General features: G+C 68.5%; 56 protein-coding genes, 4 tRNA genes and 3 pseudogenes (1 of these 63 running past the window's edge). 23 read left to right on the top strand and 40 right to left on the bottom strand.

Features of this window, described 5'->3' with window-relative positions:
* Together mfd and ACESMY_RS17415 are read right to left on the bottom strand one after the other, a co-directional pair.
* Nucleotides 1–1,747, bottom strand: partial view of a transcription-repair coupling factor gene (gene mfd, locus ACESMY_RS17420; RefSeq protein WP_372785896.1) — the 5' portion only. Its footprint begins 1,706 nt before the window's first position; only the first 1,747 of its 3,453 coding nucleotides appear in the window; the start codon lies at nt 1,745–1,747; the stop codon falls past the left edge of the window.
* 28 nt (nt 1,748–1,775) lie between these two features.
* Nucleotides 1,776–2,099, bottom strand: coding sequence for a succinate dehydrogenase assembly factor 2 (locus tag ACESMY_RS17415; protein ID WP_372785878.1), 324 nt, complete (start codon nt 2,097–2,099; stop codon nt 1,776–1,778).
* A gap of 38 nt (nt 2,100–2,137) precedes the next feature.
* On the opposite strand from ACESMY_RS17415, the gene recG reads away from it, so the two are divergent.
* Nucleotides 2,138–4,216 (top strand): ATP-dependent DNA helicase RecG, encoded by a 2,079-nt coding sequence (recG, locus tag ACESMY_RS17410; RefSeq protein WP_372785877.1) that lies wholly within the window; start codon nt 2,138–2,140, stop codon nt 4,214–4,216.
* A 4-nt stretch (nt 4,217–4,220) separates the two neighbouring features.
* On the opposite strand, the gene ACESMY_RS17405 is transcribed toward recG, so the two are convergent.
* From ACESMY_RS17405 to kdsA, 6 genes are all read right to left on the bottom strand, one after another.
* The gene (locus ACESMY_RS17405) at nt 4,221–4,547 is read right to left on the bottom strand and encodes a hypothetical protein (protein ID WP_372785876.1); all 327 of its coding nucleotides are present in this window, start codon (nt 4,545–4,547) and stop codon (nt 4,221–4,223) included.
* A gap of 87 nt (nt 4,548–4,634) precedes the next feature.
* A complete protein-coding gene (locus tag ACESMY_RS17400; protein WP_372785875.1) occupies nt 4,635–5,639 on the bottom strand; it encodes an NADP-dependent oxidoreductase in 1,005 nt (334 codons plus the stop codon).
* A 41-nt stretch (nt 5,640–5,680) separates the two neighbouring features.
* Nucleotides 5,681–6,784: a DUF3089 domain-containing protein gene (locus ACESMY_RS17395; protein WP_372785874.1), complete on the bottom strand. Its 1,104-nt coding sequence runs from the start codon at nt 6,782–6,784 to the stop codon at nt 5,681–5,683.
* Between the two features lie 2 nt (nt 6,785–6,786).
* Nucleotides 6,787–7,791 carry an ADP-glyceromanno-heptose 6-epimerase gene (gene rfaD / locus ACESMY_RS17390; RefSeq protein WP_372785873.1) on the bottom strand — a complete coding sequence of 335 codons (1,005 nt, stop codon included), beginning with the start codon at nt 7,789–7,791 and terminating at the stop codon, nt 6,787–6,789.
* Nucleotides 7,788–9,260: a D-glycero-beta-D-manno-heptose 1-phosphate adenylyltransferase gene (rfaE2, locus tag ACESMY_RS17385; RefSeq protein WP_372785872.1), complete on the bottom strand. Its 1,473-nt coding sequence runs from the start codon at nt 9,258–9,260 to the stop codon at nt 7,788–7,790. The genes rfaD and rfaE2 overlap by 4 nt, the downstream gene beginning before the upstream one ends.
* 33 nt (nt 9,261–9,293) lie before the next feature.
* On the bottom strand, nt 9,294–10,154 hold the full coding sequence (gene kdsA / locus ACESMY_RS17380; protein ID WP_372785871.1) for a 3-deoxy-8-phosphooctulonate synthase: 861 nt from the start codon (nt 10,152–10,154) through the stop codon (nt 9,294–9,296).
* 189 nt (nt 10,155–10,343) lie between these two features.
* Here kdsA and ACESMY_RS17375 point away from each other — a divergent pair, with 189 nt between their 5' ends.
* Genes ACESMY_RS17375 through ACESMY_RS17360 form a run of 4 tightly spaced genes read left to right on the top strand, consistent with a single transcriptional unit; the run spans nt 10,344 to nt 13,991 of the window.
* Complete coding sequence (locus ACESMY_RS17375) at nt 10,344–11,600, top strand: class I SAM-dependent methyltransferase (protein ID WP_372785870.1); 1,257 nt, start codon at nt 10,344–10,346, stop codon at nt 11,598–11,600.
* A 43-nt stretch (nt 11,601–11,643) separates the two neighbouring features.
* Complete coding sequence (locus ACESMY_RS17370) at nt 11,644–12,645, top strand: cysteine synthase A (protein ID WP_372785869.1); 1,002 nt, start codon at nt 11,644–11,646, stop codon at nt 12,643–12,645.
* Nucleotides 12,642–13,484, top strand: a complete 843-nt coding sequence (gene sseA, locus ACESMY_RS17365) for a 3-mercaptopyruvate sulfurtransferase (RefSeq protein WP_372785868.1) — start codon at nt 12,642–12,644, stop codon at nt 13,482–13,484. Before ACESMY_RS17370 ends, sseA begins: the two co-directional genes overlap by 4 nt.
* A 3-nt stretch (nt 13,485–13,487) precedes the next feature.
* A complete protein-coding gene (locus ACESMY_RS17360) occupies nt 13,488–13,991 on the top strand; it encodes a GNAT family N-acetyltransferase (protein ID WP_372785895.1) in 504 nt (167 codons plus the stop codon).
* On the opposite strand, the gene ACESMY_RS17355 is transcribed toward ACESMY_RS17360, so the two are convergent.
* A complete protein-coding gene (locus ACESMY_RS17355) occupies nt 13,988–15,097 on the bottom strand; it encodes an amino acid ABC transporter substrate-binding protein (protein ID WP_372785867.1) in 1,110 nt (369 codons plus the stop codon). The two genes, ACESMY_RS17360 and ACESMY_RS17355, sit on opposite strands and share 4 nt — an antisense overlap.
* Nucleotides 15,098–15,180: 83 nt before the next feature.
* On the opposite strand from ACESMY_RS17355, the gene metC reads away from it, so the two are divergent.
* From metC to ACESMY_RS17335, 4 genes are all read left to right on the top strand, one after another.
* Nucleotides 15,181–16,374, top strand: coding sequence for a cystathionine beta-lyase (gene metC / locus ACESMY_RS17350; RefSeq protein WP_372785866.1), 1,194 nt, complete (start codon nt 15,181–15,183; stop codon nt 16,372–16,374).
* Nucleotides 16,375–16,439: 65 nt separating this feature from the next.
* The gene (locus ACESMY_RS17345) at nt 16,440–17,447 is read left to right on the top strand and encodes an SDR family oxidoreductase (RefSeq protein ID WP_372785865.1); all 1,008 of its coding nucleotides are present in this window, start codon (nt 16,440–16,442) and stop codon (nt 17,445–17,447) included.
* A gap of 19 nt (nt 17,448–17,466) precedes the next feature.
* Complete coding sequence (locus tag ACESMY_RS17340) at nt 17,467–18,318, top strand: kinase (protein ID WP_372785864.1); 852 nt, start codon at nt 17,467–17,469, stop codon at nt 18,316–18,318.
* 25 nt (nt 18,319–18,343) lie between these two features.
* A complete protein-coding gene (locus ACESMY_RS17335) occupies nt 18,344–18,709 on the top strand; it encodes a hypothetical protein (RefSeq protein WP_372785863.1) in 366 nt (121 codons plus the stop codon).
* A 14-nt stretch (nt 18,710–18,723) separates the two neighbouring features.
* On the opposite strand, the gene ACESMY_RS17330 is transcribed toward ACESMY_RS17335, so the two are convergent.
* The 5 genes and pseudogenes from ACESMY_RS17330 to ACESMY_RS17310 form a co-directional block, all read right to left on the bottom strand.
* A tRNA-Arg gene (locus ACESMY_RS17330) sits at nt 18,724–18,800 on the bottom strand.
* Nucleotides 18,801–18,817: 17 nt separating this feature from the next.
* Nucleotides 18,818–19,123, bottom strand: coding sequence for an ETC complex I subunit (locus ACESMY_RS17325; protein WP_372785862.1), 306 nt, complete (start codon nt 19,121–19,123; stop codon nt 18,818–18,820).
* A gap of 33 nt (nt 19,124–19,156) precedes the next feature.
* Nucleotides 19,157–19,233, bottom strand: a tRNA-Pro gene (locus tag ACESMY_RS17320).
* A gap of 537 nt (nt 19,234–19,770) precedes the next feature.
* Nucleotides 19,771–19,977: a hypothetical protein gene (locus ACESMY_RS17315; RefSeq protein WP_372785861.1), complete on the bottom strand. Its 207-nt coding sequence runs from the start codon at nt 19,975–19,977 to the stop codon at nt 19,771–19,773.
* A gap of 198 nt (nt 19,978–20,175) precedes the next feature.
* Nucleotides 20,176–20,718, bottom strand: a pseudogene (locus tag ACESMY_RS17310) (GIY-YIG nuclease family protein); the annotation flags it as partial.
* A gap of 16 nt (nt 20,719–20,734) precedes the next feature.
* Here ACESMY_RS17310 and ACESMY_RS17305 point away from each other — a divergent pair.
* The 3 genes from ACESMY_RS17305 (at nt 20,735) to ACESMY_RS17295 (ending at nt 23,555) form a co-directional block, all read left to right on the top strand.
* Nucleotides 20,735–21,010: a glutathione S-transferase family protein gene (locus ACESMY_RS17305; RefSeq protein WP_372785894.1), complete on the top strand. Its 276-nt coding sequence runs from the start codon at nt 20,735–20,737 to the stop codon at nt 21,008–21,010.
* Nucleotides 21,011–21,136: 126 nt separating this feature from the next.
* Nucleotides 21,137–21,616: a response regulator gene (locus tag ACESMY_RS17300; RefSeq protein ID WP_372785860.1), complete on the top strand. Its 480-nt coding sequence runs from the start codon at nt 21,137–21,139 to the stop codon at nt 21,614–21,616.
* A gap of 13 nt (nt 21,617–21,629) precedes the next feature.
* Nucleotides 21,630–23,555, top strand: a complete 1,926-nt coding sequence (locus ACESMY_RS17295) for a hypothetical protein (protein WP_372785859.1) — start codon at nt 21,630–21,632, stop codon at nt 23,553–23,555.
* On the opposite strand, the gene ACESMY_RS17290 is transcribed toward ACESMY_RS17295, so the two are convergent.
* The 5 genes from ACESMY_RS17290 to recJ form a co-directional block, all read right to left on the bottom strand.
* Nucleotides 23,530–23,973 carry a PaaI family thioesterase gene (locus tag ACESMY_RS17290; RefSeq protein WP_372785858.1) on the bottom strand — a complete coding sequence of 148 codons (444 nt, stop codon included), beginning with the start codon at nt 23,971–23,973 and terminating at the stop codon, nt 23,530–23,532. The two genes, ACESMY_RS17295 and ACESMY_RS17290, sit on opposite strands and share 26 nt — an antisense overlap.
* Nucleotides 23,970–24,764, bottom strand: a complete 795-nt coding sequence (locus ACESMY_RS17285; protein WP_372785857.1) for a glutaminyl-peptide cyclotransferase — start codon at nt 24,762–24,764, stop codon at nt 23,970–23,972. Before ACESMY_RS17285 ends, ACESMY_RS17290 begins: the two co-directional genes overlap by 4 nt.
* A gap of 80 nt (nt 24,765–24,844) precedes the next feature.
* The gene (locus ACESMY_RS17280; protein WP_372785856.1) at nt 24,845–25,453 is read right to left on the bottom strand and encodes a cold-shock protein; all 609 of its coding nucleotides are present in this window, start codon (nt 25,451–25,453) and stop codon (nt 24,845–24,847) included.
* A 146-nt stretch (nt 25,454–25,599) separates the two neighbouring features.
* Nucleotides 25,600–25,674 (bottom strand) — tRNA-Glu (locus tag ACESMY_RS17275).
* Between the two features lie 99 nt (nt 25,675–25,773).
* Entirely contained in the window at nt 25,774–27,576 is a 1,803-nt protein-coding gene (gene recJ / locus ACESMY_RS17270) for a single-stranded-DNA-specific exonuclease RecJ (protein ID WP_372785855.1), read from the bottom strand.
* 322 nt (nt 27,577–27,898) lie between these two features.
* Between recJ and ACESMY_RS17265 the strand changes: the two are divergent.
* Nucleotides 27,899–28,444, top strand: a pseudogene (locus ACESMY_RS17265) (FIST N-terminal domain-containing protein); the annotation flags it as partial.
* Between the two features lie 4 nt (nt 28,445–28,448).
* On the opposite strand, the gene ACESMY_RS17260 reads toward ACESMY_RS17265, so the two are convergent.
* Together ACESMY_RS17260 and ACESMY_RS17255 are read right to left on the bottom strand one after the other, a co-directional pair.
* Nucleotides 28,449–29,147, bottom strand: a complete 699-nt coding sequence (locus ACESMY_RS17260) for a VC0807 family protein (RefSeq protein WP_372785854.1) — start codon at nt 29,145–29,147, stop codon at nt 28,449–28,451.
* Entirely contained in the window at nt 29,144–29,983 is an 840-nt protein-coding gene (locus ACESMY_RS17255) for an SDR family oxidoreductase (RefSeq protein WP_372785853.1), read from the bottom strand. Before ACESMY_RS17255 ends, ACESMY_RS17260 begins: the two co-directional genes overlap by 4 nt.
* 59 nt (nt 29,984–30,042) lie before the next feature.
* Here ACESMY_RS17255 and ACESMY_RS17250 point away from each other — a divergent pair, with 59 nt between their 5' ends.
* Nucleotides 30,043–30,654, top strand: a complete 612-nt coding sequence (locus tag ACESMY_RS17250; RefSeq protein ID WP_372785852.1) for a TetR/AcrR family transcriptional regulator — start codon at nt 30,043–30,045, stop codon at nt 30,652–30,654.
* Between the two features lie 16 nt (nt 30,655–30,670).
* On the opposite strand, the gene glpX is transcribed toward ACESMY_RS17250, so the two are convergent.
* The 4 genes from glpX to ACESMY_RS17230 form a co-directional block, all read right to left on the bottom strand.
* Nucleotides 30,671–31,624, bottom strand: coding sequence for a class II fructose-bisphosphatase (gene glpX, locus ACESMY_RS17245; protein ID WP_372785851.1), 954 nt, complete (start codon nt 31,622–31,624; stop codon nt 30,671–30,673).
* Between the two features lie 39 nt (nt 31,625–31,663).
* Nucleotides 31,664–32,956: a homoserine dehydrogenase gene (locus ACESMY_RS17240; RefSeq protein ID WP_372785850.1), complete on the bottom strand. Its 1,293-nt coding sequence runs from the start codon at nt 32,954–32,956 to the stop codon at nt 31,664–31,666.
* Nucleotides 32,953–34,173 (bottom strand): LL-diaminopimelate aminotransferase, encoded by a 1,221-nt coding sequence (locus tag ACESMY_RS17235; RefSeq protein WP_372785849.1) that lies wholly within the window; start codon nt 34,171–34,173, stop codon nt 32,953–32,955. Before ACESMY_RS17235 ends, ACESMY_RS17240 begins: the two co-directional genes overlap by 4 nt.
* 125 nt (nt 34,174–34,298) lie before the next feature.
* Complete coding sequence (locus tag ACESMY_RS17230; RefSeq protein WP_372785848.1) at nt 34,299–34,733, bottom strand: hypothetical protein; 435 nt, start codon at nt 34,731–34,733, stop codon at nt 34,299–34,301.
* 101 nt (nt 34,734–34,834) lie between these two features.
* Between ACESMY_RS17230 and phaC the strand changes: the two genes are divergently transcribed.
* The 4 genes from phaC (at nt 34,835) to ACESMY_RS17210 (ending at nt 38,667) form a co-directional block, all read left to right on the top strand.
* Entirely contained in the window at nt 34,835–36,820 is a 1,986-nt protein-coding gene (phaC, locus tag ACESMY_RS17225; protein WP_372785847.1) for a class I poly(R)-hydroxyalkanoic acid synthase, read from the top strand.
* 112 nt (nt 36,821–36,932) lie between these two features.
* Nucleotides 36,933–37,259 carry a PadR family transcriptional regulator gene (locus ACESMY_RS17220; RefSeq protein ID WP_372785846.1) on the top strand — a complete coding sequence of 109 codons (327 nt, stop codon included), beginning with the start codon at nt 36,933–36,935 and terminating at the stop codon, nt 37,257–37,259.
* On the top strand, nt 37,256–37,837 hold the full coding sequence (locus ACESMY_RS17215; protein ID WP_372785845.1) for a DUF1700 domain-containing protein: 582 nt from the start codon (nt 37,256–37,258) through the stop codon (nt 37,835–37,837). Before ACESMY_RS17220 ends, ACESMY_RS17215 begins: the two co-directional genes overlap by 4 nt.
* Nucleotides 37,834–38,667 (top strand): GIN domain-containing protein, encoded by an 834-nt coding sequence (locus ACESMY_RS17210; protein ID WP_372785844.1) that lies wholly within the window; start codon nt 37,834–37,836, stop codon nt 38,665–38,667. Before ACESMY_RS17215 ends, ACESMY_RS17210 begins: the two co-directional genes overlap by 4 nt.
* Here the strand turns inward: ACESMY_RS17210 and msrB are convergent.
* The 6 genes from msrB to ACESMY_RS17180 all read right to left on the bottom strand — a co-directional run bounded on the left by msrB (nt 38,664) and on the right by ACESMY_RS17180 (nt 43,159).
* Nucleotides 38,664–39,155 carry a peptide-methionine (R)-S-oxide reductase MsrB gene (gene msrB / locus ACESMY_RS17205; RefSeq protein ID WP_372785843.1) on the bottom strand — a complete coding sequence of 164 codons (492 nt, stop codon included), beginning with the start codon at nt 39,153–39,155 and terminating at the stop codon, nt 38,664–38,666. The genes ACESMY_RS17210 and msrB overlap by 4 nt on opposite strands.
* 71 nt (nt 39,156–39,226) lie before the next feature.
* The gene (gene argC, locus ACESMY_RS17200) at nt 39,227–40,204 is read right to left on the bottom strand and encodes an N-acetyl-gamma-glutamyl-phosphate reductase (RefSeq protein ID WP_372785842.1); all 978 of its coding nucleotides are present in this window, start codon (nt 40,202–40,204) and stop codon (nt 39,227–39,229) included.
* 82 nt (nt 40,205–40,286) lie between these two features.
* On the bottom strand, nt 40,287–40,778 hold the full coding sequence (gene rpsI / locus ACESMY_RS17195) for a 30S ribosomal protein S9 (RefSeq protein WP_372785841.1): 492 nt from the start codon (nt 40,776–40,778) through the stop codon (nt 40,287–40,289).
* A gap of 2 nt (nt 40,779–40,780) precedes the next feature.
* Nucleotides 40,781–41,254: a 50S ribosomal protein L13 gene (gene rplM, locus ACESMY_RS17190; RefSeq protein WP_372785840.1), complete on the bottom strand. Its 474-nt coding sequence runs from the start codon at nt 41,252–41,254 to the stop codon at nt 40,781–40,783.
* A gap of 146 nt (nt 41,255–41,400) precedes the next feature.
* Nucleotides 41,401–41,973: a cytochrome P460 family protein gene (locus ACESMY_RS17185; protein WP_372785839.1), complete on the bottom strand. Its 573-nt coding sequence runs from the start codon at nt 41,971–41,973 to the stop codon at nt 41,401–41,403.
* A gap of 154 nt (nt 41,974–42,127) precedes the next feature.
* Entirely contained in the window at nt 42,128–43,159 is a 1,032-nt protein-coding gene (locus ACESMY_RS17180; RefSeq protein ID WP_372785838.1) for a COX15/CtaA family protein, read from the bottom strand.
* A 106-nt stretch (nt 43,160–43,265) separates the two neighbouring features.
* Between ACESMY_RS17180 and ACESMY_RS17175 the strand changes: the two genes are divergently transcribed.
* Both ACESMY_RS17175 and ACESMY_RS17170 read left to right on the top strand, forming a co-directional pair.
* Nucleotides 43,266–43,460 (top strand): DUF2842 domain-containing protein, encoded by a 195-nt coding sequence (locus ACESMY_RS17175; protein ID WP_372785837.1) that lies wholly within the window; start codon nt 43,266–43,268, stop codon nt 43,458–43,460.
* A gap of 125 nt (nt 43,461–43,585) precedes the next feature.
* Nucleotides 43,586–43,662: transfer RNA gene (locus ACESMY_RS17170), tRNA-Pro, on the top strand.
* A 28-nt stretch (nt 43,663–43,690) separates the two neighbouring features.
* Here the strand turns inward: ACESMY_RS17170 and ACESMY_RS17165 are convergent.
* From ACESMY_RS17165 to ACESMY_RS17140, 6 genes are all read right to left on the bottom strand, one after another.
* Complete coding sequence (locus tag ACESMY_RS17165) at nt 43,691–44,083, bottom strand: MerR family transcriptional regulator (RefSeq protein WP_372785836.1); 393 nt, start codon at nt 44,081–44,083, stop codon at nt 43,691–43,693.
* Between the two features lie 14 nt (nt 44,084–44,097).
* Nucleotides 44,098–44,400 carry an integration host factor subunit alpha gene (locus ACESMY_RS17160; RefSeq protein WP_293365954.1) on the bottom strand — a complete coding sequence of 101 codons (303 nt, stop codon included), beginning with the start codon at nt 44,398–44,400 and terminating at the stop codon, nt 44,098–44,100.
* A gap of 95 nt (nt 44,401–44,495) precedes the next feature.
* Nucleotides 44,496–45,464: a beta-ketoacyl-ACP synthase III gene (locus ACESMY_RS17155; RefSeq protein WP_372785893.1), complete on the bottom strand. Its 969-nt coding sequence runs from the start codon at nt 45,462–45,464 to the stop codon at nt 44,496–44,498.
* Between the two features lie 8 nt (nt 45,465–45,472).
* On the bottom strand, nt 45,473–46,552 hold the full coding sequence (plsX, locus tag ACESMY_RS17150; RefSeq protein ID WP_372785835.1) for a phosphate acyltransferase PlsX: 1,080 nt from the start codon (nt 46,550–46,552) through the stop codon (nt 45,473–45,475).
* A 90-nt stretch (nt 46,553–46,642) separates the two neighbouring features.
* Nucleotides 46,643–47,164 carry a DUF177 domain-containing protein gene (locus ACESMY_RS17145; RefSeq protein ID WP_372785834.1) on the bottom strand — a complete coding sequence of 174 codons (522 nt, stop codon included), beginning with the start codon at nt 47,162–47,164 and terminating at the stop codon, nt 46,643–46,645.
* Entirely contained in the window at nt 47,161–47,691 is a 531-nt protein-coding gene (locus tag ACESMY_RS17140; protein WP_372785833.1) for a ubiquinol-cytochrome C chaperone family protein, read from the bottom strand. Before ACESMY_RS17140 ends, ACESMY_RS17145 begins: the two co-directional genes overlap by 4 nt.
* A 119-nt stretch (nt 47,692–47,810) precedes the next feature.
* Here ACESMY_RS17140 and ACESMY_RS17135 point away from each other — a divergent pair, with 119 nt between their 5' ends.
* Nucleotides 47,811–48,317 carry an outer membrane protein assembly factor BamE gene (locus tag ACESMY_RS17135; protein ID WP_372785832.1) on the top strand — a complete coding sequence of 169 codons (507 nt, stop codon included), beginning with the start codon at nt 47,811–47,813 and terminating at the stop codon, nt 48,315–48,317.
* A 99-nt stretch (nt 48,318–48,416) separates the two neighbouring features.
* Here the strand turns inward: ACESMY_RS17135 and ACESMY_RS17130 are convergent, their stop codons facing one another.
* Nucleotides 48,417–50,549 carry a sodium-translocating pyrophosphatase gene (locus tag ACESMY_RS17130; protein ID WP_372785831.1) on the bottom strand — a complete coding sequence of 711 codons (2,133 nt, stop codon included), beginning with the start codon at nt 50,547–50,549 and terminating at the stop codon, nt 48,417–48,419.
* Nucleotides 50,550–50,734: 185 nt separating this feature from the next.
* The gene (locus ACESMY_RS17125) at nt 50,735–51,181 is read right to left on the bottom strand and encodes a hypothetical protein (RefSeq protein ID WP_372785830.1); all 447 of its coding nucleotides are present in this window, start codon (nt 51,179–51,181) and stop codon (nt 50,735–50,737) included.
* Between the two features lie 103 nt (nt 51,182–51,284).
* Here ACESMY_RS17125 and ACESMY_RS17120 point away from each other — a divergent pair, with 103 nt between their 5' ends.
* Nucleotides 51,285–52,259 carry a retroviral-like aspartic protease family protein gene (locus tag ACESMY_RS17120; protein ID WP_372785829.1) on the top strand — a complete coding sequence of 325 codons (975 nt, stop codon included), beginning with the start codon at nt 51,285–51,287 and terminating at the stop codon, nt 52,257–52,259.
* Between the two features lie 80 nt (nt 52,260–52,339).
* Entirely contained in the window at nt 52,340–53,695 is a 1,356-nt protein-coding gene (locus tag ACESMY_RS17115; protein WP_372785828.1) for a serine hydrolase, read from the top strand.
* Here the strand turns inward: ACESMY_RS17115 and ACESMY_RS17110 are convergent.
* A pseudogene (locus tag ACESMY_RS17110) lies at nt 53,692–54,011 on the bottom strand (DEAD/DEAH box helicase); the annotation flags it as partial. The gene ACESMY_RS17115 and the pseudogene ACESMY_RS17110 overlap by 4 nt on opposite strands.

Raw genomic sequence — 54,011 nt, 5'->3', positions numbered from 1 at the left:
CGGTGACCCGGGTGGCCCGCTCGGCGGCGATGCGGATCAGGCCCTCGGCCATCTCGCGCAGGCGGGTCTTGGCGCGGGCCTTGCGGGCTTGCCAGGCCGCCCCGCCCAGCCGGTCGAGGATCACGCCTTCGGACTCGGCGCCGTAGCGGGTCAAGAGGTCGATGTTCTCCACCGGCAGGTAGAGCTTGGCCTCGCCGCCGTAGTGGATCTCCAGGGTGTCGTGCGGCGCGCCCTGCACGTCGAGGGTCTTCAGCCCCTCGTAGCGGCCGATGCCGTGGTCGATGTGGACGACGAGGTCGCCCTGGGTGAGCGCCGAGGCCTCCGCCAGGAAGTTCGACGCCCGCCGGCGGCGGCGCGGACGCGACAGCCGGTCGCCCAGGATGTCGGTCTCGGAGATGACCGCCAGGCTCTCGGTCTCGAAGCCGGACTCCAGCGGCAGCACGACGCGCTGCGGCGTCTTGGGGTTCGCCGCCTTGGCCGCGTCCCAATAGGCGGCGAAGGGGATGTCCTTCAGCCCGTGGTCGGCGAGCATCGAGCCCAGGCGGTCGGACGAACCGTCCGACCAGGAGGCGAACAGCACCCGCTTGCCGGCCGCCGCGAGCGCCTTGGCATGATCGGCCGTGGCCTCGAACAGGTTGACGCTGTCCTTCTGGCGTTCGGGCGCGAAGCTGCGGCCGGCGCTGGCGCCCATGTCGATGACGGTGTCGCCCTCGGCCTCGTTGAAGGACGAGAACCGCCGCGTGGCCCGTTTGGCGAGCAGTGTCTTCCATTCGTCGGCGGTGAGGTAGAGCCGGTGGGGCTCCAGCGGGTGGTAGTGGATCCGCCGCTCGGTCTGGGCGCGGCTCTCGTAGGCGTCGGCGATCAGCGCCAGCCGCTCGTCGCGCGCCTCGCGGGCGAGATGGTCGAGCGCCACGACCGCTCCGTCCGGAAGGTAGTCGAAGAGCGTCGCCATCGCCGGATAGAACAGCGGCAGCCAGTGCTCCATGCCCGCACGCCGGCCGCCCTCCGAGACCGTAGCGTAGAGCGGATCGTCGCCGGCCGCTCCGAAGGTCTCCAGGTAGCCGGACCGGAAGCGGGAGATCGCCTCCTTGTCGAGCAGGGCCTCGCTGACCGGCAGGAGGCTGACCTCCGTGAGCTGGCGGGTGGACCGCTGGGTCTCGGGATCGAAGGCGCGGATGGATTCCAGGGTGTCGCCGAAGAGGTCCAGCCGCACCGGCTCGTCGGCGGACGGCGGAAAGACGTCGATCACCCCGCCGCGGATGGCGAACTCGCCCTTTTCCGAGACCGTCGAGGCGCGCTGATAGCCGTTGATCGCGAAATAGGTCTCGAGGTCGGCGATCTCGACGATGTTGCCGCTCCGGGCAGAATAGCCGGCGCGCCTGACCGCGCTCTGCGGCGGCACGCGCTGGACGACCGCCGGCACGGAGGTGACGAGCAGGCGCGGCGTCTTCTCGTCCAGACCGTCGCAGAGCCGCGACAGCGTGGTCATCCGCTGGGCGGCGACGCCCGCCGAGGGTCCGATCCGGTCGTAGGGCAGGCAGTCCCAGGCCGGGAAGGTCAGGATCTCGACCTCAGGGGCGAAGAAACGGAAGGCCTCCACGAAGGCCGAAAGCCGGGTGCCGTCTCGGGCCACGAACACCGACAGGCCTTTGCGCGCCCGCACGACGTCGGCCATGACCAGCGCGTCGAAGCCCTCCGGCGCGCCGATCAGGTCCAGCCCGCCGGGATCGTCGGCCACCCGGCGCATCTGCGCCGCCGTCGTCGGACGGGAGCCGTCAGCCGCCACGGGCGCCGTCTCCGTGAACCTCGAGCCGGAACGCCTTGATCCGGTTCATGATCTCGCAGTCGTATGCAGGTGGCGTCGGCATCGTGCCGATGATCCAGGCGTAGACGTCCTGGTCGGGCTGATCGAGCAGGCCTTCGAACCAGTCCAGCTCGGGCCCCGAGAAGTCCGGGACATGCCTGTCCGCGAACGGCCCCAGAATGAGGTCCGCTTCCCTGAAGCCCCGGCGCCATGCGCGGAACCTCAGCTTTTTCAGCCGGGCGTCGTCATCGGTCGTCATGAAGAGGTGGCGGATATAGAGCGCGCGGTCCCCCATTGCCAGCCAGGATCGCGCCAGTCGGCTATGCTCCGCACATGCGGCCCGAGATTCTGTTCCCGCTCTTTGCGCCCGTCACCTCGCTCAAGGGGGTGGGGCCGCGCGTGGCGCCCTTGCTGGAGAAGCTGGCCGGGCCGATCGTCCGCGATGTCCTGTTCCTGACCCCGCACTCGCTGATCCGCCGCACGCCGGCCAGCCTCTCGGCGGCGGCGGACGGCCAGGTGATGACCTTTGAGGTGGTGATCGAGAACCACCAGCCGCCGCGCAGCAAGGCCCAACCGCTGCGGATGCGGGTGGCCGACGCCACCGGTTTCATCACCCTGGTGTTCTTCGGCCGGTTCGCCGACCAGCTGGAGCAGCGCCATCCGGTGGGCGCGCGCCGGATCATCTCCGGCAAGGTCGAGGATGAGAAGTTCGGCCGCCAGATGGTGCATCCCGACTACATGGTCGCGCCGGAAAAACGCGACGAGATACCCGAGCTGGAGGCCATCTATCCGGCCACCGAGGGCCTGCCGGCGCGCCGGGTGCGCACCTTCGCCCTGGAGGCCCTGGAGCGTGCGCCGGAGTTGCCGGAATGGCAGGACGCCGCCTGGTTCGCCCGCGAACGCTTTCCGGCGTGGCGCGAGGCTCTGGCGCGCCTGCACAACCCCGAAACCGAAGCCGACCTCGCGCCGTCCAGCGTCCACTACCGCCGCCTGGCCTATGACGAGCTCCTGGCCCAGCAGTTGGCCATGGCCCAGCGCAAGGCCGAGCGCCGCAAAGAGCCCGCCGCGAAGATCGCCGCCAGCGACACCGCCGCGAAGATCCGCGCCGACCTCCCCTTCGCCTTCACCGGCGCCCAGGACCGCGCGCTCGGCGAAATCCGCGCCGACCTCGCGGCGGGCGAGCGGATGAGCCGGCTGATCCAGGGCGATGTGGGCTCCGGCAAGACCGTGGTCGCCATGTGCGCCATGGCTGACGTGGCGGCCGGCGGCGGCCAGAGCGCGCTGATGGCGCCGACCGAGATCCTGGCGCGCCAGCACTTCGAGACCATCTCCGGCCCGCTCACCGACCACGGGGTCGGGGTCATCCTGCTCACCGGCCGCGACAAGGGCGCGGGCCGCGCCGAGAAGCTGCGGGCGCTGGCCTCGGGGGCGGTGAAGGTGGCCGTGGGCACCCACGCCCTCTTTCAGGACGAGGTGGCCTTCCACCAGCTGCAGCTCGCCGTCGTCGACGAGCAGCACCGCTTCGGCGTCGCCGAGCGGCAGCGGCTGCAGGCCAAGGGCTGGGCGACCCACCTGCTCGCCATGTCCGCCACCCCGATCCCGCGCACCCTGGAGCTGACGCTCTACGGAGACCTCGACGTCTCCCGGATCGACGAGAAGCCGCCGGGCCGCACGCCGGTCGCCACCCGCGCCGCGCCCATGACCCGCATCGGCGAGGTCGAGGCCCGGCTGCGCGACGCGGTGAAGGGCGGCGCCCAGGCCTTCTGGATCTGCCCGCTGGTGTCGGAGTCCGAACTGATCGACCTGAAGGCCGCCGAAACCCGCGCCGAGGAGCTGAAACAGACCATCGGCCCCAGCGTCGGGCTGATCCACGGCCGGATGGCGCCGGCCGCCAAGGACGCGGTGATGGCCGAGTTCGCGGACGGCCGCCTCTCCGTCCTGGTCGCCACCACGGTGGTCGAGGTCGGCGTCAACGTGCCCAACGCCACCATCATGGTCATCGAACAGGCCGAGCGCTTCGGTCTTGCTCAGCTCCATCAGCTCCGAGGCCGCGTCGGCCGCGGGCGGCAGGAGAGCGCCTGTGTCCTGCTCTACGACCCGCCGCTGTCGGAGACCGCCCAGAAGCGGCTCGATATCCTCAGGCGCACCGACGACGGCTTCCTGATCGCCGAGACCGACCTGGAGCTGCGCGGCGGCGGCGATGCGCTCGGGCTCAAGCAGTCCGGCTTCCCCGACTACGTCTTCGCCGATGTTCTTGGGCCCCACCGCGACCTGATCGCGGCGGCGGGCGACGACGCCCGGCTGATCGTCAACCGCGACCCGGAGCTGAAGACCGAGCGCGGCAAGGCGCTGCAGGTGCTGCAGGAACTGTTCGACTGGAAGGCGGGACTGGGGCTTCGGGACGCCGGCTGAGCGTTCAGGTGACGATATGCACGCTCAGGTCGTCATATTCGCCTTCGAGGTAGATCCAGATGCAGGACTTGTCGGTCGGCCGCACCTCGAATTCGCCGAACCACGCCCGGTCGATCGCCGGATCGGGATCCATCAGGATCGCCTGGTCGCCGCCGTCGGCGAACAAGGTCACCAGCGCCTCATGTGAGACCTCGATCCACTGAACCCGATAGCCGGCGGCCTTCAGGTCATCCAGCTTGACCTTGAGCCGCCAGGTCAGGGTCGAGGCCTCATCGGAGGCATAGTCGTCCTCAGCAAGCGGCGGCTCGTCGTATCTGTGGACTGCGCTCATTGGAGGCAGCTCCCGTCAGCCGGAGATAAGACCTCGGATTTCGCGGCGATTCGCCTGCGAACCAAAGACGAAAGCGAAGCTTGCGCCCTACCGGACCTTGATCATCCGCTTGCCGCGGTTCTCGCCGTTCAGCAAGCCGATGAGCGCGGCCGGCGTGTTCTCCAGGCCCTCGATTATGTCTTCCTGGACCTTGAGCTGGCCGGACGTCACCCAGCCCTGCAGTTCCTTGAGCGCCGCCTCGCGCTGGTCGTCGAAGTCCATCACCACGAACCCGCGCAGGGTCAGGCGCTTGGTGACGATCAGGCCGGGGATGCCGCGCGGGCCGTGCGGCGGGGCCGCGCCGTCATACTGCGAGACGGCTCCGCAACAGGCGATGCGGCCGAAGTTCTTCATGGCGAAGAGGCAGGTCTCGAAGATCTCGCCGCCGGTATTGTCGAAATAGACGTCGATCCCCTCGGGGACGGCCTCCTTCATCTGCTGCCGCAGGCCGCCGGCCTTGTAATCCAGCGCCGCGTCGAAGCCGAGTTCGTCCACCAGCCAGCGACCCTTGTCGGCCCCGCCCGCCACGCCGATCACCCGGCAGCCCTTGAGCTTGGCGATCTGGCCGACGATAGAGCCCACCGATCCGGCCGCGGCCGAGACCACGACCGTCTCGCCGGCCTTGGGCTTGCCGCACTCCAGAAGGCCGAAATAGGCGGTCAGGCCGGCGATGCCGTAGACGCTCATCAAGTGGGTCATCGGCTCCAGGGCCGGCAGCTTCGTCAGGCGCTTGGCTGGCAGGACCGCGTAGTCCTGCCAGCCGGTGTCGGCGAACACCACGTCGCCCGGCTTCAGGTTGGGAGCGTTGGATTCCACCACCTCGGCCAGGGCGCCGCCGGCCATCACCTGGCCGGACTCCAGGGCGGAGCGGTAGGTCGCCCCCTGCATCCAGGCGCGGTTGGCGGCGTCGAGCGAGATGTAGCGGGTGCGCAGCAGCACTTCGCCCTCGCCCGGCGCGGGCCGCGCGGCGTCGGTCAGTCGGAAATGCTGGGGGCCGAGCTTGTCGCCCTGCGGCAGCCGATCCAGCACGATCTGGCGATTGGCCTCGGCCATGGTCCGTCCTCCCTTTTCGTTGAGCTTACGAGGACCCAGGCTCAGCGTGGGGTCAAGGCCGCCACGCGGGCCCGCGCGTCGTTCTCCAGGTCGGCATAGAAGAGGTTGAAGCCGGGCGCCATGCGCTGTTCGGCCCAGGATCCGGAGGGCTTCAGCGAGGCCGACCTAGGCGCCGAGACGCGCAGCACGCCGCCCTCGCAGTGGGCGGAGACCTGCCGCGCCAGGAAGGCCGGGCGCGCGTCCCATTCGAGGCCCGTGGCGTTGGCCGCCCCCTCGTGCATGCGGGCCGGGGCCGGCTCTTCGACGCTTGCGCCAAGGATCGGGTTGAAGCAAAGCGCCGGCCCTTCGAGATTCTGCAGTTCGCCGGCGGCGTCCCAGATGAGCGCCCGGTCGAGCAGGATGCGGCCCCGGTCGATCTCGCTCGACGGCACGCTGGCCCAGGCGGCGAGGCAGCCGGCCTGGTCGCGCCGCATGCAGGGCGGCAGGACCGGATGGGTCGCCGGAACGACCGTCTCGATCAGATAGGCGCCGGCCAGCCGCGCCCGGAGCTGGGCGTTGGGCGCCACCTCCTCGGCCAGCAGGCGCGCGGCGAGCGTGCCTCCCTGTTCGACGCCGACGATCAGGAACGGCCGGCCTTGCCAGTCATGGTCGCGCCAGTAGCGGAAGGCCGCGGCCACGTCGCCATAGGCGAACTTGCGCGCGTCGCGGGCGTCCTCGCGCAGGGTGAGGAGGCTGTAGAGGCCGGCCTGGCGGTAACGCGGGGCGAAGATCCGCCCGACCCGCACGAACGGCCCGGCGTAGTTCGGCGCCATCACTCGCCGGAACACCCGGTCGGCCTTCGGGTCGGCGATCGGGCCGTTCCAGTCGGCGCCGCCCTCGTAGGTGGTCGGCGAAACGAAGAAGACGTCGGCCGCCGGCTCCGTCGCGGCCGGCGCCTGCGGCGTGGTCGGCAGCAGGAACCAGGCCGCGCGCTGGGCATAGTCGGGCGCCGGCGGCGGCCTATAGGTCTGGAAGGGTGTCTTGGGATCGAGCGAATAGCGGATCAGGTCGCCGCGGAAGACCGCGAAGGCCAGGCCCAGGACCACCAGGGCGCCGATGAGGCTGAGCGCCAGCCACCGCCTCGGGCGCGGCCACGGCTCGCTCATGGCTAGCGGTAGGGGTCGGGCTGGCTGAGATAGGACCGGACGTAGTCGCCAATCCCCTCCTCCAGCGGCGTCATGGGCTTGGCGTAGCCCGCGGCCTTCAGCCGATCCATCCGGGCCTCGGTGAAGTACTGGTACTTGTCGCGGATGGCCGGAGGCATCGGCGTGTAGTCGATCTGCGCGTTCTTGCCGGCCGCCGCGAAGACCGCGCGCGCCATGTCCTCGAAACTGCGCGCCTCGCCGGAGCCCAGGTTGAAGATGCCGTTCACCTCCGGGCTCTGGGTCAGCCACTCGGTGATATCGGCGACGTCGCGGACGTAGACGAAGTCGCGCTTCTGGCCGCCATCCGGCACGTCGGGGCGATAGCTCTTGAAGAGCTGCACCCCGTGGCCGTCGCGCACATGCGGCCAGATCTGCGAGGCCACCGACTTCATCGCGTGCTTATGCTCTTCGTTGGGCCCGTAGACGTTGAAGAACTTCAGCCCCACCCACTGCGGCGGCGCGTAGTCGCGAAGCGCCTGACGCATGGCGAAAAGGTCGAACAGCGCCTTCGACCAGCCGTAGGTGTTGAGCGGACGAAGCGCCGCCAGCGCCTCATAGCCGTTGTCGTCGTCGAAGCCGTAGGCCCCATCGCCATAGGTCGCCGCGGAGGAGGCGTAGACGAACCGCCGCTGGCGGTCGGCGCACCAGCGGAAGAGGTCGCGGCTCAGGGTGAAGTTGGAATGGACGATCTTGTCGGCGTCCGGCTCGGTGGTCGAGGAGACCGCGGCCATGTGGACCACCACCTCGATGTCGCGCCAGCGCTTCTCCAGCCAATCGAACATCTCCTCCGGCGCCACGAAGTCGCCGATCGCGTGCTTGGCGATGTTCTTCCACTTGCCGAGCTCGGCCTCGCGCAGGCGGTCGCAGACCACGACGTCGAGCGTCCGGTCCTCGGCGAGCTTGGCCACGATGTTGGAGCCGATGAACCCGGCCCCTCCGGTGACGAAGGCGATGCGGCGCTGGGTCATGCCGAGGCCTTCCGGGACATCTTGGCGATCGCCGCGGTGGTGGAATAGCCCTCGACGATGGCGGCGAGCTTCACCTCCCCGCCCCAGCCCTTGACCAGTTCGCCGCCGACGACCTCGCTCTCGGCATAGTCGGCGCCCTTGACCAGCACGTCGGGCCGGGCGGCCTCGATTAGCTTCACCGGCGTTTCCTCCTCGAAGGGCACCACCAGGTCCACAGACCCCAGGCCCGCCAGCACCAGGGCGCGGGACTCAAGGTCGTTCACCGGCCGCCCCTCGCCCTTCAGGATCCGGACGCTCTCATCGGAGTTCAGCCCGACGATCAGCCGGTCGCACCAGGCCCGGGCCTGGGCCAGATAGGCCACGTGGCCCTTGTGCAGGATGTCGAAACAACCGTTGGTGAAGCCGACCTTCAGGCCCTTGGCGCGCCAGCGGGCGACTTCGTCCATCATCCGCTGGGCGGTCGCGACCTTGGCCTCGGCCGGGGCCATGTGGGCCGACAGCGCCGCCTCGATCAGTTCGTCCGGCGACACCGTCGCCGTGCCCACCTTGCCCACCGCCACGCCGGAAGCGAGCTGGGCGAAGGCGATGGCGTCCTCGATGGCGACCTCCGCGGCCAGCGCCAGGCCGAGCGCGGCCAGCGTCGTGTCGCCCGCGCCAGAGGCGTCGAACACCTCCCGCGCCGCCGTCGGAAAGTGCCGGACCTTCTCGCCGCGAACCGCCAGGGAAATGCCCTTCGAGGCGCGGGTCACCAGGATCGCCTTGGCCTCCCAGAGTTCGAGGGCCTTGATCAGGGCGACCTCGACCTCGTCATCGGTCTCGGTCGGCAGGTCGGTGGCGTGGCCGAGTTCGGCGGCGTTGGGCTTGATCATGTCGACCGCGCCGTAGCGGGCGAAGGAGCGGGCCTTGGAATCCACCACCAGCTTGCCGCCGGACTCCGCGGCCGCATCGCGGCAGGCGGCGATCACGGCCTCGGTGACGACGCCCTTGCCGTAGTCGGAGAGCAGGATCGCGCCCGCGTCCTTAGCGGCGTCGCGGATCGTGCGCACCAGGCGCTGCTCGACCTCGCCGGTCACGGCGCGGCTGGTTTCGAGGTCCACGCGCAAGAGCTGCTGACCGCCGGAGACGAACCGGGTCTTCAGCGTGGTCGGGCGGTCCGCGTCGGTGACCAGATAGCCCTCGACGCCGGTCTCCTCGCCCACCAGGCGCAAGGCCTCCTTGCCTTCGGAATCGCCGCCGATCAGGCCGACCAGCGACACCTCGCCGCCGAGCGCGGCGACGTTTCGCGCCACATTGCCCGAGGCGCCCAGCATGACGAGCTCGCGAGAGCGGACCAGGACCGGCACCGGCGCCTCCGGCGAGACGCGGCTCACCTCGCCATAGACGAAGCGGTCGACCATCAGGTCGCCGACACAGGCGACGCGCCGGCCGGGCGCCAGGCCCAGGAGGTGCTGGAGCGCGGATAAGTCCATGGCGCTAGCCTGTGCGGCGCGTCGCATGCGCGGTCAAGCGGCCGGCCGGCGGCGCTTGGCGAGGGCGTCGTACTCCAGGAGCTCGCCGACCAGCGCCTCGAACTCGCTCATCGGCACCATGTTCGGGCCGTCGGAAGGCGCATTGTCGGGGTCGGGATGGGTTTCCATGAAGACGCAGGCAACGCCCACGGCCACCGCGGCGCGGGCCAACACCGGCACGAATTCCCGCTGTCCGCCCGAGGTCGTCCCCTGACCGCCCGGCTGCTGTACGGAGTGGGTCGCGTCGAACACCACCGGACAGCCGATCTCGCGCAGGATCGGCAAGGCGCGCATGTCGGAGACCAGGGTGTTGTAGCCGAAGGAGACGCCGCGCTCGCAGGCCATGACGTTCGGATTGCCGGTGGAGAGCACCTTGCCGACCACGTTCTTCATGTCCCAGGGCGCGAGGAACTGGCCCTTCTTGACGTTGACGACCTTGCCGGTGCGGCCGGCGGCCAGAAGCAGGTCGGTCTGGCGGCTCAGGAAGGCGGGGATCTGCAGCACATCGACCGCTTCGGCGGCCTCGGCGCATTGGTCGATCTCGTGGACGTCGGTCAGGGTCGGTAGGCCTGTGACCTCGCGGATCTCGGCGAAGATCGGCAGGGCGTCGCGCAGGCCCACGCCCCGCTGGGTGTTCACCGAGGTGCGGTTGGCCTTGTCGAAGGACGTCTTGTAGATCAGGCCGACGTCGAGACGCCGCGCCATCTCCTTCAGGGCATGTGCGGTCTCCAGGGCGTGCTGGCGGCTTTCGAGCTGGCAGGGCCCGGCGATGATCGACAGCCGCTCGGCGTTGCCGATGCGCACGGCCGGCCCGTTTGCGGGCTTGATCTCGATGACGGCGTTGGGCTGGGTCATGCGCGGTTCTAGTCCTGAAATCCCATACTGAGCTAGGTGGCGCGCGTCGGATCGCGGCGCAAGTTGCGGCCTGCGGCCCCCTCCCCACATCTATTCGTCAGCACGCCCCGTAATCCCCTGTGGTGCGAGTCCTCTCGCCGGGCTCGGGATTGGTGTTATTGTCGAAGGCAGGGAGTGGGGACCACCAGCATGAGCTTGGCCCAGGAATCTACGCTCACGAGGCTCGCCAGCGATCGCCGGGCCTTTTTCCGCCTGCCGGAGCTGGCGGGCGCGCCGGCGACTTTCCGCGCGGCGCTCAGGATCATTGCGCGCAACTGGATGCTGGGGTCGGTGACCTTCGTCATGCCGTCCGGCCGCGAGCTGAAGATCGCCGGCGCCGAGCCCGGCCTGGACGGCCGGCTGATCGTCCATGATTTCCGCTTCATGCGCCGCGTGCTGGCCACCGGCGACATCGGTTTCGCCGAGGGCTTCATGGCCGGCGAGTGGGACACGCCGGACCTGCCGGCGCTGCTCTGCGTCTTCGCGGCCAACTGGGCGCGGCTGCGCCGGGTGACCATGGGCAATCCGCTGGCCTGGACCTTCAACCGCATCCGCCACGCGCTGCGCGGCAACACCCGCGAGGGCGCGCGCAAGAACATCCATGCGCACTACGACCTGGGCAACGCCTTCTACGAGCGCTGGCTTGACCCGACGATGACCTATTCGTCCGCTCGCTACGAGCGCCCGGACCAGCCGCTGTCCGAAGCCCAGACCGCCAAATATCGGGCGCTGGCGCAGGGTATGGGTCTGCAGGCCGGCCAGAGCGTGCTGGAGATCGGCTGCGGCTGGGGCGGTTTCGCCGAGTTCGCCGCCCGCGAGGTGGGCGCCAAGGTGACCGGCATCACCATCTCCGAGGAGCAGTTCAAGTTCGCCAAGGAGCGCATGTTCGCCCAGGGCCTGAACGAGCGCGCCGACATCCGCTTCGTCGACTATCGCGACGTGGAGGGCCGGTTCGACCGGGTGGCGTCGATCGAGATGTTCGAGGCGGTGGGCGAAAAGTACTGGCCGGCCTATTTCAGCAAGATCCACGATGCGCTGGAGCCGGGCGGCCGCGCGGGCCTGCAGATCATCACCATCCGCGACGAGGATTTCGAGGACTATCGCGGCCGCGCGGACTTCATCCAGAAGTACATCTTCCCGGGCGGCATGCTGCCCTCGGAAGAGCGGTTGCGGCAGGTGACCGACAAGGTCGGCCTCGCCTGGACGGCCTTGACGCGGTTCGGGCAGGACTACGCCGACACCCTGGCCCATTGGCACCGCAGCTTCGACGCGGCCTGGGGCGACATCGCACCCCTCGGCTTCGACGAGCGTTTCCGCAAGCTGTGGAAGTTCTACCTGGGCTATTGCGAGGCCGGCTTCCGCATGGAGCGCACCAACGTGGTGCAGCTCTCGCTGGCCAAAGCCTAGGCGGCCTCTTCTGCTTCGCGCCTGCCGCGCTTAAGTAGCGGCCATGACCATCGCGGGCAGCGTCCTGGACGCCATCGGAAACACGCCGCTCATCCGGCTCAGTCGCGCCAGCGCTCTCACCGGCTGCGAGATTCTCGGCAAGGCCGAGTTCATGAACCCCGGCCAGTCGGTGAAGGATCGTGCGGCGCTCTGGATGGTGCGCGACGCCGAAGCCAAGGGCCTGCTCCGGCCCGGCGGCCGGATCGTCGAGGGCACGGCCGGCAATACCGGTATCGGCCTGGCCATGGTCGCCAAGGCGCTCGGCTATCGCTGCACCATCGTCATCCCGCGCACCCAGAGCCAGGAGAAGAAGGACGCCATCCGGCTCTATGGGGCCGAACTCGTCGAGGTGGACGCCGTCCCCTACGCCAACGAGATGAATTACGTGAAAATTTCCGGGCGTTTAGCGGAGGAGCTTGACGCGAAAGAGCCGGCCGGGGCGGTCTGGGCCAACCAGTTCGACAACGTCGCCAACCGCGAGGCCCATGTCTGCAGCACCGGCCCGGAGATCTGGGCCCAGACCGACGGCCGCGTCGACGGCTTCATCTGTGCGGTCGGATCCGGCGGCACCCTGGCCGGCGTCGCCGATGCGCTGCGGGCGCACAGGCCCGACGTCGCCATCGGTCTGGCCGACCCGCACGGCGCGGCGCTCTACAGCTGGTACACCGACGGCGAACTCAAGTCGGAGGGGAACTCCATCACCGAGGGCATCGGCCAGGGCCGCATCACCGCCAACCTGGACGGCCTGGTGATCGACAAGGCCTATCGGATTTCCGACGAGGAGATGCTGCTGGCGCTCTATGACCTCGTCGAGCACGAGGGCCTGGTGATGGGCGGCTCGACCGGGATCAATGTCGCCGGCGCGATCCGGATGGCCCAGGACCTCGGGCCCGGCAAGACCATCGTCACCGTGCTCGCCGACCATGGCCAGCGCTATCAGTCGAAGATCTACAACCCGGGTTTCCTGAGGGAGCGCGGCCTGCCCGCGCCGGCGTGGATGGAATGAGCGACCCGCTGGTCTCCACCGCCTGGCTCGCGGAACGCCTGGATGACCCGGCCATCCGGATCGTCGACGGAAGCTGGTGGATGCCGGCCGAGGCGCGCTCCGGCCGCGCCGAATACCTGGAGGCCCACATTCCAGGCGCTGTCTTCTTCGACATCGACAAGATCGCCGATCGTGCGACCGACCTGCCGCATATGCTGCCGAGCCCCGAGGCCTTCGCCCAGGCCGTGGGCCAACTGGGCCTGAGCCGCGACGCCACCGTCGTGGCCTACGACAGCTTCGGCGTCCGCGCCGCCGCGCGCGTCTGGTGGACGCTGAGGGTCATGGGCTTCGAAAAGGTCTTCGTGCTCGACGGCGGATTCCGGGCCTGGCGTGCGGAAGGGCGGCCCGTGGAGAGCGGCGATCTCGCGGCCAAGCCCGTCGCCGTCGGCCACGCCTTCGAACCCGCCCTGCTCCGCAACCTCGACGACGTCCGCGCCCTGATCGGGTCAAGCGCCGAGCAGATCGTCGATGCGCGAGGCGGACCCCGCTTTCGCGGCGAAGTCCCGGAACCGCGCGAGGGCGTGCGGTCAGGCCATATGCCGGGCGCCCGCAACATCCCCTTCGACAGCCTCCTGGAGCCCGATGGCCGCATGAAGCCCGCCGCCGAGCTCGCCTCGATCTTCCGCGAGGCCGGTGTCGACCTGGATCGTCCCATCGTGACGACCTGCGGTTCGGGGATCACCGCCTCAGTCCTGGCGCTCGCGCTCGCGCGCATCGGCCGTGACCGGGCTGCGGTCTATGACGGTTCCTGGACCGAGTGGGGCGCCCGCCCCGACACCGCCGTCGTCACCGGGGCCTGACCCATCGAAATCCGCCTCGCCCGCCTCTCCGACATCGCCCTGCTGCCAGAGATCGAACGGTCCGCCGGCCGCGCCTTTCTGGGGTCCAGCCAAGCCGCTGTCTCGAGCGACACGGTTTCGCCGGCCAGCTACTACCGGCCGCTCATCCCTGAGGGTCGGGTCTGGGTGGCGACCGAGGACGGCAAACCCTTCGGTTTCGCCTGTGTCGAAGCCTTCGAGGACGCCCTGCACCTCTGGGAAGTGGCCGTGCGGCTCGACGCCCAGAAGCGCGGCGCGGGCCGCGCCCTGGTCATGGCCGTCGCCGCCGACGCCCGGGCGAGGCGCCTTCCGGCCGTGACCCTGACCACGTTCCGCGACATCGCCTGGAACGGGCCGTTCTATGCGGGGCTCGGCTTCGTCGAGGTCCCGCAGGCGCAGGCCAATCCGCGGCTGGCCGCTCTGCCGGCGCATGAGGCCGCGCTCGGCCTCGACGTCGCCAACCGCTGCATCATGCGGCTCGCGCTCTAGCGCAGCGGCGGGGCGTAGAGCAGCCCGGGCTTTGGCGCGTTCCAAAGGGCGTTCAGGCCGCGGTCCAGCTTCAGCGGCGAGCCCGCGCCGATGTCGCGGCCGAAGATCTCGTGATAGGCGCCGACCTGGCGGATCACCTGGAAGGCCCAGTCCTTCGAGAGGCCCAGCATGGCGCCGTAGTCGCCCTCGACGCCGAGCAGCCGCCGCGTCTGCGGGTCCACCGCGGTCTCGCGCGCCTGGCTGACCGTCTTGGAGGTCAGGCCCAGCTCCTCGCCGAGGATCATGGCGTAGACCGTCCAGCGGACGATGTCGGCCCAGGCGGCGTCGTTCTGGCGCACGACCGGCCCCAGTGGCTCCTTGGAGATCACGTCGGGCAGGATCACGTGCGCGCCGGGGTTGTTGAGCACCGAGCGCGATCCGGCGAGCGCCGAGATGTCGGCGGTGAAGACGTCGCAGCCGTCGGTTTCGTAGAGCCGGCGCGCTTCGGCCTCGGAGGCGACCACCACGGGCTTGTAGTTGAGGCCCCGCGCCCGGAAGAAATCGGCGAGGTTGGCCTCGCTGGCGGTGCCGGCCTGCACGCAGATGCGCGCGCCGGAGAGTTCCTGGGCGCTGGTCAGGCCGAGCGCCTTGGGCGCCAGGAACCCCTGACCGTCGAAATAGGTGGTCGCGGCGAAGTCGAGGCCCAGGCCCGCATCGCGGGAGAACGACCAGGAGGTGTTCCGCGACAGGATGTCGATCTCGCCCTTCTGCAGGGCGCTGAACCGGTCCTGGGCGCTGATCGGGGTGAAGCGCACTCTGCTCGCATCGCCCAGCACGGCGGCGGCGACCGCCCGGCAGATATCGACGTCGAAACCGCGCCAGGTCCCCCGGATGTCCGGATAGGCGAAGCCCGGCAGCCCGGGGTTCACGCCGCAGGCGACGTAGCCGCGCTTGCGCACGGCGGCCAGCACCTTGCTGGGGGTGGCCTTGTAGTGGGCTTCGGCGGGGGTCGCGGCCTTGCCGGCGGGCGCAGCCGCCGGCGCGGGCTTGGAGGCGTCATTGCAACCGGCCAGGCCCCAAAGGAGCCCCGCCGTCAGAAACGTCGCCGCGGCCAGCCGCCGGATCATCCGTGCTCCTTGAAAGAGCCCACCCTCGGGCCCTAAGTGCGCCGAGGCACTCTCGCCCGGCAGACTAGGCCATCGCAACCCGAATGCCTGCACCCAAAGGCCCCCGTTCCGACAGCCGGGAGGAAACCCGCCTGATCCGCGCCGGCGGCGCCACGGAGTTGCAGGCCAAGACCGTCGGGCCGCCGATCCAGAAGGGCTCGACGGTACTGTTGCCCAACGCCGCCAGCCTCTATGACGACGCGAGCCAGCTTACCTACGGCCGCCAGGGCCTATCCGCCCAGTTCGCCCTGCGCGAGGCGCTGGCGGAGCTGGAGAACGCCAAGGGCGTCACCCTCTATCCGTCGGGCCTGGCCGCGCTCACCGGCGCGCTACTGACCGTGCTCAAGACCGGCGACGAGGTGCTGGTCACCGACGCCGTCTACAAGCCCACCCGCCGGTTCTGCGATCACGTCTTGAAGCGCTTCGGCGTCGCGGTCCGCTACTTCGATCCGCAGGCGACGCCCGAGGCCCTGGTCGGCGGCGCATCGGACGCCGTGCGGATGATCCTGATGGAATCGCCCGGCTCGCTCAGCTTCGAGATGCAGGACATGGCGGGGGTGGCGAAACTGGCGCGCGCCCGCGGCATCCTGACCGTCGCCGACAACACCTGGGGCGCGGGCTACCTCTACAAGCCCCTGGACCACGGCGTGGACATCGCGCTGCAGGCGCTCACCAAATACGTGGGCGGCCACTCCGACATCTTCATGGGCTCGGCCGCGGCGAACGATCCGGCGCTTGTCCACGCCCTCGAAGACGGCATCCACAACGTCGGCTGGGCCGTGGCAGGCGAGGACGCCTACCAGATGCTGCGTGGCCTGCGGACGCTCCCCACCCGCCTGGCGCGGCATGGCGCGAGCAGCTTGGCGGTCGCGGTCTGGCTGCGCGAGCAACCCGCCGTCGGCGAGGTTCTCCACCCCGGCCTTCCCGGCGCGCCTGGCCATGAGCTCTGGGCCCGCGACTATACCGGCGCCTGCGGGCTCTTCGCCTTCGCCCTCAAGCCCGGCCCGGAGGCGGCGGTGAACGCCTTCCTGGACGCGCTGACCCTCTTCGGCCTGGGCTTCTCCTGGGGCGGGTTCGAGAGCCTGGCGGTCTCCTGCGACCCGCAGCTCAGGATCCGCAAGATCAAGCGCGACTACGGCGGGCCCCTCATCCGGCTGCACATCGGCCTGGAGCACCCCGACGACCTTATCGCCGACCTGGACCGCGCGCTGGCGGTGTATGCCGCCCATCGGTCCTAGGCCGGGAACCAGTATCCCCTTCGTCGATTGCTGGATCAGGTCCAGCAGTTCGAAGGAAATCGATCATGAGCAGCACCGGCGCCGACGGCGAATTCCGAGGCGAGGCCGCGCGCGCCGCGGAACAGGAACGCAAGATCCAGAGTGAGATCGACGCGAAGGAGGGCCGTTCCTTCAAGCCGCCGGAAGACGATGAAAAGCCGATGCAAGCCGGCGCGCGCCTGTACCCCGCCCCGCCCTTCCCCAAGCAGCACCTCGAAAAGCCCGGACTGGAGGCCGACCTGGAGCTCAAGCCCTTGTGGGACGCGCCCTACTACAAGGGCTCCGGCAAGCTTGAGGGCAAGGTGGCGCTGATCACCGGCGCTGACTCCGGCATCGGCCGCGCCGTCGCCGTGATGTTCGCCCGCGAGGGCGCGGACGTCGCCATCGCCTATCTCGATGAGGACGAGGACGCCGAACTGACCAAGGCCGCCGTCGAGAAGGAGGGCCGCCGCGCCATCCTGATCCCGGGCGACGTCGCCGAGGCGAAATTCGCCGAGGCCGCCGTCCAGCGAACGGTGAAGGAGCTCGGCAAGCTCGACGTCCTGGTCAACAACGCCGCCTTCCAGGAGCATGTGGAGGACTTCGAGGACCTCACCGAAGAGCACTTCGACCGGACCCTGAAGACCAATCTGTACGGCTATTTCTTCATGGCCAAGGCCGCCGTGCCACACATGGCGCCCGGCTCGGCGATCGTCATGACCGGCTCGGTCACCGGCCTCTTGGGCAACAAGGACCTGCTCGACTACTCGATGACCAAGGGCGGCATCCACGCCTTCACCCGCTCGCTCGCCACGCACCTGATCCCCAAGGGCATCCGGGTGAACGCGGTCGCGCCGGGACCGGTCTGGACGCCGCTCAATCCGGCCGACAAGAACCCCGAAAGCGCGTCGAAATTCGGCGGTGGCACGCCGATGAAGCGTCCGGCCCAGCCGGAAGAGTTGGCGCCGGCCTACGTCTTCCTCGCCTCGCCGCAGACGTCGAGCTACATCACCGGCGAGATCCTGCCGGTGATCGGCGGCTATAGCGGGGGCTGATCCCCCTCAAGGGGTTTGAGTGGACGACGCCGGGCTGGACCGCTTCATCGCCGAGGAAGGCCTTCCCGAGACGTTCCGCCGGACCGTGGAGCTGGTCTGCGAGCCCCTGGCCGCACGCGCCCAGCGCCGCCGCATCGACCGCAAACGCTGCGCGGTGATCGGACTTTGCGGCGCCCAGGGCTCGGGCAAGACCACCATCGCCGGATACGCCGTGCGGCTACTCGAAGAGCGTGGCCTGCGCGCCATCGCGCTGTCGCTGGACGACTTCTACATGACCCGCGACGCCCGCCAGCGCCTGGCCAGGGAGGTCCATCCGCTGCTCGCCGTCCGCGGGCCGCCCGGCACCCACGACGTCGGCATGGCCGGCACGGCGATCGACCAGTTGCGCTCGAAGGGCAAGGTCTCGCTCCCCCGCTTCGACAAAGCCACCGACAACCGCGCGCCGCGCGGGACCTGGCAGACCGTCGCCTCGCCGGTCGATGTGATCATCCTGGAAGGCTGGTGCGTCGGCGCGGTGAGCCAGGGCCGCGCGGCGCTGGCGACACCGGTCAACGACCTGGAGCGCGACGAGGACCCGCAAGGGATCTGGCGCGGCTACGTCAACGATCAGCTCGACGGCCCCTACCAGGCGTTGTTCGCGCGCCTGCACGACCTGATCCTCTTGGAGGCGCCGAGCTTCAAGGTGGTCGCCGGCTGGCGCGCCGAACAGGAGGCGAAACTCCGCGCGACCGGCGCCGGCGGCATGAGCGAGACCGAAATCGCCCGTTTCGTCGCCCACTACGAGCGGCTCACGCGCTGGATCCTCGCAGAAATGCCCGGCCGCGCCGACTGGGTGGTGACGCTCGATGAAACGCGCCTGCCATATTCGTGAAACGCCGATCGGCTTAAGCTGCGGCATGCGCAAACTCGCTGTCCTGCTGGCCGCCGCCCTCGCCGTCGCGGGGTCCGCCGCCGCCCAGACCCCCTCGCCAGCCCTCCCACCGGCGAAGGCCAAGGTGCTTGAGGGCGTCACGGTGACCGGCAAGCGGCCCCAGACCAAACCCTGCAAGCCGCGCGACGCCGGCTGCGTCGCCATGGTCGTGGCCGAGCTGAAGACCCGCTATCCCGAGAAGCTCGGGGTCTGGTGCATGCAGCAGACCAACATCGCCATGGACCGGGCCGTCCACGCCGACTGGTACGGCACCAGCGGCTTGCCCCCTTCGACCGCCGGCACAAGCGTGGCGAAGGTGGTGCAGCAGGCCTGTGCGCCGGACAAGAAGTAGCCGGCCGCCGCGCCTGGCGCGCCCTGCAGGACTCGAACCTGCAACCGCTCGCTTAGAAGGCGAGTGCTCTATCCGGTTGAGCTAAGGGCGCCCGACCAGCGGCAGGGCTTAGTGCGTCCACGGGACCTTGCGGCCGAAGGCGAAGTTGTCGGCATAGGCCTTGATGATCCGTTTCGCCGGGTGGGGATCGATCATCTGGAAGGCGATGCCGTGCTGATCGGCGTAGCGCACGGCCTCTTCCTTGGTCTCGAAGGTCAGGCGCACCTGGCCCTCGGTGTCCGCCGTCTGGGTCCAGCCCATCAGCGGGTCCTGGCGTCTGGCGTCGCTGGGCTCGAACTCCAGCACCCAGCCGGTGGACTTGCCCCGGCCCGACTGCATGGCGGTTTTGGACGGTCGGAAGATGCGCGCGAGCATGGACGAACCCTTGGAACCTCTTTTTGCCGGCGATGGTCGGGGCGGCAGGATTTGAACCTGCGACCCTCTGCTCCCAAAGCAGATGCGCTACCAGGCTGCGCTACGCCCCGATTCTTCAAGTCTTTCAACACCAACCCGGAGGCCGCCGGCAAGAAGCCTCAGGAAGGTCACGACGCCGTTCCACCTCAGGTGCCACCCAGATAAAACGCGCAGCGCGGCCCAAAATCTGGACGAACCTGACTCGAACCACCTGCCTTCGAATAGGATCGAACGCAGGTGGGATCGAGCTAGGTCGCACCCTCAGGCGCGATGCCGCCTGCTGATAGCTTCATCCGCGCAAGACGCCAAGCTACTGCCGCCGCCAGCCTAGCCGTTCAGTCTGTAATCCAGGCGCAACTCCCGGCGCTTGTGGCGAGCATCAATGGTGTTGGTTGCGATCGCCGACGTCATGAACGCGTTCAACTCTGAAAGTTGATAGCGAGGGTCACGTCCCATCGCGCACGAGTATCGAGGACCGACGTTTCGGTATCGCCACTTTGCCAATGTCGACGGCTCCACGCCGAGATATTCGGCAGCCTCCTTTGACGGCAGCCAACGGTCTAATTGGGCTGGCGACGTCACCACGGGTGGGGTTCGAACAAGTGTCATCACGAGACGCGCTCCATCTCCGTTTGCAATCGAGCCTTGCGCATATGGAGGTAAAGCGTGATTTCGAGCGCGAAGTCGACAGCTTCGCGGCTCCGGTCAAAGCACCTCCGCTGTGCTTGACCGTTTTCATCGGTCCAGTCCACACTCCACGAATGCCACATCTCGCCATTCGGCAGCATCCACACTCTCGGATTCAACACGATCATATATATATCCCTTCAACTAGACAGCGAATCAGGCGCTGTTAGCCTCGGGATGCATCGACCGAGCCAATATCTATTCGAGTCATCTTATCGGAAAAGCTTCGCTAATCAACATAACGTCGTTCTGAAACGATTGCCGGGATTGACGTCAATCAACCCAGCCGGGCCTGCGAATGCCAGGAACGACGGCACTCAGGGCCGCTAAAAAACCCGCGCCGGAGTCGCCCTCACTGGGCTCACCACGCCATATATCCGGTCGTGCCGCGCCAATCCCGGACCAACCATGCCGATCTCGGACGAGCGTTTGTTCCGTTTTGGGAAATGGGCGTCTCGTGCGGCAACGAGCCGGCGTGCGTATGGAGCTGTCCGCCGCCGGTCTATGTTGAGCGGACTCGGTTCGGAAAATAGAATTGCTTCCTCTTCCTTGAAGGCGCGTGACGTCTCCATCACACCCAGCAAGGCGTTGGCGCACAGCCAGTCGGTAAGCTCGGCCTCGCCCGGCACCGAGTCCTGAGGTCCAATCGCCGCTTTCCTAATTGCGCCGACCTCAAGCTCAATTGCCAACAACGTCCTTCGAAGGGTCGACGACCAGGCGTCCCCGGCAAGATGCTGTTTTATTCTTGGGCCCCAGGTAGCGCTCGCGCCGGTGTAGAGGTGGAAATGGTCTCCAATCCGTCCAGGCACCGGAGCGGAGACGTCAAAGTAGCCGCTGGTTTCCATGAGGCGGTCACCCTGCCGAATGAAGACAACGTAGACCGCCCTGCATCCAGCGCGGCGTCAGGGGCTCGAACACGCGCGGAAGATCTATGCCCAGGCGGACGCGCGGCTGGGGCCGCACGACTGGGCGGTGGGCGACCTCTATTCGGTCGCTGACATCCACCTCTTCCGGCTGTTCTGGCGGTTCTTCAACGCGCTGAAGCCACCGGCCAAGGATTTCCCCAACCTCATGCGCCTGCACGACCGCATGCTCGAACGGCCTGCGGTGCAGCGCACCCTCGATGCGGAGGCGGCGGCCGGCTACGAGCTGCTCGCCTAGCCCCGCCCGCGCGCGCCGCTTGTGATCTGGGGAGCGGCAACCTGGAACTGAATCGACGATCGGTGGGTTTTTATAGCGAATATGTCCCGTTGGGGGGAGCTTGGTATGAGCAACGAGGCCCTGGATATGAAGACCCCGGCGCCGCGAGCAGATGACATCTACGTCGAGGCTATATCGCCGGCGACGACGCCAGAGCCGCGAGGATGGGGTTACTTGGCAGGCCAGCGCGTGCTGGTCATCGACGACGACGCGGACCTGTTGAACCTGATGAGAGAGGCCTTCGAAGAGGAAGGCGCGATCGTCAGCACGGCCGTCGACGGGTTGCAGGGGCTGCGCGCCTTCGCGGCGGAGCCCACAGACCTGATCGTGACCGACATCATCATGCCCACGCGCGAGGGTATCGAGACGATCATCGAGCTCAAGCGGCTATCGCCGTCGGTCAAGATCCTGGCGATCTCGGGGGGCGGCCGGATCAACGGCGACGATTTCCTTGAGCTCGCCAAATCGTTCGGGGCCGAAGCGACTCTGGGCAAGCCCTTCCGGCTGAATGACCTGATCGCGCTCGCCCACGCCATCCTGTCATCGCCACCATCCGCCCCCGCTTGACCGCCCGGCGGCCATGGAGCGGCTGACGTCCGACAATCTGAGCAACCTGCTCGACAGGTTCGGACCGACCATCGCGCACGGAGCCGTCAACCTCCTCAGTGTGGAGGCCGTCCGCGACAGGTCCGGCGATCGATGGTCCCGCAAGCGCGAGCAGGTGGAGGCCTTCGTGGAACGGGCCTTCGCGCGGATCGCGGGCGTGGACGTGCTCATCGTGGCGCTGAACGATACTGAGTTCCTCAGCATCCAGCCCGGCTCGGACCGCCAAAAGGCATTGAACCTGAGCTTCCACGTCCTGCAGGAGACCCTGACCTTCTTCCTGGGTGAGGCGCGGCGGGAAGACATGCGCATGTTTCAGGTCACCGGGTTCAGTGGCGGCGAACTGCAGGTCGAACTTCTCCAGGGCGCGAGTTTCAGCGAGCTGGCCGACGCAGCCAACGTGCGGGAGGCCGCCTGCACGGACAAGGCCGAGACCCCCGGCGGCGTCGCCCCGCCGATGTCCGACATCCCTCCGCGGGCCGAACGGGCGGCCAAGCTCGAGATCATGGGGGAGGATCCGATCCTCGCGACCTATGCGATAGAGCCCATCTGGAACATCGCCCAACAGGTGGTCACGGCCTACCACCTAAGGCCAACGCTGAACCGGGACGAAGCCGGCGAGCCGGTGGATGCGCGGGAGCTTTCCCCCAGGGCGGCCGAACGGCTCGTCCTGGCCGGCCTCGAACACGCGGTCAGCGAGGGCCTCGAGCGCGGCGCCCGCTTTGCAATCCATGTCGACGTCCCCTTCCAGGGACTCACCGCTTCACGCGCTCTCTACGGCCTCCTCCACCGGCTGCGCGAGCTGCCCGATGAGGTGAGGCGGATGATCGTCCTCGATCTGACGGGTCTGGAGGAAGGACTCCCGCATAGCCGGATGGCGGAGCAGGTTGCGGCGCTCGCTCCGGCCTGCCGGGCGGTCCTCGCGCGCGCGCCATCCCTCACCGCCGCCCTGGGCGAGTGGCGGTATTGCCGTCTCGCCGGCATCAGCCTCGACTGCAGCGACTTCGACGCGAGCGATCCGACCTATCACGCCCGTATGGCCGCTTTCGCGGACCACGCCTCGACGGTGACGAAGACGATCATCGGCTACGAACTGCGGGCTCGCAGCCTGACACTGGCCGCCTGGGCGGCCGGCTTCACCCACGTGACCGGCGTGGCGGCGCGCCGGCACATCGCCAAGCCCCTCTCCGTGCGGTGGAGCGCGACTGACCTCTACGCCGACGTCGGCGCCACGCCGATCCCGTCGCCCCGGGCGCCCACCCCGCCGGTCGAGTGGCGTGATCCGGCGTTGATCCCCTGGCTTGACGCCCTGGACGGTGTCGCCTGGATGATGGACGCCGCCTATGACGTGGTCGCGGTGGGGGGCACGGACTACGCCGCCGAAACCGATCCCCGCGACCTGTTCGCGCCGTCCCCCAAGGGATCGGAGGTCGACGCCTATCGCCGCGCGCTGCACCATTCGGTGCTGGACGGCCGCCGCGCCGGCTTGAGTTTTCATCACCGCCGCGACCTGCCCGGCAGGACCCGTACACAGCGCACGTCGCTCGCCCGCATCGCTCTTCCCGATCGCTATCCGATGGTCCTCTATCAGTCGCGGACGTTGGAGGAGGCCACCCGCTCTCCGCTATCCCTGCTGGAGCCGGACCGGATCATCGAGAATCCCGGCTCGCCCCCCCGGCGGTCCGTCGTCTCGATGTGCGCCCTATGCCAGAAGTTCGCCTGGCCGCCCGGGGCCGAACTCGCGGCTGGCGAGCTCGTCCCCGGCGAAATCTATCTCCAGCGTGGCGGGACCGCCGACGTCGGCGTGGTCCAGGGCGTCTGCCGCGCTTGCCGGGGGACGATCGGGGCTTCCGCGCGGCCCGCGCCGGCGAAGCCGCTCAGCCGTCGCGGGTCATCAGCTTGAAGACCCCGGAGCAGCGCACCACGTCGTGGCCGCCGACATAGGCGCGGCCCTCGGCGAAGGCGACCTCGCGGGTGGCCCGGGTCAGCTTAGCCTCCCCCATCACCCACTCGCCGACGCGGGCCATGTGCAGGAAGTCGATGGAAAGGTGGATGGTGACCGCCCGCTTGCCGGTCCCGCGCCAGACGGCGCCGGCCAGGACCCCGTCCATGAAGGCCGAGAGCATGCCGCCATGCACGAGGCCCAGGCCGTTGGCGTGGCGCTTCACGGCGAAGAAGGCCTGCTCGGCCATCGGCCCGTCCCCGGGCCGGTAGAAATAGGGTCCGTTGAGGGTCGAAAAGCCGCCTCGCCCTTCGGACGGGACATAGCCCTCCGGCGGCGTCGGGGCCGCTTCGCCGTCAGCCAGCTCTCCGCGCCTCATCGCGCCGCCCCTTTCGGCGGGGTCAGGCGGATCTCGTAGAGGTGCGGCCAGTTCTTGCCGGTGATGAACAGCCGGTCGTGTTCCTGATCATAGGCGATGCCGTTCAGGACGGCGTCCGCGTCGGCCGGCCGCGCCGTCTCTGGGATGCCGGTAAGGTCGATCCAGGCCTTCACCGCGCCGGTCCTGGGATCGATGCGCGCGATCTGGTTGGTCTGCCAGATATTGGCCAGGATCTCGCCCTTCACCCACTCCAGCTCATTGAGGTTGAAGACCGGCTGGCCATCGGCCGTCACCTTGATCCGGCGGATCTCGCGGAAGGTGACGGGATCGAGCACGCGCAGGCTCGGCGTGCCGTCGCTCATGATCAGATGCTGGCCATCCTGGGTCAGGGCCCACCCCTCGCCCGGGTAGTGGAAGGTCGCCTTGCGCGCGAAGCTGTTCAGGTCCCACCGGAAGCCGACCTGGCTGCGCCAGGTCAGGCTGATGATCTGCCCACCCCAGTTGACGATTCCCTCGCCGAAAAGGTTCGGCGCGATCGACTGCGACTTGAGGACCGCGCCATCCTTCAGGCGCACCTTGCGGATCGTCGAACGCCCCTCGATCCCCGTGCTCTCGTAGAGCAGGCCGTGCAGGTAGAAGAGGCCCTCGGTGTAGGCCTGATCGTCGTGGGGATAGACCGCCATGACCCGATAGCCCTGGATCGGGACCGCCGCTTCGGCCGCGCCGGAACTCAGGGCCAGGACCAGGCACGCGGCGAAGGCCCGAAGGCGCGGATGACAGGAAGACGACAAGCCACGCTCCTCGGCTGGGACGAGGCTATCCTTTGCGGCAGGCGATGCAGGCAGGCAAGACCGCCTTGCCGCGGCCGGGCCTAGTCGTGGTCGGGAAGTTCGATCTCGGCGACCACCAGGCCCTTGGGGCCCTCGGCGAAGCGGACCATGACGTCATCGCCCGGCTGGAGGTCTTCCATGCCCGAGCGGCGCAGGGTCTCGATGTGGACGAAGATGTCGCCCGGCTCGACGTCCCGCACCACGAAGCCGTAGCCCTTGGTGCGGTTGAACCACTTCACCTTGGCCCGCTCCAGCGGGCCGGAGGCGGCCGGCGGCCGGCGGGGCGGCGGACGGTTGGCGAAGTCGCCGCGCAGGAAGGATTCCCGGTCGTTGCGGAAGCCGCCTTCGCGCGGGCGGCGCTCAGCGGCCGGCGGGGCGGCGCTCTCGTCGATCTCCACGACCTCGGCGACCTGCCAGCCCTTGGGGCGGCGGACCACGTCGCAGGTGATGATGGAGCCTTCGAGCGCGTGCTCGCGTCCGGAGCTGCGCAGGCTCGTCACGTGCAGCAAGACGTCCTTGAGGTCCGTCTGGCTCGGATCGTCCGGGACGATGAATCCATAGCCCTTGCCCGCGTCGAACCACTTGACGCGACCGCTGATCCTTACGGCTTCTGCCGCAGAATCCACCTGCTCGAACTCGTAACCAGCCATCTGCCCCTCGGCCCGTTACTCTCCGAATACCGACTTCGGTTTGAGCCAACTATAACACTGTTCTGGTAACTCGACGCGCGTCAACGCGTAAAATGCACGCCTCAGGGGAGGAAATGTCGGATGGCCGACAGAAAGCGGGAATCGCCTGGCAGTCCCTAGGGGAGTCGAACCCCTCTCTCCAGGTTGAAAACCTGGCGTCCTAACCGATAGACGAAGGGACCGCGTGGCGCGAGGGCGGCTCTATATCCGCCTTCCCGAGGGGGTGCAAGACACCCGGCCCGCATGGCGCAAGGCCGTGCGGCTCAGGGCCTTAGTCCGCCTCAGGCCCGGCGGGGATCGGCGACGTCCTCGATCTCGAATTCGACGCCCTGACGGCCCTGCCAATCGTCGGGCTTCAGGCGGCCCGCCACATGCACCGCGCCGCCTTCGGTCATCAGCCGGCGGCCGGCCTCCGAGCCCTCGACGCGCCAGGCGACAGCCTTCAGCTTGCCGCCCGAGCCGTCGGTCAGGGTGCAGCGGACATGGCCGCCGCGAAGGGCCATCGGCCGCTCGACGCGGACATCGGCGGCGGCGAAGGTCGGCTCGACGTTCCCGGGGCCGAAGGGGGCCATCCGCTGGAAGTCCTGCCAAAGCGCCCGGTCGCAGCCGCGGGTGGTGACCAGCGCGTCGATCTCCAGAGCATCGGCCGCCGTGGCGATCTCGCTCTCGGCCGCCAGACGCTCGCAGAGGAAGGCGCGCAGCTCCGGGATCGTGTCCGGCCGCACCGACAGGCCCGCGGCCATGGCGTGGCCGCCGCCCGCCAGCAGCAGCCCTTCGTCATAGGCCGCCTGGACCGCCCGGCCGAGGTTGACCCCCGGCTGGGAGCGACCGGAGCCCTTGCCGACGTTGGCGGCGCGGTCGACGCCGACTACGACCACCGGCTTGCGGTACTTCTCACGCAGGCGCCCAGCGACGATGCCGATCACGCCCGGATGCCAGTCGTCGGCGGCGACCAGCAGCATCGAGGCCTCGCCCTGGTTGCTCTCGCTTTCGATATGGGCGATCGCGGCCTCGGTGACCTCGCGCTCGACCTCCTTGCGCGAAGCGTTGAGCGTGTCGAGTTCTTCGGCGAGCCCCCTCGCCTCCTCCGCGTCGTCCGTCGAAAGCAGCCGCGCGCCCAGGTCGGCGCGGCCGATCCGGCCGCCGGCGTTGATCCGCGGGCCCAGGATGAAGCCGACGTCGAAGACCGACGCCGGGCCGTCAGCGCGCTTGGCGACCTCCGCCAGCGCCTTCAGGCCCGGATTACGCCAGGCCGACATCACCTTCAGGCCCTGAGCCGCCAGCGCCCGGTTGAAGCCCCTGAGCTCGGTCACGTCGCAGATCGCGCCCATGGCGGCGAGATCGAGCCACTGGCGCAGGTCCGGCTCCGGACGCTCACCGAACAGGCCACGCTTGCGCGCCTCGCGATTGAGCGCCGCCAGCAGGACGAATGTGACGCCCGCCGCCGCCAGATGGCCCTGGCCCGAGACGCAGTCAGGCCGGTTGGGGTTCACCAGGGCCGCCACGTGCGGGATGCCCTCGCCGCGCATCAGGTGGTGGTCGATCACCACGACCTCGAGGCCGATCTCGGTGGCGCAGGCGAGCGCATCGTGGGCGGCGGCGCCGCAATCGACGGTGATCACCAGCTCGGCTCCCTCGGCCTTCAGCCGGCGAAAAGCGGCGGGCGATGGGCCATAGCCTTCGAGGATGCGGTCGGGGACATAGATCGGCAGGTCATGGCCTAGCGCGCGGAACCAGCGGACCAGCTGGGCGGCCGAAGAGGCGCCGTCCACGTCATAGTCGGCGAACACCACCAGGGGCCGCTTGCGTTCAAGGGCGTCCACCAGGATCTCGGCGGCGCGATCCATGTCGCTGAAAGTCGACGGGTCGGGGAAGAGCGCCTTCAGCGTCGGGTTGAGGTAGGTCTCGCCCTGCTCGGCCAGCACGCCGCGGGCCGCGAGCGCCCGGGCCAGGGGCTCGGAGAGGCTGTGGCTCAGCTGATGGCGGCGCACCAGCTCCGCGTCGGCCGCCCGTTCCCGCCAGAGGCGCCCGGAGAGCGAGCGCGTGACGCCGAGATAGCCGAGTTGGGCGCTGCCGTCCGCCAATTGCCGCTCCTCGATCTCCAAGCCCGCACTATCGGCCGCCGACGCGCGAGTCGCCAGCTACACGCGACGGAGATAGCCGCACGGCGGCGTCAGAAGCGGACGCATGTGACGCCGGCAGCCGCTGCGGCGAGGTGTCGCGGCGGTTGGGCCGAGCCGCGGCTGAGGGGCATTCTTAACGTCGCCGTGGTGCGGTTTTTGAGACTCTGGGGATTTTCTACGCCACCGAAAATCACGCGACCGACCCGCTGATCTCCAGCGCCCGCGCACTGGTCCCCGGAACCCCCATTCTCGCTGGTGTTGCCAGCCGCCTGGACGGGAGGAAGCCGTCCTGGCCGGCATCCAGTCGGTGATCGGCCGGCACACCCCAATCGTCGGGGGCAGTTCGGCGGACGAACAGATCGCGGGCAAGTGGCGGGAATTCTCGACGGACGGCGTCATGGCCGACCCTCTGGTGGTGTCGGCGTGGTTCCCGACGCTCGCCCGCGGCGCGGCCTTCCAAAGCGGCTATGCCCCCACCGAGCGCACCGGCACGGTGACGCGGGCGAGCGACCGCCAGGTCCTGGAGATCGACGGACGCCCCGCAGCCGAGGTCTACAGCGACTGGACCGATGGCGACGTGCCGTCCGGCCAGAGCGGCATGATCCTCGCCAAGAGCACGCCGACGCCGCTCGGCCGGCTGGCCGGCGAACTGGATGGGGTCCCGATGTTCCTACTGTCGCGCCCGGCGATCATCGGGCTGGACGGCGACCTGGCGCTGTTCACCGATATCGCCGAGGGCGACCAGATCGTCCTGATGCGCGGCTCCCCGGAATCCCTCGTCAAGCGCGCACGACGGGCGGACGGCCCGATCGCGGTCCGGTCGGCCTGACGCCCTAGATCGGCCGTTCAGGCGGCCCGCGCGGGCGCTCCGCCGCCTCCGCCCGGGCCTCGGCCAGGTTCTTCTCGCGCGGCACGTACCAGATCGTCCAGGCGGTCAGCAGCCCGATGGTCGCGTAGCTGATTGGCCCGCTGATCAGCATGAATAGCTTGATCGAGACGACGAACACCAGGACGCAGTTGAGTCCCGAGGCGGCCAGGAGGCCGACCGCCCAGGCGAGCGTGGTGATGGTCAGGGCTCTGCGGAAACCAGGATCGGTCCGTAGCGCCTCGAACGCCGCCACGCGGTCAGGCGCGGCCCGCCGCGTGCCCGCCCGGGCCAGCTGATAGATCAACGGCTTGCCGATCGCAGCCGAGCCCAGGAAGATCAGCCCGACCAGACCGGTCACCAGGTTCTCGCGCAACTGCAGGAACTTTACCCCGCCGCCACCGGCGAAGGCCAGCAGCGATAGGGCGATGCCGGTCAGCACGAGAATGGCGATGGCGTCGACCTTCCGCTGGCGAATGAACTCGACGACCGACCAGAGGATCGGGGGACCGGACGCGGCCATCAGCGCCCGGACGTCGCCGATGGCGCCGCGCAACGAGCTGTAGATCAGGAACGGCAGGAGGAAGTTGATGGCTACCTCCAGTCCGGCCTTCAGCCCGTGGGCGCGGGCGTAAGCGAGGATCTTCGTCAGTCTCGATTGGGTCATGAGGAACGCACTCCGCGCGCCAAGCGCTCGGCGCCGCCATCTACAAAAAGAACCTGACCGGTCATCATCGAGTTCTCCGGGCTGACGCACCAGGCGAGCGCCGCGGCGGCCTCCTTGGGACGTCCGGGAAACGCGCCGCGCATCGGCGTCATCTGCGCCGCCTGTGCGCGCAGGGTCTCGTCCGAGAGGATGTAGGCGGCCGCGGGGGTGTCGAAGAAGCCGAGCGCCACGACGTTCAGCGGGACCCCGGCGCCGGCCCACGGCGGCGCGATCGCCGCCCGTTGGCACCACGCGTTCAGGGCATGTTTGGCGGTGCTGTAGAGCGCCAAGCCATCACTGGCCGAGATCATGCCGCTCGACAGAGCCGTCGCCGCGGGCTCGTCCAAGCTGAGACAGGCTTCGAGCAGCGCGGGCTCCGGCGGCCGCAGGGAGGCGATCGACGACACCACCACGGCGCGCGGCGCGGGACTCGTCTCCAGGAGGGAATGCAGGCCCTCGAGCGTCGCCACCGCGCCGAAGAAATTCAACGCCAGACTGGTTTCCGCAGGCCCGCCCCCGGCATTGGCTACGATGGCGTCGATCCGACCGCCGGTCAGCCGCGTCACGCCCTCCGCCAAGGCCGCGCGGCCTTCGTTGGTGGCCAGATCAGCAATGACCTCGGCCTCGTGCAGGTCGCTGCCGATGACCCGGCCGCCGCGCTCACGTAGATAGCGCACCGTCGCGGCTCCGATGCCTGAGGCGGCGCCGGTGACGACATAGGTTCGATCCATGAGCATCTTCGGAGCTTGCGTTCGTCGGTCACAATCCGTACCGTACCGTTCGGTTCGGTACTGCAAGCCGAGCCCGGATGCAAGAGGCTTCGGCAAGCTGCGGCGATGCGGTTAGAGAGGACGAGATGAGCGGATCAGCCGAAAACCCGGCCAAGACCGAGCGACGCCGGGAAATCCTCGACGCCGCCTTCGTGGAATTCTCCGCCAAGGGCTATGCCGGCGCGAGCATGGCGGCGATCGCCCGTAGCGCGCGGGCGTCCAAGGAGACCCTCTACGCCTGGTTCGAAAACAAGGAGAGCCTGTTCAACACGGTGTTCGCCTCACGGCTCGACGCCATGGTCAGCCGGGTAGAGGTCGTCGCCGAAATCGAGTCGTCGCCCCGGAACGTCCTGCCGGTCGTCGCCGAGGACGTTATCCGGTTCATGCTGACGATCTCGCCGCTCTACCAGGCGATGGGGCCCGGCGAGCCCAGCGACAAAGCCCTGCGGCTGGTCGGCCGGACCATCGCCGAGGAGCGCAAGCGGTTCGTGAACTACCTCCTGCGCTGTCGCGACAATGGAGACATCGCCTTCGACGACGATCCGTTCGAGATCGTGTCGCTGTTCGTTGCCATGGCCGAGGGTGAATGGAGCCAGCGGCTCGCCACCGGGCTGATCGACGAGATCACCGACGAGATGATCAAGACCCACGCCCAGCTGGTTACGCGGATCTTCCTCAAGGGGCTCGCGCCGGCGTAGCGCAGGCCGCCCTCCCCTAGATCGGCCGCTTCATCCGCACTTCGCGCGCGGTCCGGGTCGCGGAGTTGAGCACCAAGGTGTGGGTGTGGACGAAGCCGCCCTCCACCTTCACCCCATCCAACAAGGCGCCGTTGGTGACCCCGGTGGCCGCAAAGATCGCGTCGGCGCGGACCATCTCGTGCAGGTCGTACTTCTTGTCGAAATCGGTGATGCCGACGCGGGCGGCGCGGGCCTTCTCGTCGGCGTTGCGGAACACCAGGCGGCCCTGGAACTGGCCGCCGACGCATTTCAGCGCCGCGCAGGCCAGGACACCTTCCGGCGCGCCGCCGGAGCCCACATACATGTCGACGCCGGTCGTGGGGTCGGCGGTGTTCATGACGCCCGCCACGTCGCCGTCGGTGATCAGATGGACCCGCGCGCCGACGGCGCGGAGGCCGGCGATGATCTCGGTGTGGCGCGGGCGGTCCAGCACGCAGACGGTGATCTCTGAGGGCTCGACGCCCTTGGCCTTGGCCAGCGCCTTGACGTTGTCGGCCGGGCTCTTGTCCAGGTCGATGACGCCGGCCGGATAGCCCGGCCCGCAGGCGATCTTGTCCATGTAGGTGTCGGGCGCGTTCAGCATGGTGCCCTTGGGCGCCCAGGCCATCACGGCCAGCGCGTTGGCCATGGCCTTGGCGGTGAGCGTGGTGCCTTCCAGCGGGTCCAGCGCGATATCGATCTTGTGCTTGCCGCCCTTGCCCACCTTTTCGCCGATGTAGAGCATGGGGGCCTCGTCGCGCTCGCCCTCGCCGATGACGATCTCGCCGTCGATGTCGAGGTCGTTCAGCGCCGTGCGCATGGCGTCGACCGCGGCCTGGTCGGCTTCCTTCTCGTCGCCTCGGCCGACCAGTTTCCAGGCGGCGATGGCGGCGATCTCGGTGACGCGGACCGCGTCCAGCACGAGGCTGCGGTCCAGGATTTGCGAACTCATCTCTTCAGCGTCTCCGGCCAAGTCTTTTCTTGGTTTGAATTAGATGCGCGCGATGCGTAGCAGGCGTGGGCGGTCGAGCACAGCCGAGAGACCGGCGATACGCTCGATCGCCGCTTTCAGCACGGATTCGGCCACCGCGTGGGTGGTGAGCACGATCGGCACGCCCTGGGCGTTCTCCACGGGCTTCTGGAGGAAGCTCTCGATCGAGACGCCGGCCTCGGCGAGGGTTTCGGAGACCGCGGCGATCACCCCGGGCTCGTCCTTCACCGACAGACGCAGATAGGCGCGGCCGATGCTCTTCGACGGATCGACCGGCGTGAACGGCTGCAACTGGCCGGCCGGCGCCTGGAAAACCGGTCGCACTGCGCCGGTCATCACATCGGCGATGTCGGCGGCGACGGCGGCAGCCGTGGGCCCCGCGCCCGCGCCCGGCCCCTGGACGAAGATGCGCCCGATGCGGGCGCCCTCGATGAAGAGCGCGTTGAGCGCGCCGCCGGCCTGGGCCAGCGGATGGGCGAGCGGGGCGAGCGAGGGATGCACCCGCACCAGCACGCCATCCGGCGAGCGGTCCGCGGAGGCCACCAGCTTGATCCGGTAGCCGAGGTCGCGGGCGAGTTGGATGTCCAGCAGGTCGACGCCCTCGATGCCCTCGATCTCGGCCGCCGCGTAGTTCGGGGCGCAGCCGAAGGCCAGGGCCGCCAGGATGGAGATCTTGTGGGCCGCGTCGAAGCCGCCGACGTCCATGGTCGGATCGGCCTCGGCGTAGCCCAGCCGCTGGGCCTCGGCGAGCACGTCGGCGAAGGACCGGCCGGTCGCCTCCATCTCGGTCAGGATGTAGTTGCAGGTGCCGTTCAGGATGCCGGCCACCGACTTGATCTCGTCGCCGACCATGGCCTCGCGCATGATCTTCACGGCCGGCACGCCGCCCATGACCGCGGCCTCGAACAGCAGCGGCGCGCCCTTGGCCTCGGCGAGCGCGGCGAGCTCCGCCCCGTGCTCGGCGATCAGCGCCTTGTTGGCGGTGACCACGGGCTTGCCGGCGGCGAGCGCCGCCTCCACCGCGGCCTTGGCCGGCCCATCCGAGCCGCCGATCAGCTCGACGAAGACGTCGACGTCCGGAGAGGTCGCCAGCGCCACGGGATCGTCGAACCAGGGCAGGCCTGCGATATCGAACGGGCGCGGCCGTGAGCGCGAGCGGGCCGAGACACCGGTCACCGACGCAACGCCGCCGGCCGGCGCGAAATCCGGCCGTTCGGACAGGAACTTGAGTAGGCCCGCGCCCACCGTCCCCAGGCCCGCGACGCCGACGCGCCAGGTTCTTTGTCCGGTCATTGGGCCGCCAGGGTGTTGTGGGCGCGCGCCAGGATCTCGTCGGACTGGCTGAGGAACTTCTTCACGTTGCGGGCCGCCTGACGGATGCGGTGTTCGTTTTCGACCAGGCCGACGCGCACGAAGCCCTCGCCATATTCGCCGAAGCCGACGCCAGGCGCCACAGCGACGCCCGCCTCCTCGATCAGGAGCTTGGAGAACAGCAACGACCCCGCCTCCTTGAACTGCTCAGGCACCGGCGCCCAAGCGAACATCGAGGCCGAGGGCGACGGGATATCCCAACCGGCCCGTTTCATCGATTCCACCAGCACGTCGCGGCGCGACTTGTAGATGGCGCGGATATCATCGACGCAGTCCTGCGGCCCGTTCAGCGCCGCGGCCGCCGCCACCTGGATCGGGGTGTAGGCGCCGTAGTCGAGGTAGGACTTCACGCGGGCCAGGGCCGCGCAGATCCGCTCGTTGCCGACCACCATGCCGACCCGCCAGCCGGCCATGGCGTAGGTCTTGGAGAGCGAATTGACCTCGACGGCGATGTCCTTGGCGCCCTCGACCTGCAAGACGCTCGGCGGCGGGTTGTCGTCGAAATAGATCTCCGAATAGGCGATGTCGGAGATCACCAGCATCTCGTGCTTCTTCGCAAGCGCGATGGCGTCCCTGTAGAAGTCGAGGTCGACACACTGGGCAGTCGGGTTCGAGGGATAGGAGAGGATCAGCACGGTGGGCGGCGGCGCCGAGTGCTTCACCGCGCGGCTGACACCCGCCAGATAGTCCTCGGGCGAGAGCGCCGGCACGTGGCGGATCACGCCGCCGGCCATGATGAAGCCGTAGGCGTGGATCGGATAGGCCGGGTTGGGACAGACGATCACGTCGCCGGGCGCGGTCAGCGCCTGGGCGAGGTTGGCGAATCCCTCCTTGGAGCCGAGCGTCGCGATCACCTCGGTGTCGGGGTTGAGCTTCACGCCGAAGCGGCGGTTGTAGTAGCCGGCCATGGCGCGCCGCAGGCCAACGATTCCCTTGGAGGCCGAATAGCGGCCGGCCTTGGGATCGCGGGCGGTCTCGACCAGCTTGTCGACGATATGCTTCGGGGTCGGCATGTCGGGGTTGCCCATGCCGAAGTCGATGATGTCCGTACCCTGGGCGCGCAGGCGCGCCTTGATGCGGTTGACCTCCTCGAGGACGTAGGGCGGGAGGCGTCGGATGCGGTGGAAATCGGGGGTCATGTCGAAGGTCTTGCGCCGCGAGATGCCCGGTTGCGGCTTTCATCGGAGGTGAATTAGGGACGGGATAGACTCCGGGCCGGAGCCAGCCAAGCCATGGTTCGATGAATTTTCTGCCTCCGCGGGGCCTATCTCTTGACCGGCGGAGGCGGTGTAGCTCGCTTGCGCTGGTCCCTGGCGAAGGCGTCGGTGTCCGCCTGCGCAGGCGGCGCGATCTCCGGTCCCGCGCCGGCCTTCACGTCGGCGGCGAAGGTCTCGGTATTGTTGAGGGTCCAGGTGTCGTCGCCGGTGGCCTTGACCAGGTCGGCCTTGGTCTGCTCGATCTCGGCCGCGGCCCGGCCATACTGCCTATGCGGCCGCACGTCCTTGGGGACCGGCGGGATGCCGGCGAAGGTCGGATAGGGCGCGTCGGACCGCACGCTCTTGGCGACTTCGGCGGCCACCGGCGAGCGCGGATCGACCTTGGCGTCCTCAAACGGATTGCCGACGCAGCCGCAGAGCATGGCGCAGCCGCCGACTCCCGCCAGGAGCAGTGCAGCCCGCCGGGTTCCGCGGGCGTTCACAAAAAGGCTCGACCGAACATTCATTTTCCGGTCCGGTCTTATGCGATGATCGAGACAGGCGAAAGGGCGCGCGCGCCCTTTCGCCGCCGGAGGAACCACCGATGAGCGGGCAAACCTCGCCGACCAAGGCCGCAAAGGGCTCCAAGGCCAAGAAGGGCGACGCCAAGTCCGGCAAGAAAGCCGCGGCCAAGGCCAACGGCAAGACCAAGGTGAAGCCCGTGGCCGAGGAACGGGCTGCGTTCGCCGAGCCGCAGATCGCGGCCCCGCCCCCGCCGGTCTTCACCATGCCGGGCCTCGACATTCCGGCCATGACGACCGACCAGCGGGCCCAGGTCGAGAAGCTGTCGATGAACCTCGCCCGCGCCGCGCTCACAGCCCAGGGCGCGATCGCCGAAATGGCCCTGCGCCAGGCCGACCGGCCCGCGGCCCTGTCGCCCGACCCGTTCCACGTGGCTCCGGCGCTCACCGAGGTGATGGGCCGCCTCGCCGCCCAGCCTGACCGGCTGATGCGCGCCCAGGCTGACCTCTTCGCCCGCTACCTCGACCTTTGGCAGTCGACCGCCCGGCGGATGGGCGGCGAGAGGCCGGATCCGGTCGCCGCGCCGGCCCGCGGCGACAAGCGGTTCGCCGATCCCGACTGGGCCGAGAACCCGGTCTTCGACGTGATCAAGCAGTCCTACCTGCTGACCGCCAACTGGATGAACGGCCTGGTCGCCGAGGTGGACGACGTCGATCCGATGACCAAGCGGCGCGTCGAGTTCTTCATGAAGATGCTCACCGACGCCTTTTCGCCTTCCAACTTCCTGGCCTCCAACCCCGCGGCCCTGCGCGAGGTGATGGCGACCGGCGGCGAGAGCCTGGTGCGCGGCATGGAGAACTTCGCCGCCGACCTCGACCGCGGCGGCGGGCAGCTCTCCATCGCCCAGACCGACTATGAGATGTTCAAGATCGGCGAGAACGTCGCGACCGCCCCCGGCAAGGTCGTGTTCCGCAACGAAATCATCGAGCTGTTGCAATTTTCTCCGACGACGGAGAGCGTCTGCGAGATCCCGCTGGTGATCTTCCCGCCGTGGATCAACAAGTTCTACATCCTCGACCTGCGTCCCGAAAACTCGATGATCCGCTGGCTCTCCGCCCAGGGGATCACGGTCTTCGTGGCCTCGTGGGTGAACCCGACCGCCGAGCTCGCCGACCGCACCTTCGAAGACTACATGCGCGAGGGCATCTACGCCGGAACCCAGGCGGCGATGGACCAGTGCGGCGTCGATCAGGTGAACACGGTCGGCTACTGCATCGGCGGCACCCTGCTCTCCTCGACGCTCGCCCACATGGCGGCCAAGAACGACAAGCGGATCGCCTCGGCCACCTTCTTCGCCGCCCAGCAGGACTTCTCGGAAGCCGGCGACCTGCTGCTGTTCACCAACGAGGACTGGCTGGCCGACCTCGAGAAGAAGATGGACGAAGGCGGCGGGGTGCTTTCCGGCCAGACCATGGCCGACACCTTCAATGCGCTGCGCGCCAACGACCTGATCTGGTCGTTCTTCGTGAACAACTACCTGCTCGGCAAGGAGCCCAAGCCCTTCGACCTGCTGTTCTGGAACTCCGACCAGACGCGGATGCCGAAGACGCTGCACATGTACTATCTGCGCAAATTTTACGGCGAGAACGCGCTGGCGAAGGGCGATCTCGTCCTCGACAACGTGAAGCTGGACCTCGGCAAGGTGAAGACGCCGATCTACGTCCAGTCGTCGAAGGAAGACCACATCGCGCCCGCCCGCTCGGTCTACAAGGGCGCGCGGCTGTTCGGCGGACCGGTGACCTTCACGCTGGCAGGTTCGGGCCACATCGCCGGTGTGATCAATGCGCCGGTCGCGGGCAAGTACCAGCACTGGACGAACGACCAGCTCCCCGCGAGCCTGGACGCCTGGCAGGCCGACGCCACGGAGACGCCCGGCTCCTGGTGGCCGCACTGGATCGCCTGGCTGAAGGGCAAATCCGGAAAGCAGGTCCCGGCCCGCGACCCCGCCAAGGGCAAGCTGAAACCGCTCGGCGACGCGCCGGGGACCTACGTCAAAGTCCGGAGTTAGCCTTCCCTCCTCGAGACGGAGAGGGACGCCGATGTTACTAAGGTTTAATGCCAGCTACCTTGCACCGCCTAGTACCTTGCGATAGGTCTTGGCTTCGCAAGGAGGCGCCGACGTGCCTGAAGCCATCGAGATCCAGCTGAAGAAGGGGGCGCTCGAGCTTTGCGTGCTCGCCCTCCTCTCGCAGCACGACAGCTACGCCTACGACATCGCCAGCCAGCTCTCCGATTCGATCGGCATGGGCGAGGGCACGATCTATCCGCTGATGCGCAGGCTGCAGAACGATCGGCTGGTCGAGACCTATCTGGTCGAATCGCAGACCGGCCCGTCGCGTAAATACTACCGGCTGACCGACGCCGGAAAGGCGAGCTTCGCCTCGCAGAAGGCCGCCTGGAGCTCGTTCTCCGGCGCGGTGCAAGGTATCCTTGGAGGGGCGAAATGACCCGTCAGGCGTTCATGGCCCGGTTGCGGGAAGGCCTTCGCGGCCTGCCCCCGTCCGCCCAGGCCGACATCGTCGCGGACTATGAGAACCATTTCAAAGAGGGCGAGGCCGCCGGCCGCAGCGAGGCCGACGTGGCCGCGGGGTTGGGCGACCCCGGGCGGCTCGCCCGCGAGCTTCGCGCCGAGATCGGCCTGAAACGCTGGGAGGAAGAACGCAGCCCGTCTGCCGGCGCCTCGGCGATCTTCGCGGTGCTGGGCCTCGGGGCCCTCGACATCCTGGTGCTGCTGCCGATCCTCATGGGCGTCGGCGGGGCGATGTTCGGCATCGCCATCGCGGTGATCGCGGTCTTCTTCGCCGGCGGCGTGGTCTTTGCCGCCGGACCGTTCACCGGCCTGGCCGGCGGCCCGACCGCCGCGGTCCTGGCCGGCATCGGCCTGATGTCGGGCGCGGCCTCGATGGGCGCGGTGCTGGCCATCTGCACCGTCGGCCTGGTCAACGCCCTCGTCTGGTACGGCCGCCTGCACTACCGGCTGCTCAAGCCGGCGCTCGAACCGCAAAGCCTGGGAGGCGTGCAATGATCCGCGTGCTCGTCATGATCGCCGTCACGGGCTTCCTGCTCTCGGTGGTCACCCTATCGACGGCCGTCGCGATCGGCGGCCCGGATCTGCTCAGCAACGGCGCCTGGAACTGGGGCCGCTGGAACTCGGACGGCGATATCTCGATCAACGGCCATCGCTGGGGCCATGGTCACGGCGACTGGGCCGAGAACGGTCCGCAGGCGACGCGCGAGGTCGCCTGGACCGGCGGCGACAGCCTCGACATCGATGTCCCGGCCGACGTGCAGTACACCCAGGCCCCAGGCCCCGGAAAACTGACCATTTCCGGCCCGCAGAACATGATCGAAGACATCGAGGTGGAGGGCGGCCAGATCCGCTTCGCCCACGGCCACCACGGCGCCCACTGGGGCAATCTCACCATCACCATGACCGCGCCGGGGGTGAACAGCTTCACCATCGGCGGTAGCGGCGAGGTCGCCATCGCCGGCTACAAGCAGGACAAGCTCACCCTGGACCTGTCGGGCAACGCCAACGTCAGGGCCAGCGGCGAGGCCAAGGCCGTGGCGCTGACGGTGTCGGGCTCGTCGGACACCGACCTCTCGGGCCTGAAAGTCGAGAACGCCGACGTCGACATCACCGGCTCCGGCGATGCGACCCTCGCGCCCACCGGCGCGGCGAACCTCAACATCTCCGGCTCGGGTGACGTCACGCTGCTGAGCCATCCGGCCAGGCTGGAAAGCAACATCACGGGCTCGGGCAGCATCCATCAGGAAGACGGCGGATCACCGTCGCCATCGCCCTCTCCGTCGCCGTCACCCTCGCCGCCGCAGAAGCACGGCAAGCGGCTCTAGGCGGGGACGAACTTCAGCGCGAGGCCGTTGTTGCAGTAGCGCAGGCCAGTGGGCTTCGGCCCGTCGTTGAAGACGTGGCCGTGGTGTCCCAGGCACTGGGCGCAATGGTATTCGGTGCGTGGCACGCCGATCGCGAAGTCCTTTTTCTCGGACAGTGACCCCGGGATGAAGGTGTAGAAGCTCGGCCAGCCGGTGCCGCTCTCGAACTTCCAGTCCGACTTGAAGATCGGCAGGCCGCAGCCCAGGCAGACGAAGGTCCCCTTGCGGTGCTCGGCGAGCAGCGGGCTGGAGCCCGGGCGTTCGGTGTCCTCGTGGCGCAACACCTCATAGGAAGCGGCCGGCAGGCGCGTCTTCCATTCCGCGTCGGAGACCTTGCGGAACGGCGAGGCGGCGTAGGGGTCGGCCGCGGCGAACGCCAGGCTGGGGGCCGCGGCGGCGAAGGCCGTGGCCATCAGGAAGCCGCGGCGGGAAAGGCTGAGGGTGCTCATGCCTGGATTACGTGGCGCCACGGACGAAAGTTACAAGCCTTCTTCGGTTTCAGCCCTGTCACGGCGCAGGATCACAGCCCCGCACCCTCCTCCAGGCCTAGCATCAGGTTGAGGTTCTGGACCGCCGCGCCCGACGCACCCTTGCCGAGATTGTCGAGCAGGGCCACCAGGCGGACCTGGGCTCTTTCGGCGTTCGGAAACACGAAGAGCCGCATGCGGTTGGTGCCGTTCAGCGCCTCCGGATCGAGGGCCGCCACATAGCCGCCGGCCCCGGCGCGGGCCTTGGCGAGGTCGGCGCATTCCGTGCCGCTCGCCACCTCCACGAACCGCTCGCCGGCGTAGGCCGCTTCGAGCGCCACGCGCAGGTCGCCCGGGTCCGGCTTGCCGGGCAGCGCCCACAGCTGCAGCGGGACCTCGACGATCATCCCTTGGGCATAGCGGCCGACCGAGGGGGCGAAGACCGGGGGATGGATCAAGCCGGAATGCCGCTGCATCTCCGGCAGGTGCTTGTGGGCGAGCGTCAGGCCATAGACGCGGAAGGCGTCGTTCGTGCCGGCCGGGACCGGCCCCTCGAACTCGCCGATCAGGCTCTTGCCGCCGCCGGAGTAGCCGGAGACGGCGTTCACGGTCAGCGGGAAGTCCGCGGGGATCAGTCCCGCCGCCACCAGGGGCCGCACGAGGCCGATGAAGCCGGTCGGATAGCAGCCGGGATTGCTGACCCGCGTGGAGCCGGCGATGGCCGCGCGCTGGCTCGCGTCCATCTCGGCGAATCCATAGGCCCAGTCAGGCGCCGTGCGGTGCGCCGTCGAGGCGTCGACGATGCGCACGCTGTTCGAAGTGACTAGCGAGACCGCTTCGCGCGCCGCGTCGTCCGGCAGGCAGAGCACGACGACGTCGACGCCGTTCAGCAGCTCGGCGCGCGCATCGGCGTCCTTGCGCCGCGCCGGATCGATGGAGACGACCTCCAGGTCGGTGCGGCGGGTCAGCCGGTCGCGGATCTGCAGCCCGGTGGTGCCGGCTTCGCCATCGATGAAGACTGTGTGGGTCATAGCCTCGAGATCCAGACAAAGAGAAAGGGCGCCTCGGTTTCCCGAAGCGCCCTTTCCGAAACGCGAGTTTTCGCGCGCGGCTTTAGCGCTTCGAGAACTGGAAGCTGCGTCGGGCCTTGGCCTTGCCGTACTTCTTCCGCTCGACGACGCGGCTGTCGCGGGTCAGGAGGCCGTGCGGCTTCAGGACGGCGCGCAGGCCGGGCTCGTAATAGGTCAGCGCCTTGGAGATGCCGTGGCGGATCGCGCCGGCCTGGCCGGAAAGGCCCGAGCCCTGCACGGAGACGACCACGTCGAACTGGCCCGCACGGTCGGCGAGATCCATCGGCTGGGCGATCATCATCCGCAGCACGGGACGCGCGAAGTAGATCTCCTGGTCGCGGCCGTTGATGGTGATCTTGCCCTTGCCGGGCTTGATCCAGACGCGGGCGATGGCGTTCTTCCGCTTGCCGGTCGCATAGGAACGACCCTGGGCGTCGACCTTGCGCTCGTAGACGATCACGTCCTCGGCGGCCTGCGTGCCCATGCCCTTCAGGGCGTCGAAGCCGGTCGCTTCGGTGGTGGGGGATTCGGACATGCTTACGCGCTCCGCACGTTCTTGGCGTTCATGTCGGCGAACGCGATGGTCTCGGGGTTCTGGGCGGCGTGCGGATGCTCAGGCGCGTTGTAGATGCGCAGGTGCGTCAGCTGCTTGCGGGCCAGCGGGCTTTCCTTCGGCAGCATGCGCTCGACGGCCTTTTCCAGCACGCGCTCGGGGAACTTGCCGTCGAGGATCTGGCCGGCGGTCCGTTGCTTGACGCCGCCGGGGTGGCCGGTGTGCCAGTAGTAAATCTTGTCCGACAGCTTCTTGCCGGTGAACTTCACCTTGTCGGCGTTCACGACGACGACGAAGTCGCCGCAGTCGACGTGCGGGGTGTAGTCGGGCCGATGCTTGCCGCGAAGACGGTTGGCGATGAAGGTCGCGAGGCGGCCGACCACGGCGTTCTCGGCGTCGATCACGATCCACTTCTTCTCGACCTCGGCGGGCTTCAGCGAAGCCGTGGTCTTCATCATAGGAAATTCATCCGGATCTTGGCGGGGCGAAAGGACCCCGGCGTGAGCGGGCGCATATGCCGACAATGCCGGACGCTGTCAACTCGCCGGTGGGAGAATATGCTCACGCCGTTGAAAACACGGCACTTTATTGATACGGTAATATACTACCGCTTCTCGTCCTTGCCCTTGGCTTCCTCGGCGAGATAGGCCGCGCTGAAGGTCTTCATCTCCTGCGCCTTGGCCTGCAGTGTCGGGTAGAACTGGACGAAGGTGGTGTCCACCGCCGCATGCTGCTCGTGGCAGGTGTTGCAGGCCGAGGTCTGCGGGAACGCCGCCTGCGAGGGGCCCTGCCCGCCGCCGAACCCAAAGAAGGCCCAGCCGCTCTTGAAGCGGGCGGTGTCCTTCACATGCGCCTCGCGGCCCAGCACGTCGGCCTGGAACACGCCTTTCTTGTTGATCGAGCCACGGCCCTCGCCCTTGCGCACCTCGAGCATGAAGATGGTCTTGTCGGGCCAGGTTCCGGTCTTCTGGTAGCTCTCGTAGGCCTCGCGGTTGACGAAGACATTGTCGAACGCGTGTGTGTCGCCCACGCCGGCGTTCTCGGAATAGGCCATGTCCATGCCGCTCGAGAGGTAAACCCAGGTCCGGTAGTCCTTCGGATATTCAAGCTTGCCGTCGGCGGTGTAGGCGAAAGCGGCCTTGTGGGGCTCGGCCCGCGAAACCGCGGTGACGGCCAAACCCCCTCCAATTGCGACGGCGAGCGCCGCCGAAAAAATCCGAACCCGCGATGACATGCCTTGCCCCCTGGTCTTCGCCGAAGCGACGTCGCCTCCTTGTGGCTCCGCTCGCCGGTGTCTGCAATGACGAGAAAACAGCGTTTCCGGACTCGGCTCAGATCCGGCGCACCCGCCAGGCGAAGGCGACCGCGAGGCTGAGCGTCAGGGCCGCGGTGAGCTGGTGGGCGACCCCAAGACCGACCGGCACGCGGGCCATCAGGGTGGCGATCCCGAGCAGGGCCTGGACGATCACTATCAGCGCAAGGCCCAGCGCAAGCTGCTTGGCCTCTACGGCGAGACGCCTCGACCGCAGCGCGCCCACGCCCACGGCCACGGCCGCGACCAGTAGCAGATAGGCGACCAGCCGGTGGTGCAGCTGCACGGCGCCCTGACTGTGCGCCAGCGTCGCCCACAGGCCCGCGCCGGCGTAGTCCTTCGGCAGCAGATGGCCCGCGAACAGCGGCCAGTCATTGTAGACCAGACCCGCCTGGTTGCCGGCCACCAGGGCGCCCAGCAGGATCTGGAAATAGATCAGGCCCACGAGCCAGAGCGCCCGGCCGCCCCAGGGGCTCGGCAAGGTCTGGCGCGCGGAGCCCGCCCAGGCGTCGAGCGCGGTCCAGACGAGGGCGCCCAGCAGGGCGAAGGCTATCCCTAAGTGGATCATCAGCCGTTCGGGCGCGACATAGACCCGCTCGGCGAGGCCGCTCGCCACCATCCACCAGCCCACCAGCGGCTCCAGGCCGATCAGGACGACGATCGCGACGAACTGCCAGAGGAGCCGCCTCGGCAGCTCGCGGCGGACCGCGAACCATGCGAGCGGTGCGAGGAAGACGACGCCCAGGAGCCGCGCCAGGAAGCGGTGCGACCACTCCCACCAGTAGATGAAGCGGAACTGCTCCAGCGTCATGGCCGGGTTCACGTACCGGAATTGCGGGATCGCCCGATAGCGCGCGAACTCCGCCTGCCAGTCGGCGAGGCCGAGCGGCGGCAGCGCGCCGGAGATCGGCTTCCACTGGGTGATCGACAGGCCCGAGCCGGTCAGGCGGGTCGAGCCGCCCACCACCACCATGGCCAGCACCAAGGCGGCGACGGTCAGGAGCCAGAAGGCGACGGCGCGGGAGCGGTCGGAACGCAGGAACGAGGTCATGAGCCGGGATCGGGCGCCATTCGGGCTGAACTGGGGCGCGGCGTATCGCGGAAAGCCGCGGGCGTCCACGCTTCCACCGGACGGACCGCGCGGCTAAGGACGGCGGATGAACCCGCGCGTGCGCAAACTGATCGGCCTCTTCGGCATCCTGGCCTTCCTGCTGGCCTACATGGGCCTCGTCGCGCGCCTGGCGCAGTACGTGCCTGACCACGGGCCGCTGCAGTTCGTCTTCTACGCCCTGGCCGGCGTCTGCTGGGGGATTCCGGTCCTGCCGCTCATCTCCTGGATGAACCGGACGTAGATCGTTGCTGGTCGCTCTTCCTGATCCGCCGAGCTGTCCCCAGTCGGCCGGAAAACGCTCCGCGGCTTTTCGGGATTGCGGCGACGATCATCGCCCGCCTATAAGGCGCGCTCGCCGCGAGGCGTCGGAGCGTAGCGCAGCCTGGTAGCGCACTTGACTGGGGGTCAAGGGGTCGCAGGTTCAAATCCTGTCGCTCCGACCATTCGCCGATCATCCCCCCAAGATGATGATCATTTGGACTTCAGCAGAGCATCCAGCCGTTGCTTGGCGGTCTCGAGGTCGCGCAGGGCTTCGTAGAGGCCGTCGCGGCCGGCCGCGGCCGGTCGGCCCTCAGCGGCGGGCGAAGCGCCCTCCCCGCCGCCGGCGCTGACCAGCCGGCGCAGACCTTCCTCGCGGTGCAGCCGCTGGACGCCCTTGATGGTGTAGCCCTCGTCGTGCAGCAGACGGCGGACGCCGCGCAGCACGGCGATGTCGGAGGGACGGTAGAATCGGCGGCCGCCAGCCCGCTTCATCGGCCGGATGAAGGCGAACTTGGTCTCCCAGAACCGCAGGACATGTTGCGGCACGCTAAGCTCGTCCGCCGCTTCGGAGATGGTCCGAAAGGCTTCCGGGCCCTTGGCCACGAGTTAAGCCGCCCTCACCGGGCCAGGGCGCGGTCGACCCGCGCCTTCATGACTTGCGAGGCGCGGAAGCCGATCACCCGGCGCGGCTCGATGGCGGCGGGCTCGCCGGTCTTGGGATTGCGGCCCATGCGAGCGCGCTTGGCGCGGACCTGGAAGACGCCGAAGCCGGAAAGCTTGACCTGCTCGCCCTTCTCCAAGGCGACCGCCATCAGCTCGAGCACGCGTTCGACCAGCTCTCCGCAGTCCTGACGCGTCAGGCCCACTTCCTCGTGGACCGCCTCACAGAGATCGGCTCGCGTAACCGTCGCGCCCTTCATGCTCGCCCGTGCCCCCGTCGCAATCCTGTAACGTTGCCCTGATTGTCCCATGACGTCAAAGACTTCAAGCGGGCGATTGCGGATCGCCGATAACCCTAGAGCCGAAGGACGCAGGCGCCCCAGGTGAGGCCTCCGCCCATCGCCTCCAGTAACAGCAGCTGACCGGGCTTGATGCGCCCGTCGCGCACGCCCTGGTCCAGCGCCAGGGGAATAGAGGCGGCGGAGGTGTTGGCGTGCTGGTCGAGGGTGGTGATCACCTTGTCCTCATCGATGCCCAGGCGCCGCGCGACGCCCTGCAGGATGCGCAGGTTCGCCTGGTGCGGCACGAACCAGTCGACGCTGGCGACCTCGACCCCGGCGTCCTCGGCGGCGGCCGTCACCGCCTCGGAGATGTTGACCACGGCGTGGCGGAACACCTGGTTGCCCTGCATCCGCAGCTTGCCGACCTGGCCGTTGGTGGACGGGCCGCCGTCGACGAACAGCAACTCCTGCTTGGTCCCGTCGGCGCGGAGCGCGAAGCCCAGCAGGCCGCGATCGTCCGTCGTCCCCTCGCCCTCCATTGGCTCCATCACCACCGCCCCGGCGCCGTCGCCGAACAGCACGCAGGTGCCGCGGTCGGTCCAGTCCATCAGCCGGGTCATGGTCTCGGCGCCGATCACCAAGGCGCATTTGGAGCGATTGCGGGCCACGAAGCCGTCGGCGACCGAGAGCGCGTAGACGAAGCCCGAGCAGACGGCCTGCACGTCGAAGGCGATGCCCACCGGGCAGCCCAGCTTGCGCTGGACGATGGTGGCGACCGCCGGGAAGGTGAGGTCCGCGGTGGTGGTGGCGACGATGATCAGGTCGATGTCGGCCGGGGTGCGGCCCGCCGCCTCCAGCGCCCGGCGCGCGGCGGCGGCGGCGAGATCGGAGACCGGCTGGTCGTCGGCGGCCTGGTGGCGCTGGCGGATACCGGTGCGCTCGACGATCCACTCGTCGGAGGTGTCGACGAACTTGGCGAGGTCGTCGTTGGTCACCACCCGTTCGGGCAGGTAGCCGCCGACCCCGGTCACAACACTACGCAACTGACGGGTCACTCGACGGCTCCTTGGGGCGCCTCGGCGGCGTGGGGTGGAGCCGGCTCGGCGGCCTCGGCGAGCGCGTCCGGCAACCGCCGCATGTTCCGTTCGATCTCGGCGGAGAAGTCGCTGCGGGCGAGGTCCGCGGCGAGCCGGATGGCCTGGGCGAAGTCCCGGTCGCTGGCCCCGCCATGGCACTTCAGCACGATGCCGTTCAGGCCCAGCAACGGAGCGGCCGGCGTCGGGCTCATTCGCTCGCGGAACCGCATCAGCGCCGAGCGTGCCAGGACCAAGCCCACCGTCGCCATCAGGCCCGAGGTGAGCGCGTTGCGCAGCTCGGCGTTCATGAAGCGCGCCGCGCCCTCCATGGCCTTGAGCGCGATGTTGCCGGTAAAACCGTCGGTGACGATCACGTCCACGGCGCCGCGGGTGATGTCGTCGCCCTCCACGAAGCCGCGGTAATCGAGGTCGATCTTGCCTTCGCGCAGGACGCGGTTGGCCTCGCGGACCTCCTCGTGGCCCTTCATCTCCTCGGAGCCGACGTTCAGCAGGCCGACGGTGGGCCGGGGCACGCCGTGTGCGGCGCGGTGGAAGGCCTCGCCCATGATCGCGAACTCCACCAGGCGCTCGGCGTCGCAGTCGATGTTGGCGCCCACGTCCAGGAAGGTGGTGACCGAGCGCGCGGTGGGGATGCTGGTGACCAGCGCCGGGCGTTCAAGGTCGGCGCTCATCCGCAGTATCAACTTGGATATCGCCATCAGGGCGCCGGTGTTGCCGGCCGAGACCGCGGCCACCGCCTGGCCCTCGCGCACCGCCTCGACGGCGTTCCACATCGAGGTCCCCTTGCCGCGGCGCAGCGCCTGGGCGGGCTTCTCATCCATGCCGATGACCCGCTCGGCGTGGCGGACTTCCACCCGGCGCGCGGCGTCGGGATGCTTGGCGAGCCCGGCGGCGATCACGGTCTCGTCGCCGTGCAGCAGGAAACGCACCGACTCCGGCAAAAGCGAGATCGCGCGCACCACAGCCGGGATCACCACGGGCGGCCCGTGGTCTCCGCCCATGGCGTCGATGGAAATCACCAGTGGTTGGGTCAAGACGGCGCTTTGGTCCTTCGACGGGTCCCGCCGGATTCGCCCGGGACGATAGCGCCCGGGCTCGGCAATGCAAACAAGGCCTTGAACCGGCTAGGGTCCGTCACCCTTCAGTTTCTTGAGCACCGCGAAGGGTGACTCGGGCTCGGTGGGCGGGGTGTAATCGAACTCCACGCCGGGCTTGCGGGCGAAGGGATCGATCTCCAGCGCCAAGTGCTCGATCACATAGGCCGCCAGGTCGATGGCGTCACCCTCCAGCACGTCCGGCGGATCGGGCGCCTCGGGGTCGTACTCGACCTCTCCGCCGCCGGCCGCCGGGGCCTGCGGGCTGCCGACGGGCACGATGCGGACATCGATGTCGCCCGCCAGGGGATGCTGGAAATTGTCCAGCGAGACCGCGCAGACCTGCTCGACGACGGCCTCGAACCGCCCGCTGATCTCCACCCCGTCGAACCATGGCTTGAGCGTCAGCTTCGCGGTCAGCGCCGGCAGGCTCTCCAGGCCCAGCTCGTGAGCGATCCTGGCGCGCTCGGCGGCGTCGGGCTCCAGCCGGACGCTGAGCGCGCCGCGGCCGACCTCGTGCAGCCGGACAGGCGTGGTCCAGGCCTGGTTCATGCGGCGATCCAGTCCACCTCGCCGGTCAGCAACCCCTCTGACGGCTGGTCCGCGAGTGCGGCGCGTTGGACCAGGACATAGTCCACCAGCTTCCGCACCGGGCGGGCCTCGGTCTGCGCATAGACCGTACGCGCCAGCAACGCCTCCAGCTCGGCCGTGTCAGGCAGAGCGGCGAAGGCGGTCTCATAGGATTTGCCGCGGCCATAGAAGGCTTCGCCCAGCTTGCGCATCTTGCGGCCCACGGAGAGGTCGCCGACTCCCATCTCGCGCAGCGCCTCGTCGAGGCCCTTCACATAGGTGTCGAAGAGGCTCTGGGAGACCTCGGCGGCGGCCTCGCCGTGACCGCGCAACCGGTCGATCAGCAGCAGCACATGCAGGCTGTAGACCTCGAAGCGGCCCTCGACCGTGTCGGGGGCGCCGAAGGCGGAATAGAGCGCCGGGTCACGCGATTGCGCCACGGCGCGGGCATAGAGCGCGCGGCCGGCGGCGAGGGCCGGGCGGGGTCGGAACAGTCGGTCCAGCAGCATGACGCCTCGATTTCGCCCGATCCGTTCCATAAAGCCGCATTGAACTAAGGGCCGAGCGACGATAGGTCAAAGCCCCAGGTCAAAAGCTTTCTGGCGTCAGAGCAGGTTCCAAGCCGCATATGTCCTCACGAGCCGCCTTCGTCGCCCTCGCCGCCGGCCTCCTGGTCCCGGCCGCCGCGGCCAGCCTTTCGGCCTGCGCGCCGATCACCAGCTATTCCGGCTTCCAGGCCATCGAGTCCGATCCGAAGGACGTGAAGATCGGGACCGACACCAAGTCGACCGTTCGCGGCCGGCTGGGCTCGCCCTCGGCCACCGGCACCTTCGACCCCAACACCTGGTTCTACATGAACCAGCTGAAGTCACGCGTCGCCTTCAAGCGGCCCGAAGTGGTTGCGCGCAACGTCGTGGCGATCACCTTCAACAAGGATTCCGAGACGGTCGAGAGCGTCAACAGCTTCACGCTGAAGGACGGCAAGGTCGTGGCGTTCAACGGGCGCGAGACGCCGACCCGCGGGCGCGAGCTGACCATCCTCGAACAGATCCTGGGCAACGTCGGCCGCGGCTCCATGCTGCCGCAGGACGACGAATCCGTCCCCGGCAACCGCCCGGGCGACCGCCGGAACTGAGCGCCAAGCGACTCATCCCCGCGAAGGCGCGGATCCAGAAATCAAAACGCCCCGGAGATCGCTCTCCGGGGCGTTTCCGTTTCGGCCTCTAGGCGAGGATCAGTGGATCACGCCATGGGCCAGGACCGCCAGCAGCAGCAGCGCCACGATGTTGGTGATCTTGATCATCGGGTTCACCGCGGGACCCGAGGTGTCCTTGTAGGGGTCGCCGACGGTGTCGCCGGTCACGGCCGCCTTGTGGGCTTCCGAACCCTTGCCGCCGTAGTGGCCTTCCTCGATCAGCTTCTTGGCGTTGTCCCACGCCCCGCCGCCCGAGGTCATCGAGATGGCGACGAAGAGGCCGGTGACGATCACGCCCATCAGCATGGCGCCGAGCGAGGCGAAGGCTTCGACCTTGCCGGCGATCGCCTTGATGACGAAGAACAGCAGGATCGGGCTGACGACCGGCAGCAGCGAGGGAACGATCATTTCCTTGATCGCGGCCTGGGTCAGGATCGCGACGGCGCGGCCGTATTCGGGCTTCACGTCATAGGTCATGATCCCGGGATTCTCGCGGAACTGACGGCGGACCTCCTCGACGACGGCTTCAGCCGCGCGACCCACGGCGGTCATGGAGAGACCGCCGAACAGGAAGGGCAGGAGGCCGCCGAACAGCAGGCCGACGACCACGTAGGGGTTGGAGAGGTCGAAGGCGACTGTGCCGAGATGGTCGAAGAACGAGCCCGGCGCGGCATTGGCCGCGAAGAACTTAAGGTCCTCGGTATAGGCCGCGAACAGCACCAGGGCGCCGAGGCCGGCCGAGCCGATCGCATAGCCCTTGGTCACCGCCTTGGTGGTGTTGCCGACCGCGTCGAGTGCGTCGGTGGTGACGCGCACTTCCGGCGGCAGGCCGGCCATTTCAGCGATGCCGCCGGCGTTGTCCGTCACCGGACCGAAGGCGTCGAGCGCCACGATGAAGCCGGCCAGCGACAGCATCGAGGTGGTGGCGATGGCGATGCCGAAGAGGCCCGCCAGGTTATAGGTGACGATGATGCCGATGATGATCGTCAGCGCCGGCAGCGCGGTCGATTCCAGCGACATGGCCAAGCCCTGGATCACGTTGGTGCCGTGTCCGGAGACCGAGGCCTTAGCCACCGACTTCACGGGCCTGAAGCCGGTGCCGGTGTAGTATTCGGTGATCACCACGATGGCGGCGGTGACGACCAGGCCGACGATGCCGCACCAGAAGAGGCTCATCCCGTCGAAGGACTTGCCGTTCACCGTCATGGTGGTGGTGACCAGCTTGCTGATCACCCAGTAGATCGCGCCCACCGACAGCACGCCGGTGACGATCAGGCCCTGATAGAGCGCGCCCATGATGTTGTTGTTCTTGCCCAGACGCACGGCGAAGGTGCCGATGATCGAGGTGATGATGCAGACACCGCAGATCGCCAGCGGCAGCAGCATCATGTTGGTCACCGTCTCGACGCCGGCCGGGGCGAAGAAGATCGCCGCCAGCACCATGGTCGCGACCGTGGTCACCGCATAGGTTTCGAATAGGTCGGCGGCCATGCCGGCGCAGTCGCCGACGTTGTCGCCCACGTTGTCGGCGATGGTCGCGGCGTTGCGGGGGTCGTCTTCCGGAATGCCGGCCTCGACCTTGCCCACCATGTCGCCGCCCACGTCGGCGCCCTTAGTGAAGATGCCGCCGCCGAGCCGGGCGAAGATGGAGATCAGGCTGGCCCCGAAGCCCAGGGCCACCATGGAGTCGACCACTTCACGACTGGTGTTCAGGTGGCCGAGCGGACCGGTCAGGATGGCGTAGTAGCCGGCGACGCCGATCAGGGCGAAACCCGCCACCAGCATACCGGTGATGGCGCCCGAGGTGAAGGCGAGCTTCAGCCCCTTGGCCAGACCTTCGGAAGCCGCCTGCGCGGTTCGGACGTTGGCGCGTACCGAGACCAGCATGCCGACGAAGCCGGCCGCGCCCGACAGGATCGCGCCGGTGGCGAAGCCGATGGCCGCCAGCGGACCGATCAGGAAGAAGACGGCGATCAGGATCACCACGCCCACCACGGCGATCGCGGTGTACTGCTTATTCAGATAGGCCTGCGCACCCTCTTGGATGGCGGCGGCGATCTCCTGCATTTTCGCGTTGCCGGGCGAGGCCCGGAGCAGCGAGGCGGTCTGCAGGGCGCCGTACAGCACGGCCAGCAGGCCGGCTCCGATCACCAGCATAAGTATCGAACTCATTTCGTGCGCACCCCTTTACGATCGCGCGGAGGGGGATCGACAGCCATCGTAACCACGCGGCCTCGGCTCGCTCCCAGCCCCAAGATTTTCCCCAAACACCGGGCGCGCTCTCTTAACGCCCCGAACGAGTGGCCGGAAAGTGCCAAAGTTGGCCGGTGGGCGCAACCTGCGCCTCCGGAGGGGCCTCAAGGGTGGGTTGGGACAGCCGGCCGGGGCGGCATGGCGCGCTTCTGGGGAGCCTGGGAGGTGACCACGACCGAGGTCATATTGCCGGCTCCGGCGATGACCGAGGCGGCCGGCGCCATGGCCGCCGAGAGCTTGGCTTCGTCGACCCTTTCCCAGCTGCCGGGCACGGTGAAGGGCGTGCGATGTCCGGCACGCACCAGGGCGTCGCGGAACGCCGGCTCCTTCTCGCGGATCTTGATCACGTCCGCCCCGTTTCGGAGGTTCACCCGGACGTAGACGAACACGTAGTTGACCAGCCGGCCGTCGAAGACCAGCGGCAGGGCCACCGGCTGCAGGTCGACATACTGGCCGACTTCTTTGGTCTTCTCGCCGGACTTTTCCGCAGCGTGCGCGGCGCCCGCCAGGATCAGCAGGGGCGCGGCGAGAATCAGCAGGCGCTTCAACATGGCCCCACGCTAGCGCGGGTGAAGTTTCCGCAAGGTTGAAGCCAGCGTGACCGTGACCTCGCCGGGTGGTAACCTCGTTCGCCCAAGGGCAGGAGTGCGTGCCATGCTTCCGAACCGCCGCCAGGCCGCCACCAGCCTGTTCGCCGCCGCAGCCGCCGCCCTTCCCTTCTCGCGGGCTGTCGCCCAGATCCGGATGGACGGTCCGGCCCTGGTGGAAGAGACGCCGACCCAGATCGACACCGGCCACGACGCCTTCGAGCACATGCTGGGCCCGGTGACCATCAACGGCCAGGGCCCGTTCCAATTCCTGATCGACACGGGCGCCAACACCTCCTGTGTGTCCAAGAGCCTCGCCGATCGCCTGGCGCTTCCCACGGCCGAGCCGGCCCGCGTCCACACGATCGTCGGCGTGCGCGAGCGGCCAGGGGTGCTGATCGATCGTCTGCAGGTCGGCGCCCGCAACCGCAAGGCTGTGCGCGCCGCGGTCCTGCCGCTCAACGACAACCTCGACGGCGTGCTCGGCATCGACTGGCTGAGCGGCCAGCGGCTCGAGCTGGGCTTCAAGGCCAAGAACCTCGCCATCACCCGCTCACGCGAAGAGGTCTCGAAGGAAGGCAGCGCCGTCGTGCCCGCGCGGCGCCGGCTCGGCCAGCTGACCATCGTCGACGCCGACCTCAGCGGAAAACGCATTAGCGCGATGATCGATTCCGGCTCGCAGATGACCATGTGCAACGCGCCGCTTCGAGAGATGGTGGCCGCCGCCGATCGGCGCCGCGGCCGGATCGATCCCTACCAGCGCATGCGGATGGAGACCCTGGTCGGCGAGCAGTTCTACGGCGAGATGCTGTTCCTGCCGTTCATGCGGCTGGGCGGCCTGCACCTGGGCAATATCCCGGTGGTCTACGCCGATATGCATGTCTTCGACATCTGGGGCCTGAAGGACAAGCCGGCCGTTGTGCTGGGCATGGACCTGCTGACCCAGTTCGACACCGTGTCCATGGACTTCGGCCGTTCGCAGGTGCGTTTCGACATCAGCGAGCCAGGCCTGCCGCCGGCGAGGCCGTTCCGATCGGCCTGAGTTCGACGCGGGCCGGCCTGGGGTTGCGTTGCGCGCGGCTTCCCGTAAATGACCTATGTAATATTCTAGAGAGGCGACGCATGAGTCGGCTGCGCATATTGTCTTGGGCGGCGTTCACGCTCGCCGTGTGCCTCACGCCCGCCCGCGCCGCCGAAAAGCCTCCGGCGGCGCCGCCCGGCTACGCCAAGGCCGTCGATAGCGTCGCGAACAGCTACGTGGATGCAGGTCTCTTCTCCGGCGCCATACTGGTGGCGAAGGACGGGAAGCCCATTCTTCGCAAGGGCTACGGCCTGGCCAATCGCGAGTGGTCGATCCCAGCGACCCCCGAGACGCGATTCCGGCTCGGCTCGATCACCAAGCAGTTCACCGCCACGGCGATCCTGCAGCTCGCCGAGCAGGACAAACTCGGCCTCGACGACCCGATCACCAAATACTATCCGCAAGCCCCGGCATCCTGGGCGCCGATCACCCTGAAGCATCTCCTGACGCACACCTCGGGGATTCCCAGCTACACGTCCCTGCCCGGCTTCTTCGGCAAGCTGTCGCGGGTCGACCGCACGCCCGAGGAGATCGTCGCCCTGACCCAGGACAAGCCCCTGGAGTTCACACCAGGTGCGAAGTTCAACTACGACAACACCGGCTACATCCTGCTGGGCTACGTGATCGAAAAAGTCAGCGGCCAGACCTATGCCGCCTATCTCCAGGACCACATCTTTGGTCCGCTCGGCCTGAAGAACACCGGCTACGACGACAGCGAGACGATCCTGCCCCAGCGGGCCGCCGGCTATACCGTGACGGGCGGAAAGCCGCGCAACACGCCCTACCTCGCCATGTCGCTCCCCTATGCGGCGGGCTCGCTCTATTCCACCGCCGACGACCTGCTGGCTTGGCAGCAAGCGCTGCAGTCCGGCAAGATCCTCAAGCCTGCGTCCGTGGCCGCGATGTTCACCGACCAGGGCTTCGGCTACGGCTACGGCCAGTTCATCTCGAAGGTGAACGGCCGGCGGATGTGGGCGCACGCCGGCGGCATCAACGGCTTTTCCACGGACCTTGTGCTGTTCCCAGACCAGGGCCTCAGCCTCGTAATCCTATCCAACAACGATCAGGCGCCGATCGACCGGCTGTTCGATCGCCTGAGCGGCTTCTACTTCGATCCGGCGATGCTGGCCGACGCGGCCCCGCCCAGCGCCAAGGACACGGCGGGCTATGTGGGCGCCTATCGCATGACGCCCAGCCTGACGCTAACGGTGACCCGCGGCGGCGGCCGGCTCTTCGCCCAGTTCGCGACCCAGAAATTCGAGCTCCGGCACGAGGTCGGCGCCACCTATTTCGTGCCCTCGCCACGGCTGACGGTCACCTTCGGCAAGGGCGCACCGTCGCCGCAGATCACCGTGCGCCAGGGGGCGAAGGACACCGTCGCCAAGCGGATCGGCTAGTTCGGCCGCCGCTTGGGCTTGCCTCCGGTCGGCTTGCCGGACGGTCGCGGGCCCTGAGGGCGAGCCCCTTGCGGCGCAGGACCTCGCGGCCTGACGAAGGGCTTTGGTCCGCCGGGCGGCCTTGGCCCGTCGCGGTTCACCGGCGGACGCGGCCCCCGCGGACGGTCCGCGGCCGGCGGGGCGGCGGCCGGCTCGATACGGATGTCGCCCTCGGCGGCGCCCTTCACCGCCTGGCGGAAGCGGGCCTCCGTCTCGGCGACGATCTCGAACTTGGTCTCGCGGTCGAAGATGCGGATCTGGCCGATGTCCTTCTTGG

The sequence above is a fragment of the Phenylobacterium sp. genome (assembly GCF_041691455.1).
GTDB lineage: Bacteria > Pseudomonadota > Alphaproteobacteria > Caulobacterales > Caulobacteraceae > Phenylobacterium.
The sequence above is the reverse complement of the archived record's forward strand: the minus strand, read 5'-3'. Positions and strand labels throughout refer to the sequence as shown.

What these genes read in the sequence shown, in the direction of transcription:
- ACESMY_RS17370 (WP_372785869.1), top strand. Translation starts at nt 11,644, where the DNA reads ATGACCATCGCGGGCAGCGTCCTGGACGCCATCGGAAACACGCCGCTC.
- rfaE2 (WP_372785872.1), bottom strand. Translation starts at nt 9,260, where the DNA reads ATGGACTTATCCGCGCTCCAGCACCTCCTGGGCCTGGCGCCCGGCCGG.
- ACESMY_RS17300 (WP_372785860.1), top strand. Translation starts at nt 21,137, where the DNA reads ATGAAGACCCCGGCGCCGCGAGCAGATGACATCTACGTCGAGGCTATA.
- ACESMY_RS17405 (WP_372785876.1), bottom strand. Translation starts at nt 4,547, where the DNA reads ATGAGCGCAGTCCACAGATACGACGAGCCGCCGCTTGCTGAGGACGAC.
- ACESMY_RS17335 (WP_372785863.1), top strand. Translation starts at nt 18,344, where the DNA reads ATGCGCAAACTCGCTGTCCTGCTGGCCGCCGCCCTCGCCGTCGCGGGG.
- ACESMY_RS17355 (WP_372785867.1), bottom strand. Translation starts at nt 15,097, where the DNA reads ATGATCCGGCGGCTGGCCGCGGCGACGTTTCTGACGGCGGGGCTCCTT.
- kdsA (WP_372785871.1), bottom strand. Translation starts at nt 10,154, where the DNA reads ATGACCCAGCCCAACGCCGTCATCGAGATCAAGCCCGCAAACGGGCCG.
- ACESMY_RS17315 (WP_372785861.1), bottom strand. Translation starts at nt 19,977, where the DNA reads ATGATCGTGTTGAATCCGAGAGTGTGGATGCTGCCGAATGGCGAGATG.
- ACESMY_RS17125 (WP_372785830.1), bottom strand. Translation starts at nt 51,181, where the DNA reads ATGTTGAAGCGCCTGCTGATTCTCGCCGCGCCCCTGCTGATCCTGGCG.
- rpsI (WP_372785841.1), bottom strand. Translation starts at nt 40,778, where the DNA reads ATGTCCGAATCCCCCACCACCGAAGCGACCGGCTTCGACGCCCTGAAG.
- ACESMY_RS17240 (WP_372785850.1), bottom strand. Translation starts at nt 32,956, where the DNA reads ATGACCGGACAAAGAACCTGGCGCGTCGGCGTCGCGGGCCTGGGGACG.
- ACESMY_RS17160 (WP_293365954.1), bottom strand. Translation starts at nt 44,400, where the DNA reads ATGAAGGGCGCGACGGTTACGCGAGCCGATCTCTGTGAGGCGGTCCAC.
- glpX (WP_372785851.1), bottom strand. Translation starts at nt 31,624, where the DNA reads ATGAGTTCGCAAATCCTGGACCGCAGCCTCGTGCTGGACGCGGTCCGC.
- recG (WP_372785877.1), top strand. Translation starts at nt 2,138, where the DNA reads ATGCGGCCCGAGATTCTGTTCCCGCTCTTTGCGCCCGTCACCTCGCTC.
- ACESMY_RS17250 (WP_372785852.1), top strand. Translation starts at nt 30,043, where the DNA reads ATGAGCGGATCAGCCGAAAACCCGGCCAAGACCGAGCGACGCCGGGAA.
- ACESMY_RS17115 (WP_372785828.1), top strand. Translation starts at nt 52,340, where the DNA reads ATGAGTCGGCTGCGCATATTGTCTTGGGCGGCGTTCACGCTCGCCGTG.
- ACESMY_RS17290 (WP_372785858.1), bottom strand. Translation starts at nt 23,973, where the DNA reads ATGAGGCGCGGAGAGCTGGCTGACGGCGAAGCGGCCCCGACGCCGCCG.
- ACESMY_RS17130 (WP_372785831.1), bottom strand. Translation starts at nt 50,549, where the DNA reads ATGAGTTCGATACTTATGCTGGTGATCGGAGCCGGCCTGCTGGCCGTG.
- ACESMY_RS17145 (WP_372785834.1), bottom strand. Translation starts at nt 47,164, where the DNA reads ATGAACCAGGCCTGGACCACGCCTGTCCGGCTGCACGAGGTCGGCCGC.
- ACESMY_RS17375 (WP_372785870.1), top strand. Translation starts at nt 10,344, where the DNA reads ATGAGCTTGGCCCAGGAATCTACGCTCACGAGGCTCGCCAGCGATCGC.
- ACESMY_RS17175 (WP_372785837.1), top strand. Translation starts at nt 43,266, where the DNA reads ATGAACCCGCGCGTGCGCAAACTGATCGGCCTCTTCGGCATCCTGGCC.
- ACESMY_RS17180 (WP_372785838.1), bottom strand. Translation starts at nt 43,159, where the DNA reads ATGACCTCGTTCCTGCGTTCCGACCGCTCCCGCGCCGTCGCCTTCTGG.
- msrB (WP_372785843.1), bottom strand. Translation starts at nt 39,155, where the DNA reads ATGAGCACCCTCAGCCTTTCCCGCCGCGGCTTCCTGATGGCCACGGCC.
- ACESMY_RS17295 (WP_372785859.1), top strand. Translation starts at nt 21,630, where the DNA reads ATGGAGCGGCTGACGTCCGACAATCTGAGCAACCTGCTCGACAGGTTC.
- rplM (WP_372785840.1), bottom strand. Translation starts at nt 41,254, where the DNA reads ATGATGAAGACCACGGCTTCGCTGAAGCCCGCCGAGGTCGAGAAGAAG.
- ACESMY_RS17140 (WP_372785833.1), bottom strand. Translation starts at nt 47,691, where the DNA reads ATGCTGCTGGACCGACTGTTCCGACCCCGCCCGGCCCTCGCCGCCGGC.
- ACESMY_RS17260 (WP_372785854.1), bottom strand. Translation starts at nt 29,147, where the DNA reads ATGACCCAATCGAGACTGACGAAGATCCTCGCTTACGCCCGCGCCCAC.
- ACESMY_RS17210 (WP_372785844.1), top strand. Translation starts at nt 37,834, where the DNA reads ATGATCCGCGTGCTCGTCATGATCGCCGTCACGGGCTTCCTGCTCTCG.
- ACESMY_RS17325 (WP_372785862.1), bottom strand. Translation starts at nt 19,123, where the DNA reads ATGCTCGCGCGCATCTTCCGACCGTCCAAAACCGCCATGCAGTCGGGC.
- ACESMY_RS17135 (WP_372785832.1), top strand. Translation starts at nt 47,811, where the DNA reads ATGTCCTCACGAGCCGCCTTCGTCGCCCTCGCCGCCGGCCTCCTGGTC.
- metC (WP_372785866.1), top strand. Translation starts at nt 15,181, where the DNA reads ATGCCTGCACCCAAAGGCCCCCGTTCCGACAGCCGGGAGGAAACCCGC.
- ACESMY_RS17415 (WP_372785878.1), bottom strand. Translation starts at nt 2,099, where the DNA reads ATGGGGGACCGCGCGCTCTATATCCGCCACCTCTTCATGACGACCGAT.
- ACESMY_RS17345 (WP_372785865.1), top strand. Translation starts at nt 16,440, where the DNA reads ATGAGCAGCACCGGCGCCGACGGCGAATTCCGAGGCGAGGCCGCGCGC.
- argC (WP_372785842.1), bottom strand. Translation starts at nt 40,204, where the DNA reads ATGACCCACACAGTCTTCATCGATGGCGAAGCCGGCACCACCGGGCTG.
- ACESMY_RS17395 (WP_372785874.1), bottom strand. Translation starts at nt 6,784, where the DNA reads ATGAGCGAGCCGTGGCCGCGCCCGAGGCGGTGGCTGGCGCTCAGCCTC.
- ACESMY_RS17120 (WP_372785829.1), top strand. Translation starts at nt 51,285, where the DNA reads ATGCTTCCGAACCGCCGCCAGGCCGCCACCAGCCTGTTCGCCGCCGCA.
- ACESMY_RS17400 (WP_372785875.1), bottom strand. Translation starts at nt 5,639, where the DNA reads ATGGCCGAGGCCAATCGCCAGATCGTGCTGGATCGGCTGCCGCAGGGC.
- ACESMY_RS17235 (WP_372785849.1), bottom strand. Translation starts at nt 34,173, where the DNA reads ATGACCCCCGATTTCCACCGCATCCGACGCCTCCCGCCCTACGTCCTC.
- phaC (WP_372785847.1), top strand. Translation starts at nt 34,835, where the DNA reads ATGAGCGGGCAAACCTCGCCGACCAAGGCCGCAAAGGGCTCCAAGGCC.
- ACESMY_RS17280 (WP_372785856.1), bottom strand. Translation starts at nt 25,453, where the DNA reads ATGGCTGGTTACGAGTTCGAGCAGGTGGATTCTGCGGCAGAAGCCGTA.
- ACESMY_RS17215 (WP_372785845.1), top strand. Translation starts at nt 37,256, where the DNA reads ATGACCCGTCAGGCGTTCATGGCCCGGTTGCGGGAAGGCCTTCGCGGC.
- sseA (WP_372785868.1), top strand. Translation starts at nt 12,642, where the DNA reads ATGAGCGACCCGCTGGTCTCCACCGCCTGGCTCGCGGAACGCCTGGAT.
- rfaD (WP_372785873.1), bottom strand. Translation starts at nt 7,791, where the DNA reads ATGACCCAGCGCCGCATCGCCTTCGTCACCGGAGGGGCCGGGTTCATC.